The following is a 57,671-nucleotide window of genomic DNA, read 5'->3' as shown; positions in this document are numbered from 1 at the left end:
TTATGTTGGGTCACAAATGGCCCAGCATCGAAGAAGGCGTGTTCCACGTCATTAATATATCCCTGCCGTCGGTCTCGATACTGATCACGGTAGGTATGATCATTGGCGTGTGGATCGCAAGCGGCACCGTCCCGACGCTGATCTATTACGGCCTCAAGATATTGTCGCCCGAGCTTTTCCTTGCCGCAGGAATGATCCTTTGCTCCATTGTCTCTGTTTCATTGGGCACATCGTGGGGAACAACCGGTACAGTTGGTTTGGCGCTGATGGGGATTGGTGCCGGGTTTGGTATTCCAATGTATTGGACGGCGGGGGCGGTGGTCTCTGGCGCGTTCTTCGGCGACAAGATCTCGCCTTTGTCGGACACAACTAACCTTGCCCCTGCCGTGACGGGGACCAATCTTTTCGATCACATTCGGAACATGCTTCCGACCACAGTTCCTTCGATGCTGATCGCGTTGGTGATTTACTTTGTCGTCGGTTTCACACTGATCGACACGTCGCAGGTTTCGTTTGATCGTATTCACGCGATCACAACCGCGCTGGACGACGCATTCTGGATTTCACCGATCATGCTGTTTCCGGCGGTTCTGGTCATCGTTCTGGCGGTCATGAAGCAACCTCCGATCCCGTCGCTGTTTGCGGGGGCTGTTGCGGGCGGTGTTATAGCAATCTTTTGTCAGGGGGCCGGGCTTCATGAGACGTTCACTTTCGCCAACAGCGGCTATTCAATCGATACCGGGGTTCCGGAGATAGACCCTTTGCTAAATCGCGGGGGCATTCAGTCGATGATGTGGACCATCTCACTGGTGCTGCTGGCCCTGGGTTTCGGCGGAGCGCTTGAACGCGTGGGTTGCCTTCAGGCTATCATCAAAGTTGTCATATCGAAGGTGAAGTCGTTCGCCGGCATTCAGATTTCCGCTATCATGACGTCTGTTGCCACCAATACCGTTGCAGGTGATCCATACTTGTCCATTGCACTGCCGGGCCGAATGTATGCGCCTGTCTATCGCGCGATGGGCTATTCCCCGCTGAACCTGTCCCGCGCCGTCGAGGAGGGCGGAACGCTGGTGTCCCCTCTGATCCCATGGAATGCGGGTGGCGCCTTTGTCATCACGGCACTGGGCCTGGGGATCGCGGACGGGAACTTTGAGAACCTGCTGTACATCCCGCTCGCATTTGCTTGCTGGCTGTCACCTGTCATCGGTATCCTCTACGCCATGACCGGTCTCTTCTCACCAAAGGCAAGCGAGGAAGAGATCCGCTCATGGGAAGAAAGCGGAGAGCCTGTCGCGCAGATGAGTGCCTGACCATTTTGCACCAACACCGCAACAGGTGTTGGTGCCCTTCACCCGCCTTGGTCGATACTGGGAGGAGAGAAAATGAACCCGAGAAACTTTGTCCCTAAGGGTGCGGCCAGTTATCGCATAGAATATGATGGATCGGCCAAAGAGATCTACTTCCTGCTGTTGCCGAAACTGACCATGCTGGCCTTTAGCGCCGCAGTGGAACCTCTGAGGATAGCCAATCAGGTCACCAACAAAGAGCTTTATAAGTGGTTTCTGATCACTGAAGACGGAACACCGGTTTCCTGTTCAAACGGGATCGAAATCACGCCGGACTCCGCTTTGCGCAATCTGCCGCGATCCTCGCGGCTGTTTGTGTGCTCAGGCATTGAACCAGCCGAGAGTACGAACTCCAAAGTTCTGTCCTGGATCAGTCGTCAGCGAACCTTTGGCTGCAATCTGGGTGGGATTTGCACTGGCGCTTTTGCCCTTGCCAAGGCCGGGGTTCTGTCGGGAAAAAGGTTTACGCTGCACTGGGAAAACCACCCGGCTTTCATCGAAAACTTTGCTGATCTCGAACCGTCGGCAAACCTGTATGAGATCGACAACGAGCTTATGACATGTGGCGGCGGAAATGCGGCAACCGATATGATGCTGGACATGATCGAATCCGATTTCGGAAACGATCTGGCGGTCATCGTATCGGACATGTGCATCCACTTTCGATCCAACAATAGCAAAACGCTTCAGAAATCGGCCTTCTCGGTGGCCTTGGGCAGCCGCAATCAATACCTGATCAATGCTATGCAGATCATGCATGAAAACCTGGAAGAGCCGCTGGATATCTTTGAAATCGCGGAAGCCGTGCAGATATCGCGTCGTCAGCTGGAACGTCTTTTTCAAAAATATGTCGAAACCTCGCCGGTCCAGTTCTATATCGAACTGCGCGTCGCGAGGGCATACGCATTGCTCAGCGAAACCGAGATGTCGGTCGCCGAAATTGCGGCAGCCACTGGCTTTAGCAGCGCTACTCAGCTGACCGTACGATTCAAGAAACGCTACGGCGAGGCGCCAACTTCTTTCCGGAGAGGATGGTCTGATAGACGCGATTAAATTGCATCTGACCAGTATCGGAAGTCAAAAATTTTGAATTGTTGATTTAGGTTATGTGCAGTTAGGGTCGGGCCTCGTAACCAAAAAATGACGAGAGCCGCGAGCGCGATTATATAGCGCCTTGTGCGACCCGTATTCCTTGGCGCATCGCACCAGCGCAACCCATTGCTATTGATGGAGATAATCCTACTCTGAACACGTCGATCATCTACACGTGGCTTGCCATGAGACTTAGGAAAGAAGGGCTCAAGGCACGCCATCTGCTCGTCGCTCAGCCAGAAAAGGTCAGGCATGGTAACCGCTTGTTTTCGGCAACGTGAATCACGCTAAAACCAAAAATCAATGTGTCCTGAGCCCAACCACGGTCCGCTTTCCGGCTCTCGGTTCGCGAGACGTTAAGGCTCCCAAGGCCTACGCTTATCGGCGTATCATCTGCGAAATCAACCACCGATACGATCCGCATTTTGACTGCAACAGGCAAATTGATCGAAAGTGGCGGAACAATTTGGTCGAAAGTGATCATGTCGCGATGAAGCGCCTACTTAGGTACCGTCAGAGCATTCGAGCCTTGCGAACCGTGAGGGCAACACTGAGTGGGATAGAGACGATCCGGACCAACAAGCGCGGTCACATTTGACACAAATAGACCGGTGTTCGAGGAGAGACCGGCTTCATCTCAAACTGTTCGAGCGCGTATAGTCCGGCCGCATGCGCTGCACTTGACCCAGCTTCAACCAATTAACGCAACAGTCCTCTTACCGCAGGTATCCGATCCGACCAGCACCCCTGTACACGTCGCCAAACCCTGCGATCAGTCGCAGGCAGAAAAATTTGGGCCTAACAGACCTCGGGCACCTTCGTCAGAGGTGATGCGCGCAGAATGCGTTCGTAGCCAAGATGCGCGCCTAGCGGATCCTTGTGCGGTACCTCGCCGGGCAGGGTCTCGACAACGAGACAGCTGAGCGGTGCATCGGGGCCAAGCGTTATGTCGGCCAGAAGACTCGTGATCTCTGCGGCGGACCAGCTTGTCTGGCCGGCGGGCTCGGTTGTGGCGGTAAATCCAAAGCTTCTGTCATCGAAGGGCTGGCGCGGGCGGCGCGGAGTTGCAAGCTGGCGACGACCCAGAAGCACGTTGCGCCGGTCTTCGTCATCTGCTTGCACCGCTTGTACGTAAAGCAGCACCCAAAGGTCGGTGCGTGGCACCACAGGTTGCACGGAGCGACCATTCTTGACCGGGTCGGCGAATTCGGCGCTGACGGTCAACCGCTGGGTCGAGCGGGTGACGCCGCAGTTAAGCGGAGGAGGCGCGTGCTGGATGCCTGCGACTTGCAGGGGCCGCCCGTATCTGCCTTGCGCAGTACTCCACATCTCGGCGTGACCGACACGGAATTCGTAAAGGAAGAAACCGAAGAGTTCGGGCGCTTCGGGCGGCAGCCCTTGGGGCAGCGGTAGCATGAAGTGCCGGGGACTGTTCGTGGGCAAAAGCTTCTGCATCGCGCCCAGTCCGCTGCGGTCATCGGCCTGCTCGGGTATGATCGTGCGGATTAGTTCAAGGTCGATGGGCAGGGGCGTGTTACCCAGCGTCGGATCGCCGGTAAGATCCCCGGTGAGTACCGGATCCGGACTGGTGGCGAGCATGCGCGCGAACAGGCTATCATTCGGATCGTCGGGCGGGCGGTCGAACTCGAGCCAGACCAGCCGGGTTCGTTCCTCGGAGTGGGAATACGCTGGGTCGCGCAAGTAGGGTGATAATGCGATGCCAGCCGAGACAATTTTGGGCACCTGGCGCGGAGGCCGGGCGACGGGCAAGGTCAGATCGACCTCTTCGGCACCGTCCTCTTGTGCGGGGTCAACTTTGTATTCGGGGATGGCGGTGTATTTTAACTGCAAAGGACGCGGGAAGCTGCCGTCCGCGGGCTCGGGGTCGATCGCATCGAGGAAGATCAGCGTCGTTTCTCCATTGGCGGCGGCACGGGCGACTTCGTGCGGGGCGGACTGCCGCCAGCTCACGCGGCCCACTTGGTTGCCGTCACGCTCGATGCGCAACCCACTTAGCCCATCCCATGTCCAGTCCCTTTCGATGTTGACAACGACCGCGACGATCCACTGGCTGGTCACTTCGGATTTGGTTGCGAAGCGGACTGAACCGCCGTCGGGACCGATAACTGCGTTCAGACTTGAGTGCAGCCCGAATAGGCAGCGCTGTCCCGGGCGAGCGCGCAGGCTTGCGCCCACATGATCGAGGTCGAGCGCGGAGGCAAGCCGCGCGATCGGGTTCTCGGCCCCCTGACCGGTACGACCTCCGGCACGGTTGGCTCTGACAAGCGCCCGGCTTCCCGGTTCCGTAGGTTGCAGATAGAAACCCTCGGCCACCCATCCGCGTGGCAGGCTAATGAGGCCGCGTTCGTCCTGGGCCGGGCTGCGTAGGTAGCGCCGCGCAGTTTCGCCGCGGCGCACGTCATCGGCACCGAAGTAGTTGGGTTTGTCCGAGCAGATAGGGGTCAGGTTCAGCCGCACATTGCGCGAAGTCGGAATAGTGATCGCGCCGTCTGTGGGGATTGCCATGGTCCCGATGTCGGCGGTGTCAACGTATTCGAGATCTAGCAGGGCCTGACCATCGGCATCGAAGGCGCGCTCTATAGTGTAGAGCTGTTCGTAGACCGGCTCATCGTCTTCCGGGTTCACGTCTGGACGCAGCACTTCAACCGAGATCTCGAGGATGTCCACATCTGGGTCCGGAAGGCCAGGTGCGCGCTGCTCGGCGGCGGCCTGGGGCATATCTGCCTCAAGCTCGGCCTCGGTTCCGCCGGCCACGAGGCACGCGGGGTAGTGCAGTCGGGGTTTGCTAACTGTGAGCGAGGCTGGAGGGTCGGTGGGATCGGCTGCCGAAGGCAGGGCGGGCGTCGTACGCAGTCCAGCGGGCCGGACGTAGCGCTTCATCGTTGCGGTGTAGACAGGCTGTGCGCCAGGGTTCAGGGCCTCGGTTTCGATGCCGGGGCCACCGCCGGAAAGATCGCAAAGTCGAATGCGCAGATCGTATGTGGTGCCATAGCGCAACGGGATATCGGGGGGCACGCCTATGACAGGTTCAGGTTCATCGTCGCCGCCCATCAGCCGGTCGGCGAAGCGGTCGACCCCCACAAGCGGCCGGCCGTTCCAGGCAGCAAAGTACGAGGGAAGCCACATGTTGGCAGTGGGATCGCCGAGGATCTTGTTCGGTCCGACCTCGACGGGGAAGTTGGCCTGAACACTACCAAGGTCATTGCCGCCGAGAACAAGAGCGGTTTCCCCCATCGTCAAAGGAACCCAGTCTGAATTGCCGGTTTCCCGGGCATCGATGCGATAGCCGCGTACGCCCATCGGCGCATCCAACGGCGCAGCACCGGGGCTAATCTGACGGTTGAACCAGGTGACTAGTTGCGAGTCGTCGCACCCGACAAGCAGGCCGCGTTCTGTCGCGGGACGCTCCGCTTCGTCCTCACCGTCCTCGTCGAAGGGGTCGGCCCAGGCCGGTTGCGCGCCATAGACCTCTTTGGCGAAGCCGTCGTCATAACGTACGGCCTCGGCGAAGATATCGTCGTAGCCTGGGATGGGTGCTGCTGTGACGGGGAACTGTACGGCCGTGAACAGCGGGCGTGGCCCCGATAGCGGGGACAGCCGCGCGGCGTAGAGACGCAGCGCTCCGGGAATGCCGGCAAGCGACTGCCACGGACTGCCGGGGGCGAGATCGACATAGACCCAGCCCCCTTGTGAGACGACGTCTGCAGGAAGGGGGATGTCGATTGCGCGAATGAGACCTACGGCTTCGGCAAGTAAAGGCTGGCGAAGTACGCCGGCCAGAACCTGGCCCCACGACAACGGTGGTGCCGTATCGGCGATGGACGTGCCTGCTGGCGGAACGGCCTTGAGCGCGCAGCGATACGTGTCATCGGTCAGAAGGAAGGGATTGGCACCTTGGCCATAGCCTGTGGCCTCGCGATAGGGCGGTGGCGCGTACTTCATGATCCGGATCGAGGCGGTGCGTGGGTCGGTAGGCGTGACGGAGTTGTCGATGGGGAGCTCGGACGCCAGTGATTGAAACAGCGTTTCGGCCTGAGGCATTGCGGGCAACGTGATCGCAGTCTCGCCGGTGGCGACGCTGGCCGGTGACGGCAGCACCGTCGGGTCCGCGATGGTGCGAACAACAACGTCGAAATCCGTTGTCGCATAGGGTGGCAGGCCCGGTGCGGGGGCCGAGGTCGGATCGGTCTGGGGGGTCACCATCAGACGTAGCGAGAGATTTGCGCCATCCCAATTCTGGAGGAACGGCAGCAGCACAAGGCGGGACACGGCAGTCATGGGGCGATCCTCCCCTTTTGGTTATTACAGCACATCTGGAGCATCCTCTTTGCCGAGGGGGCCGCGCGTGATTTCAACCATCTTTGCGTCCCAGGAGGCGGAAAAGCTCAAGACCAGGAAGACCGAGATGTCGATCGATACGGTAACTTTCGAGACGAAGAACACGGTCTCGTTGCCGGTGCCCGGTTGCGCGAGTAGTCGGGCCCCCATTGCCTCGAACCGGATGGCGACGGATATGATTGGTTTGATGGCTGCCTCGGCCTGTAGCAGAATCCCTCCGCCCCAACCCATTACGGTTTCACCTATAATGGCGATGAAGGTGAACCCAACCATACCCTTAAGCTTGAGGAAGTCGCCCGGTCCGACCTTTTTCATGTAGGCAATCCCAAAGCCGATAGTGACCACGAAGGTCGTGCCGTCCTTCACAGACATGATGAGCGAGAACTTGATGATCGCGACGGCGTATAGGCCGGGAACAGCCTTGATTGCGAACATCGGTTTGCCGCCGAGCGAGAACTTCGCTTTGGTCTTTTCCTTCGCCAAGGTAACCAGGACTTCTACGCCGGTGTCCGCAAAGATGATGTCTCCCGGCAGCGGTGAGGGCGGGATCTGAAGATCGGCACCGCTACTGGTTTTGAAGGGAACCTTCATTCCGAACGTGAATTTCCATTTATTTTCCATCCGGACATCCGGTTCGCCGGAGATACCCAGTTCCTGCAGGATTGTCAGAAGGTCCTGCACGATCTGTACGGGTCCGCCCATTCGGAGTTCGGGCGCTTCGAAACGGGTGTCTGGGTCACCAAGGGCGCTGACCTGCGCAACCGTGGTGATCACATCGCCCATATCAGTATGCGCCATGATGCGGGTGGCGTTGGTTAGGCGGAACTCCCACTGAGTTGGCTGACTGGTGTCGACTTCGTATGTGACCTCTGAGTTGGTGTAATCAACGTCGCTTTGCACGCTTCCGGCAGACGCGGTCGTGCGTCGCCCGATCCCCGCATTGAAAGTGCCGGGACCGTCAAGGCGGAAGCTGCCGCTATCAGCCACCAATGCGAAGTTGGCACTCGGGAAGGGGATGCAGTCGGACTGCTCGGGGAACATGGACAACGAGTCGGCGAGGACGAAAGGATCGGCGATGATCGGGCGTTCGGTCGAGACGATGCGATTGGGTTCGGTCGGCTCGATCCGGGGTCGGCGAAAGAAGGCACGCTGCATCCCCATGGAGTGCAGGATGCCGTAATCCTTGGCCGGGTTGACGGCGAAGAGATCCTCGGGGTCGGCAAAGCGGTAAGGTTCTCCTGTCGGCAGGCCAGCTGCGCCGCGCCGGATCAGCGGCAAGCCTTCATCCTCAGGCACCGGCGAAGGGGCGCCGCTGGCGTCGAGCGTCTCGAGCACAGACCATTCGCCGCCGGGAAAGACGAGGCTGCCCCATGCAGTCATCGCGAACTCGGTTCCCGCGACAGCAATGCCGACGCGGTTCATACGCATCTTCTGCTCTCCGCCTGCGACGGCACAAACCGCTTCGACAGGGCCGCACATCGGCCCGACCTGATTGATCAGGTCGGTGTAGGTGGCGACGTCGAAGGCCGGCGGGTCGGCGGTAATGCGCACGTAGCCCAGGTGCTGTTTGACCGGTACAGGAGCGTCGGCGCCATCCATGACCAGATCGCCTTGGAAGTAGACGGCCATGAAATCCTGCCCATTGGCGGTGACGATCTGGCCGGTCTCGGCGATCTCGGTGACATTTGTGATCCGGCTTACGACTCCGGGATGAGTGATCAGGCCGAGACCTGGGAAGTCATACAGGCCATCGCCGCCCGCAACCCAGCCGGTGTCGCTGCGACCGACAATGGCGTCTGCCTTACGCTGAAGCGTGATCGTGCGCACAACAGGCACGCCGTAGGGAACCAGAACCGATTTGACGGTGACGACTTCCCGCGCGGTGCGTCCGACGGGCACGTCCAGTTCGACCTTCTCGACCTGAGTTGTGGCGTTCAGTGGGTTGTTCCACTTGCTGAAGATGCTTTCGCCATAGCCCGAAAGGTCGAGCCGCGTGACGGGGACGAGCGCAGTGCTGGGTGAACCAGCACCAAGGCTAGAGTTGAAGATGCTCGTCGCGCTGGTTCCCAGGATGCTGACTGGCGCGCCGGGTACATCCGCAGGCACGGCAACGGGAAGTTGCACCGTATGGCCGGGCATGGCCGGGGTCTGGCGACCTGCGAGCGTGCGGTCCCGCGCGCGCAGCGAAAGCTGGTGGGCGCCTTGCATGTCATCAGGGGCCTCCGGGCGGGTTTCCTGCACCCGCACACCGCGTTCGGTATCGGTCGGCGCCGTCAATCGAGCGGAGGCGATCATTCCAAAGGGGAGGGTGACTCGCGCCCGGCTAGACGGGTGGGTGTCGCCGCGGAGCCGGTCGAGGATCGTGTCATAGGCGGGCACCGGTGCGAATGGTACGCGGTCCCCGTCGGGCAGGTCGATGACCGCGGGGACGCCGGAATTGAGAAACACCACACGTTCGGGAAAGGCGATAGCGTCCGCAGGCTCCGGCGGAACGACGACCGCGGGTTCCCATTGAACCGCAGGAAGGGTCAGCAGCACCATCCAATTGGGATCCACCTCGAAAGCCAGGTCCTCAATGGCGACGACTTGGCTAACTGCAGTCGTCGGTGCAGTGCTGGAAACTCCGATAGGATCGCGCGGGCCACGTGGTGGGCGCAGCGCGACACCAAACTGGCCCGCGCCACTGGAGACATCGAGAAGGGTGATCTTAGGGACAAATTCGAAGTCCAGCGCATCGCCAAGCGCTTTCCCCCAACTCGGATCAGCGGCGGCCGCGGCGGTGTTGGGACGCGCGGCGATGGAGATGTCGGTGACCGAGGCAACAGCCGCAACGGAGTTCGACAGTAGGTTCATGGATGCGCCGGTGTCGCCATCGTTGGGGGCCGCTACAGGCGCTGGGCCCGGGAGGAAAAAGTCCAGTGTCCGGCTGCCTGGCTGGACGGCGAACCGGCTGATCAGAAGCTGAGCGCCCCGTTTCTCGGACGTGTCGCGGATACCGACGTTGGCGGCATAAGGGTCAGGCAGTGTAGGTACGATCCCCTCCAGCCTGTAGCCTGCCCAAAGGGCGCCGGAGTTTATGCGCTCGCCATCGAAAAAGCCGTATAGAAGGGCGTTGATCGGGTCGTTGGTGCGCAGGAGACCATTCTTTATCTGAAAGCACCGTCGCCTGTCCCCGCGGTCTCGACCATAGATTGCGAGCGCGCCGATATTCCCAATCTGAGCGATGATGACGACCGCATCCAGTAAGCGTAGCGGCACACGATCGCCTGCGACATCGCGCGGAAGGTCCGGGCGCAGGCTGACATCGGCCACATACTGGACGGCCTCCTGCCCGCCAGTCTGGGCGAAGTAACGCACCGAACCTTGGGTCGCGCGCCCGATTTCAGCGCGTGACGCAGGTGTCACGTCGCCAATCTCGATCAGTGTGCGGCGACCATCCTGTTCGGCTTGCAGGGCGGTGAGTGCAAGTCGCTCCTGATCGACCATCAAAGTGGTTAGCCCAAGCTGTCCGGGCGCAGTTTCAGAAGATATTTGAGCCGAAAGTCCAGGGTCGATCCGGAGCATCAATGCGCCGACTCCCGCGGCCTCGCCCAAAAGCGCGGGGTCGATGCGCGCGGCCGGCAGTGCAAGGCCACCGCCGGTGATCGGGGCCTCGCCCGCGATCGCAAAGTCCTTGGCATCAGAGGCGGTGACCGTGAACTCCGTTTCGGTTGGGGTCATTGGCACCAACAGGCGGTTGAATTCCGGCAGGTACTGTGCTGCGGATTGCGCAGGCGTTAATTTCACCTCTTCACCGAAGGCACCAATGGTGGCGTCTGCCGTCGCTTCAATCTGTTTGCCGCCAGGGCCAATGACGATCTGCAGGGCTTCTGGTGGATCGAAGATTGAGGCGCGCGCGTCGGCGCCGGCGTGGTCCAATGGGACGCCCGAAGTGCTCCGCGCGGGCGGATCCAGCAAGATATCGAGCTTGCAGGTGACATTGGTCGGGACGACGACCTCGTCGCCATTGACCGCAATCGGTGAAGAAAAAGACAGCGAGCCGCCTTTGATCCGGATGCCAGTGTAGGTGTCGCCAGCCACAGTCGCAAATAGGTTCGTTGCCATCCAAAAGCTGCCGCCCGCGAGGTCATGATCGACTTGTGCGGCGGAATGGAACACTGAGGCAAACTGGACGTGCGGGACGCTTAGGAACGGGACACCGCCGGGGGCACGGACAAATCGGACCTGGCGGACGATCCGGAATATATGGATCCAAATGTCACGACCGAAAGCATCACGTACTGGCCCGATGACCGCTTCGGCCGCCAAGCCACTGGTCCAGGCCGGAAGAGCGTCATTCAGTTGCGTACTGAAGATCGGAACCCGGCGCACCGCCACCACGCGGTCGGAGCCGGAGCGCAGTACTCTCTCCGCGCCGTCGATCCGGTCCCAAGAAAGCCCGTGCTCTGCAAGACTTGCAAGCGTGTCGCGATCCTGGGCGCTACCGACGTAAAGTGTTCGAAGGGCCGCAGCCCCTTCCTCAGCTTCGGTTACGCTGATTTCCGCCGGAGCAGCCCCTGAAAGCGCCGCAGCGAAGGCTTCGCTCGACCCTGCCAGCGCTGCACGCCGCACGTCCAGGACATTGGAATCGGGAACGGTATCTGGTGTGTTGGGCCGCTCGTCCTGGTTTCGCAAGAATTCTACGGCAAAGTTGTAAAGTGTTGAATCGGCTGACATATGACCTCCAAGAACAAGTGGAGAGATGCGACGATAAACTAATACTGGTTGAAGAATTTAGGTTAATAGACCGGCGTTCTTGATGAGAAATCCTAACATATTTTGCGATTCGATACGAACTTGCGACAGCGGTTTTTTCCGGTCGTCGCCTTTCCGCTTGGTTCACCGATCCGCTTTTTCGGGGTGCGAACAATCTCGCGGGGGCTCCGAAATCCGGCCCTCACATCGTGGCGATGAACGGTATCCGCGACCGCCACGTGGCAGATCAACAGGAACAGTCGTCTTCGGCGTCTGATCTACAAATCAGCGCCGATTTTGCCAAAACGACGTCAGGACCAATGAAATCGGTTTGGATTCTGGATGAAGGACGCGCTGCGAAAATGGATGAGTTCATTCGCTGTTGGCAGAACTATGTGTCGTCGGCATTGCCATCTGTGGACAGCTCCCTAGTCATTCCCTCACACCCTGCTTCAGCAGGAACTGGTTTTTGAAATTTTGCAGCCCCGGCATAACGTCGGCCTTGGCAATATCGTCACTCGCGTGGATTTCATGTTCAAGAAATTCCTTTAGTGCGTCACCGTCGTCGCTGACGAGTTCGATAATCAGGTCATAACGGCCCGCGACCCACAGGATGAAAACTACCCTTGGGTTCTTTTCAAGCCGTTCCGCCACTTGGCGTGGTGTCACGCCAACAGCCACATTTAACCCAATCATCGCGTCGGTTGTGTACTCTGTGGCCACAGGATCCGACATCGCAACAATCCGCAACATGTTGTTGTCTCGCAACCCGCTCACCCTGTTGCGGATGGTTCCTTCGGACACATTCAACTGCTGCGCAATCTCAGAGAAGGCCATTCGACCATCTTGCTGCAGTAGCCGGATGATCTGCTGGTTCAAGTCATCCTTTGGGGACCTAATGCTCTGTGCGGTGGCCCGCAAGTTTGATTGCTTTTTGACTGCCATATACCCGATGCTCGATTGCTGCATTCGTAGCTGAGACTAGGTGAGGACATCGAAATCCGCAATTCTCCCCTGTGAATTCTGTGGCGGGAAGTGCAGAAAACGACATCCATTGCCCTCGACACCCTAGATTCCAAGGACGGTGACGCGAGTCGATTGCCAGATTTTCTGTAAAATTCCGTTGGAATTGCGCCTTTCGCAATCCACACGATCCCGCTATGCGAAATTCGTACCACTATGCCGTTTTTTGACCAGATTATTTCTGATTCTTGCCTCAGAATTCCAATTAGTCGCGAAAAACGGAAAAAACTGGACGAGAAATTCGATATTCGCAGTCAAAACCTCAAGTCCCGGCGCGGCGAGACAGAGCCGGCAAGTAGGAAGACCGCGAGAAACGGTGGAAACCATGCGCATACCGTTGAACAGGCGGGTGCTGGTGGCAGTGTCGAAGGGAGGACAAATGACAATTGCCGAGGAAAGAGCGCAGGCCGTTGGCGGGCCTCAGCACGGGCTGGCTGCCGGGGCATATCGCAGCGAAGAGTTCTGGCAGAGGGAATGCCAGACTGTCCTGGCAAAGAACTGGGTGTTCATCGGCTTTGCCCATCAGATGGCCAATCCCGGTGATGCACATCCAATCACCTGCGCAGACTTGCCACTGCTGGCGGTGCGCGGTCGTGATGGCGATATTCAGGTGTTTCACAATGTTTGCCTGCACCGCTGCATGACATTGGTCGACAAGCCCAAGAATGTCGGCAAGCTGATCCGCTGCCCCTATCATGCCTGGGCCTATGATCTGGATGGCCACCTGCGTGCTGCACCGCATTTTGCCGGAACCGGAAAGCAGGAGTTCGACGGGTTTGACATCAAAGCGCACCGCCTGAAGCCCGTGCGCACCCATGTCTGGCATGATTGGATTTTCGTCAATCTTGATGGGAACGCGCCTGATTTCGAAGATTATGCCGCGCCTTTGATCAGCCGGCTGGAGGGGATGGATTTCACCAGAGTGGAACCAATTGGCCTGCTCGACTTTGGTGAGATTGGCACCAACTGGAAGCTGATCATGGAGAACTTTATCGAGCCTTACCACGTCCAGTTTGTCCATGCCTCAACCACCGATCAGCCGTTGGAAAACCACTATACGCTCATCGATGGCAACTGCATCGGCAGCGCCGTGGATCTGAACGAAGAATTGGGCACATCCGGCAGTCTGGGCGTCAGCTCTCGCTATCTGACGCTGTACCCCAATTTCATTCTGGGCCGCTATTTCCCGGATCAGCTGGGCGTCTATCTGAACGTGCCCATCGGTGCCGGAAAAATGCGCCAGTACCGAGCTCTTTACACAACGGAAGGCCAGGAACTGAGCGCCGAGGAAGTACAAGCCCTCAAAAACCTATGGTGGGATGTCCACAAGGAAGATCACGAGATGGTTGAGCGCATGTTTGAGGGCCGCAAATCCCCGGTTGCTGAGGATGGGGGGCTGTTGTCGCCCGCCTGGGAGGACAGCGTCCGCGCCTTTCAGGATCTGATCGAGCGTGATGTGGCCGGTGCTTAAGAAAGAAGGAACAATATCGATGAACAAGTCCATATCAAAAGGGTTTCGTCTGGCCCATACGATGATGCGGGTCACAGATATGGAGAAGTCACTGGACTTCTATTGCGGAATTCTGGGTATGGAAGTGCAGCGGCGCACGGATTACCCCGAAGGCAAATTCACCAATACCTTTATCGGTTATGGGCCTGAGGCCGAATTTCCCACGTTGGAGCTGACCGCCAATTGGGATCAGGGCACGCCTTATGACAAAGGCGACGGCTGGGGTCACATCTGCATCGAAACGCCGGATGTTTATGCCGCGTGCGAACAGCTGGCTGCAGCGGGGGTAAACATCACCCGTCCACCGGGGCCAATGAAAAACGGCACTAGGGTCATCGCCTTTTGCGAGGACCCTGACGGTTACAAGGTCGAATTGAACGAATCCATACTGAAACACCTGGCACAGGAAGGCTGACCAAATGGGTGACACACCTCAACTTTTCAAATTCGATCTGGTTCAAAATCGCTACGACTCGATGGGCGACAGCGACACCTACATCAAACCGATGGTCACCAGCGAATTCAGCAAGTCCATGTGCGGTGGCATCAACGTCCTGAACAATATCAAGGTGCCTTGGGATCTGACCTGCGACGAGATCATTTATTGCCTTGAGGGCACGTTCCGACTTGTTTGCGATGGCAAAAGCTATGTTTGCAATCGTGGTGACGTGCTGTTTGTCCCCAAGGACAACCACATTTCCTACGAGTCGGACGGCAAATGCGTGATCTTCTATGCCGCCTACCCTCACAACTGGAAACAGCTTGCCGGGATCACGCAGGTTCCGGGCATCGACCCAGACGATTTTGTCCCCGGCTGAACACCTTTTCGCTGAGCGACAGAACAACCGAAACCAGCACCAACACTGAGGGGTCACCCTCGGTGAACCAAATCTGATTGCCATTCGATGGGAGGACGCCGAATGCCCAAAGATAATGCCAGCACCCGCATCTACTACGAGACTTTCCATGACGCTGTCGAGCGTAACCGCCCGCGTATCGCAGAGGTACGGCAACGTCTGGAGGAGGCTGGTGTCAAATACGTGATGGCCGCCTGGATTGACCTGCACGGTATTCCAAAAACCAAACCCGTACCAATGAGTGATTTTGAACCGCTATGCCTTGGAAAAGGCCCGCAATTCGCGGTGCATTCGATTTCGTACGTGCCCGAGCTAAGCCCCGCCGACAGCGATCAGGTGGTGGTTCCGGATCTCGATGCCGTCTACGTCTGTCCGTGGGACACATCGATGGCGATCATCTTCTCGGATCTCTACTGGGAAGACGCACCCTATAATGTCTGCCCGCGTCAGGCCCTGAAACGTGCCATGCACGAGGCCGCGCTGGAAGGGTACACTGGTTACGCCGGGGTAGAACCCGAGTTTATCGTGATGAAATATGACGACGCCGGGCAGCCGGTAAAGGCATTTGACGATGACCCTGCAGATGGGCTTCGTCCACGTCGTCAGGCATTTGGCTATGATGTTGAGTATTCCATCGACTCGATGCCATTCCTTAAAACCCTGATCGACATCATCGAAGGTTTGGGATGGAACCTGCATGACGTGGTGGCCGAGGGTGCATATTCCCAGTTTGAGCTTGATTTCCACTATACCAACCTGCTGGAAATGTCTGACCGGTTGGCTTTTCTGCGCATCACGTTGAAAGAGGTGGCCAAACAGCATGGGTTGTTTGTGACCTTCATGCCCAAGCCAACTGTGGGGGACTGGCGGTCCGGGGCGCATATCAACATGTCGATGCAGCATGAAAGTCGCCCCGGCGAAAACATTTTTGAGACACCCGATGGCAACTGGAGCGACGAAAGCCGCTGGGCTGTTGGCGGGCTGATGCAGCATGCCGAAGCAATCACGGCGATCACCTGTCCGACCGTGAACTCCTATAACGGGTTGGTGCCGCGCGTTGGAGGTTTTGAAGGCGGCACCGTCACCTGGGCTCCGACCAATATCACATATGGCTTCAACAATCGCTCGGCCCAGTTCCGCCTGCCGCAAAGCCGTCACTGCATCGAAAACCGTGCCTGCGACATGACCATGAACGTCTATCTGGCAATGGCGATGCATCTGAGCTGCAGTGTGAAGGGGATCAAAGAAAAGACCGATCCGGGCGAACCAACGGATTTTGATCTCTATTCAAAGACCGAAGCTGAACTTGCCGAGCTCGGAATCCGCCGATTGCCGCGGACCCTGTTTAACGCGATCGAGGCCTTGCGTGGCGATGCCATGGCGGAACATGTGATGGGTCCGGTGATGCGTAATTCATATCTCGAATACAAAAACGACGAGTGGGAGCGGTATCACCAATCGGTCACCGATTGGGAAGTGCAGGAATATTTGCGACTCTACTGAGGCAGGAGATGACCAGATGGTGTCGGACTTTGAGATATACGAGCTTGGCGACCTTCCACTTTTGTCGGGCGAGGTATTGAAGGATGCCAGGCTTGCCTATCAGACCTATGGCACATTGTCGGCCGCCCGTGACAACGTCATCGTTCTGCCCACGTTTTACACAGGCACAAATTCCCGTAACGAGGGGTTCTTTGGCCCGGGTCGCGCGATTGATCCAAGCCGCCATTTCATCGTCAGCCCGAACCTGTTCGGCAATGGTCGTTCGTCGTCGCCATCGAATGCGCCTGCGCCGCAGGACGGCCCGCGTTTTCCCTTGGTGCAGATGTGGGACAACATCACTGCCCAGCATCGGTTGATCCATGATCACCTGGGGATCGATAAAATCGCCCTTGTCGCGGGCTGGTCAATGGCGGGCTGCCAATCCTACCAGTGGGCGGCGCAATACCCGGACATAGTGCAGGCGATCCTGCCTTTCTGCGCCTCAGCCAAAACCTCACCGCATAATTTCGTCTTCCTCGAGGGGGTCAAGGCCGCCCTTTGCGCGGATCAGAGTTGGAACGGCGGCAATTATGACAGCCCACCTGAGGCCGGGCTTAGAGCCTTTGGCCGGGTTTACGCAGGCTGGGCCTTCTCTCAGACCTTCTATCGCGAGGGGCTATATCGGCAGCTGGGATTCCAATCGATTGAAGAGCTGATGCAGGATTGGGAACAGGACCATGTGCAGGGCTGGGATGCAAACAATCTGCTGGCCAAGCTTGCCACATGGCAGGCAGGCGACATCTCAGCCGGGCCGCTTTACAATGGGGATTACGAACTGGCGCTGAGTGCCATCAAGGCTCGTGCCATTCTGATGCCCTGTACTCAGGACCTCTATTTCCCTCCAGAGGACAATGAATTTGAGGCCCACCACATACCTCGCGCCATCTTCCGCCCTTACAATTCCCCTTGGGGTCATTGCGCTGCCAACCCAGGCAATGACAAAGGTTTCACGGCTCAGTTAGATGCCAATATTCGTGAACTTTTAGAAGAGTAACGCTTGGTGAAAAATTGGGGGATCGCAGCCGACATCCAGTAGCCAATCGTGATGCTGCGGGCGCAGCCCGATTTTCCGCCATTCGCTGTAGCGACCTGTTCAGGGCGGGCGTTGATTTCGGTGGCGATGGTGCGGGCGATGCGGTCCAAGGATGCCCCCTGAATTCATTTGGGAGGCACTTCTTGGCCAGCCGCTCCACCAAGGGAAAGAGACGATCGAAGCCGTTAAGCCTGTTCGGCCAAAACCAGCAAATCGTCGTGCATGGTTTTTGCGATCTCAACGTAACCGCGGGACGTGTTGCGTGCGCGCGCCGCGAAACGTCTTTGCGACGGCAAGCGCGCACCCTGATCGATGATATCGGTAAATAAACGTTCGGCGCGCTCATCATTTGCTGCAGCACGACCACCGCTGAACTGTGCGGGGTCAAAGGCCAGAATGACCTCGCCATGATAGGGCGCTCCGCCTTGGCCTTCCGCAAATTCCATGCTTTCGAGGCTGGTCAGGTCGTCGATCAACGGACCAGCCAACAGCTCGATCATGATCGACAGGGCAGACCCTTTGTAGCTGCCGAAGGTCAGCATCGCGCCCTCCATCGCAGTTTGCGGATCGGTGGTCGGATTGCCGTCCTTGTCTATGGCCACGCCTTCGGGCAGGGGCTTGCCTGCCCGGCGATAGAGCTCGATCTCACCACGGGCAAAGGCGCTGGTCGCAAAATCAAAAGTAAACGGATCTTTGCCCTGGCGCGGCCAGCTGAAAGCCAAAGGGTTCGTACCCAGACTGCCCCGAGTTCCCCCAGCCGGTGCGACCCAGCTGTGGCTGGGCACCATCGCCATCGCGGCCAGACCTTCTGAAGACAGACTTTCCACTTCGGGCCAAAGGGCCGAGAAGTGAAAACAGTGATTGATTGCCATTGCAGCAATGCCGTGGGTGCGGGTCTTTTCGATAAGCACAGGCAACGCTTCACGGAAAGCCAGCAAAGACATGCCGCCGCGCGCATCAACACGAACAATGGCATTATCCGAAGGCGCAACAACCGGGGCCACATGCCCGTCAATCTTGCCTGCCTTCATGGTGTCATTGCACATGAACAGGCGGAACAACCCATGAGATTGGCAATCGTCGATCTGGCAGGTCGTCAATACATCGGCAATGGCCGCCGCATGTTCCGGGCCAAACCCCGACTTGGCCAGGATGGACAGGCTGAGGTCCCGGATCTCGTCCAGTGTCAGTGTGACCGTGTCGCTCATGCCGCGCGTCTCCCTTGTCTGAGTTGCACAATGGATAGCGTGGCACTGCGGACAATGGAAACCCGGTTTTTACCGGGGCGGGGGTCACCCCCGCGATTCAGATTGAAGATAGGCAATGACGTCTGCGATGTCTTTGGCGTTTCTCAGGCCAGAGAACTGCATCCTGTTTCCGGGGATGGAACTTTTGGGATCAGCCAGAAAGGCAGCCAGCGTGTCGGTTGTCCAAACGGTACGAGACTGTCGCAATGGGTTCGAGTAGCTGTATCCCGGGGTCTGACCAGCGGCTGCACCAATAATTCCGAAAAGCGATGGACCAACTTCGTGCAGACCCTGTTTCAGCTGATGGCAAGCCCTGCATTTGCGAAACACTTTCTTGCCCGCCTTGATGTCTCCATCGACAGCGGCGACTGCAACAGATGACACTGGCGCGGCTGCGGCCTCTTGTTTTTCCGACTTGAAGATAAATCGCGCCGTGACCGGAACGGTTCTGGTTATGCTCGGCAGATCGGCCAATTCCAGCAATTTGTCGATACCCGCGTTTACGCCTGCGTCTTCCGTGCTGATGAACACCATGTCATTGGTGGATACCATCACAGAGGTATCGGATAGCCGGGCAACAAACATCTCGGCATCAAATTCGATATTCCTGCCCACCAGGGACAAAACCGCCTCGGCATCGACTGTCGTGGTTTCGCCTACTGCAAGTGCCGAAACCTCCTGCATATCGAACTCTGCGACAAGCGACGCGGTGCCGGCATTGCGGAATACGTGTTCGATCATGCGTTCGTTGCGGATATCGACATTGGTCTCAACCGAGGAAAGATCGATTTCAATCTCAGCTTTGCCATCAGGGCTGACAAGACCAGAGAGTTTTGTGAAAGAATTGACCTCACCTACGGTGTCTTTTTTGATCGAACCATAAGCCAGTTGCGAGCCTTCAGGGTCCAGCGTCCAGTTCTGTGCCAGAACAGGGGTTGCAACAATTGTCGACGCGATTGTGACCGCCTTCAACAGAAGTTTCATTTCCTTCCTCCATCTTGTATGTCAGTCCTGACCACGCGGGCCCGGTCCGTGAATGACAAACACACACAGGTCGCGATTTATTCGATGAGTCCCGAAATTAACTCCGAACAGGCCGTGCGCGGCGCAATCCAGACGCATTCCAAGCGGGTCTGGCGGTTTGGTCTTGCACTATCGGGGGCGTCGGACGTTGCAGATGATCTTTTGCAATCGACGTGTTTGCGAGCGTTGGAGCGTCATCATCAGGTCACATCGCATGATCGGTTGGACAGTTGGCTGATGACGATCTGCCGCTCGATCTGGCTGAACGAGGTGCGCGCACGCTCGGTGCGCAAGGCCCAAGCGCTGTCCGTGACGCCCGAAGCCGAATTAATTTCGGTCGGACCGGATTCAGAAACGAATATTTTCGCCGCTGAGGTGTTTACACAAGTGATGCAGTTGCCAGAAGCGCAGCGGGAGACAGTCATGCTTGTGTTTGTTGAGGGATATAGCTACCGCGAGGCCGCCGCGTTGCTGGAGGTTCCGATAGGGACTATTATGAGCCGGTTGTCTAACGCCCGGCAGAAACTGAAAAACGTGATGCAGCATGATGCGGCAGACACCGTTCGACGGAGTGGCAAATGAAGTTTTCCGACGAGACGCTGAAGGCGTATCTGGAAGGCAATGCGGATGCGGCCGAGGCCGCCGCAATCGAAGCGGCGATCGAGACCGATCTTGCGCTGGAACAACGCCTGATGACACTGGACCTGCTGGCACCTGTGGTTCAATCAGTGTTCGAAAACATTCCTGCAGACGCGCCACAGATTGAATTGCCGCAACCAATGCCGGTCAGTACCGTCCGCACCTCGGGCGGCCCCTGGCGCTTGATGGCAGTTGCGGCGTCAGTGACGATCGTGGCCGTGTCCGCAACTTTCTGGGCCACACGCCCCGAGCCGATGGGGTGGGCCGAACAGGCGGCAATCTACCAGTCACTTTATTCGCCGGACACGATTGCATCGTTGGACAATTCTCCGGTTGCGCTTGATGCGCAATTTGCGCGGGCTGAGGCACAGCTGGGCCGGTCGCTTAACCGGGATGCGCTTGAGACGCTGCCCGGATTGGAATTGAAACGTGCTCAGGTTCTGTCTTTTAAGGGGAAACCTCTGATTCAGGTGGTCTTCGCGGATGATCAGGGTCAGCCGCTGGCGTTTTGTGTGATCCGTCAGGGTGAAGGTGCGCCGGCAAAGGATGTCGAACTTGCGGCGATAAGTGGTGTTGCCACTGCGACATGGGCGCAGGATGGATATGGCTATATGCTGATCGGCAGCAGCGAGCAGACCGATCTTGACCAGCAACTGGACATTCTGACGACAACATTCGCCGGCTAACCGGGGGCAGGGCGAAATACGTCTTGTGAACCGCACGAAATGTCCGAAATATAGCGGGCATGACGACGAAACCTGTGATGCCGGACCCGGACGACGACGACGATGTGGTTGGTCCTCCCAGCATCTATGACACAGATCCGCCTGAGGATGATGATCTTTGGTTCCTCCCCCCGGATGAGGACCTGGCGCAGGATGTTTTTCTGCCGCCCGGTCCGGTGGTCGATCGCCGCCTGCTGTTTGATCCAAGGGACTGGCGTGCGGCCCAGGCCGAGCTGTCTTATGAACTGGCCGAACTGGCGGCCACGTTCGGGGCGTTGGACGAACGTTTGCGCGCAGGCCCGACCGGGTGGGGACACCGGCTGGCGCTGATGGATGTGTCTGATCTGGGTTGGTGGACAGGGGATAGGATCGGTGTCGACCGGCTTGCGTTGTGGGTGGGATTACGGATTGGCGCAACCGGCGATGATGTCCAGGCGATGTTCCGGGCAGGCTGGGCTGTGCGCCGACTAACTGCAGGGGCTGGGCCATCAGAGGGCGGCTGGGCGACTGGCCTGACCGCGTTTCTTGATCGCATGGCACAGGGCATCGAAGACATGCCAGAGGCCGTCGCCGATTTGGCTGAGATTATGCAGAATGTGGAAGGCTTGCATCCCGTCACGCAGGCAGCCATCGGGTTTCATGCTTGGCGCGCCCTTTCGGAAAGCCCTGGTCAGGACACTGAGGCAGCGATCATTGCAGCCCGACATGCTGCGTCGATGGGGCGGGGTGGAGCGATCTTCATGCCGTTGGCGTTGTCGGGTCCGGGGGCGTTGCGTGGGGTTGGTGAGCCGCAGGAAAAACTCGCGGCCTGGATCAGGGGGGCAGGGCAGTCGATATTAGCGGCTTTGTTGCACCTGGATCGGGTCAGCGCCTGGGATCAGCGCGCCCGCGAGGCGACAAGTGACCTGAGCGGCCGCACGCCACCGCGCCTGATCGACGCGCTGACCGCATGGCCCATGGTGTCGGCACCGCTGGCCGAGGCCCTGACACAGGCTTCGCGCGCTGCGGTGCAACGCAATATCGACCGTTTTATGAACCGGGGTTTGATCCGAGAGGTAACGGGGCAGGGGCGTTACCGGGTCTGGACAGCTGCACTGTAGCCTCTGAACAAACTGCGAATTGCCCGGTCGGCAGGGTGAAAACCCCAATTCATTCAGATAAATTCACGTGAACCCACGTTGAAGCGCGATCTCGGACGTATCTTGTCGGGTCATCCAGTTCAGTGTTTCCATCGGGTTGCTTTCGAAGACTTCTGCAGATGTTCCGTAACCGAAACATTTGCACGGCTTAGAAATGATGGGATGACAAAGTATCGATTTTTTAGCGCCGACGGGTCATTCGATCTTCGAAGCTGTTTTCGTAGCCTATTGTGAGTGGTTTCGACGGTGCATTTTGATAAGCCGCTTGTGGGTCGCAAAACCAGTCATCCGCGCCGATCCCGTCACTTAGACGCTGCCAATCTGAGAATTTGGTTCCACAATCAAGAATGAAGGACTGGCGTGCGTCGGTCGGTTTCCATTGTGCATGCCTCAGCCTCGAAACTATGCCTTGTCTGGTGAACGTGAAATCCTAGTGCAAGCACTGGCTAACAATCCGCTGACGCTGATCGATAGCGTGTCGATATTGTGTCACGCAAAATAGGCTTTTCATTCATGTAATTTAAGCCGCCTGCCTTGGCAGAACCTACGAATTGGACGTGGGTGGGAAACGCAGATGAGCATCGGTTTGGAATACCGGTACATTGTTTAACATAGGCCCCAGGCGTGACGCTGCACGATATCCGCGGTATCACAACACGCGCGACAGGAATGCCTTGGTGCGCGGTTCGCTTGGTTGGGAAAAGAGCACCTCGGGCGGGCCTTGCTCCAGGATGCGTCCGGCGTCCAGGAAACACACTTTGTCCGCCAGCTCGCGTGCAAAGCCCATTTCGTGGGTGGCAAGTACCATGGTCATACCCTGCTTTCGCAGGTCCCTCAGCACGTCCAGAACCTCGCCTACCAGCTCGGGATCCAGCGCGCTTGTAATCTCGTCAAACAACATGATCTGCGGCTCCATCGCCAGCGCGCGGATGATAGCCACCCGCTGCTGCTGACCGCCCGATAGCTGGTCTGGATAGTGCTCCATCCGGTCACCCAGCCCAAAGCGCGTGAAAAGCTGGGTCACCTTCGGGCGCAGGTCATCTCTGCTCAGCCCGCGTACACGACGTGGCGCGAGCATTACGTTCTCTGCCGCTGTCATGTGAGGAAAGAGGTTGTAGCTCTGGAACACAATGCCGATCTGTTGACGCACCGGCTGTGGGTCAAGTCCCGGTTCAGAGATGTCTTTCCCGTCCAGCCAGATCTCGCCGTCATCGATGGGTTCAAGCAGGTTCATGCAGCGCAAGAGTGTGGATTTGCCAGAGCCTGAGGCGCCAATCAGGCACACCATCTCGCCCTCAGCTACATCCAGGTCAATGCCCTTGCATACCTCGTGATCATCGAACCGTTTCCGCACCCCGCGCAAGGATAGCTTCGCTGTCATGTACGGGCCCTGTTCTGCTTGTTCATAAGGTAGTCCGCATACCGCGTTGCTGGTATGGTCAGCGCAAGAAAGATAAGCGCTGCGCCCACATAAGGCGTAAAATTGGCATAGAGCGATTTGTAAACACCAGCCTGACGGAAAATCTCAACCGGGCCGATAAAGGACAAAAGCGCCACGTCCTTCTGCAAAGCGATGAACAGGTTCATATTTGCAGGAACGACGTTTCGTATGGCCTGTGGCAGGACCACATAGCGCATGGTGTCCTGATCGCTTAGCCCCAACGAGGCCGCGGCGGATCGCTGCGACTGATGGATAGAGTCAATGCCCGAGCGGATCACTTCGGCCACATAGGCCGAATAGACCAAAACCAGCGCCAGCGTGCCCCAAATGTAGGGGCTGTTCCAGGGCCTCGGCAGGCCCAACCCGGGCACGCCAAAGCCAATAATGTAGATAACAAGAACCACGGGCAGGCCGCGGAAGATGTCCGTATATGCAATGCCGAAAAGCCGCAGCGGAAAAAGTGCTGGTGCGCGCGTGTCCCGACACAGCGCGATAACCAGACCCGTGATCGCGATAAGCGGTGCAGACCAGGCAAAAATCATCACGTTCATCAGAAAGGCTTCGAGCAATCCAGGAAACGTCTCGGCGAAGACCCGGCCGTTGAAAAACGAGCGTTGTACGGCCTCCCAACCTGGGGCGAGCGGGACGAGGACGACGATGGCAAGAGCCACGCTGACCACCGAAATCAGCGCGATGCGATTTGAGCGACGCCGTACCTCAGCTTCATAAACCTCGCGACGCGTTGGCGTCGCGGCAGAGTGCTCAACCGAGTCTTTTTGCAATGATGTTTCTTCCATTTACTCGATGACCGGCACACCTGTAGCCTCGGACAGCCATTGGGTTTCAATCGCGGCAAGCTCGCCGCTTTCGGTCAATTCTGTGATGGCCGCGTTGACGCATTCCTTCAAGGCGTTGCCCTCTTCCATCAAAAGGCCGAACTGATCAGGACTTTCGGATTGCCCCGGAGGGAACTGGCCAAGCAATGCACCGTTTTCGACCACGACAGCCGACAGATAGAGTGCCGTAGGCAGGTCATAAATTGCGGCATCGATCTGGCCAGCCATGATGGCCGCATTCACATCAGCATTGTCGTTGTAAAGCAGCGGTTCACTAGACGGCTGGATCACGTCGTTCAGCATCGGGATCGCGGTTGTCGTGGCCACAGCGCCCCACTTCAAATCCTTAAGGCCGTCCAACGTCGCTTCTGCACCGGAATCGACAACGTTCTGGGTTGTCAAAACCGCCATGGCCGAGGTGTAATATGGCAGGCTGAAATCAACCATTTCTTCGCGCTCGGGCGTGATCGAGTACTGCTGCATGTTGAAATCAAAGTTCTTTGCGCCGGGCTGAATCGCCTCGTCAAAACTTGTGCGAACCCAGGTGACATTTTCCTGGCCAAAGCCCATTTTTTCGGCGATGGCATAAGCAACGGCAGCTTCAAATCCTTCGCCGCTATCGGGCGCGTCATTCATTACCCAAGGATAGTAGGCCGGATTACCTGTTGCGATTGTCAGGGTGCCCTCTGTTAGGGTCTTGCCTTTGGCGCAGGTCCCATCGTCCGCAGCAAGCACCGAGGTTGTTGAGAAAAGTAAGGCCAGAGCTGGGCCAGCAATCAGTTTCATCAATCTTCTCCCTGTTTTTGTTTGGTCACAGGTTCTTATGCGCAGGGGGATTTGTCTAGGTGTTTGATCCCACGGTGTGATGGCGGGGAATTTTCATTGGAATGAGAGACGGTACAATGAATTTAGCGGCCAATCGCACATCTTCTCAGGAACCGGTCGAACGGTATCGTTAAGAGATCTGTTACAAACATTTGGCCATTGACCGGACCTGCGTCTTTGCTGCGGGTCAACTGGTGGAAATCGTAAACACAAAGGAAGCTTGAGCTTTTCTGGAGCACCTGCTCGAAACGGTTCCCTGCCATATCAACACCACCTTGACCGTCAATGGCAGCCAGTTGCAACAACCAGCTTCGCTCGAACTTGACTGAAATCCATGATGCCTACACTTGCGTCACCGATTGAAAACACCAAGTCGCCTCGCTCCATACGAAAAATCTGCAAAATCTGGACTTAAGAATCGTCTCGATTCCTTCTCGATTCGGTCCACCAGATGCCAGTACTAAACAATTGGTTTCGACATCTGGTTGTCCTCAATAATGAAAAGGACTAATTGGAGGTTTTGGTTTGAGAGGATCACTGTAATCAGTGATCTTCTTTATTAGGATCGGCAAAACAACATGATAGACTTAAGTAAAATTCGGCCAATGCGAAGAAGCCGCAACTACGAGATTTATCAGCATCCGTTTGTTGAGCGCGCGCTGTTGAAAGTCAGGGTGGATGAACCGGTGCGCAACCACGTGATTCCTCGTTATGCCGAGAGACGCTATGGCAACCTCCGTCAGTGGAACCGGGAAGCAAACGAATACTTAGCCGCGCTGACTCGAGGCTGCCCCGAGATTGAACGCCTTGCGGATTTTATGGGGTATGCTGCGACATCTCAAGGACCAGCACTGGTGGTCGAAAAGATGACCGGCCCAGATGGTGATTTGGCACCAACGCTGGAGTCTGAACGGGCCGCATTGGGCGATGATTTGTCAGAGCGCAAACAGCTGCACGGTGAGTTTATGGAACTCATGGACGACCTTGAACGTGGCCGGATTATCGTGGGCGACCTGAGTTTTGAAAACATTGTGCGGGCGCAAGAACGCGATGGGAAACTGGTCGTTATCGATGGTTTGGGCGAACGAGTGCTGTTTCCGCTGACGCTGGTTTCTGATTTAGCATTCCGCAAGTCCATCGAGCGTCGTCGGACGCGCATGGGCCAGGCATTTGGTCTGAGCTAGTAACACCCGCTCTGCGACCAACTACTGGCGTCGATTTGGCTTCGCTTCATAAGCCACCAACCGAATAGGCGCCTTCCCGCCCGAACCAAACAAGGACCTGTTGACTCCGATCAACTGGGTTAGCCAGACGATTAGCCTTTTGCGGCGCCAATCAAATCAAAGAACTTTTTTCGAACTTGGCCGAGCTTGCGGTCATTGTAACTGCGAACCCATCTTCGCAAAGGAATGACTTGTTTAGACCCAAAGCTGTCAATCCAAACCCATCGCCCGGATCCGTCGGGCCATGTTTGATAGACAAGATTGCCAGTGTTTTTGTTGCTTATGATGACACGTTCATCTGACAGTTGCTCAAAATGTCTATTGAGATCGCTCAAATGCTGAGGGGTGAGACGATCTTCGGCTATTAACTGAGACAGACTTGGGGAAAGCTGGCCATCCGGATCAGAAATGCGTTCATAGACCAGCGCCAGACCCTTGTCTGTCGGTGCAGTGCCAAACACCCTGCAAACGGGCATAACGTCCGGGCTTTCCTGATGGCGGACCATCAGAAAAAAGGCTTCATCAAACTCACGCATGAAACCCTTAAAAGCGGTAGCTCTGCGGAACAGCCGGTCATACCATTTGTCGGTTACAAGCCTCGAACCTGCATCCATCGTATGAGGTTGTGGAACCTTTAACAGCAACCCCTTATCAAATGGGTGTTCATACACGAATTGCCTGTTTCCCTTCGCGATAACAGGGCTGTTTCCTAGTTCAAGCAAGGTGGGGTTTTGGTGGCATTTCATTTTTTCTGTTTAAGTTGATTACAGACCAACGCAAGTCGTTTTTTGATCGTTGAAAGCGATAAGACGACGCGAACTACCTTTACTTTCTGGCCGATGGTTATGTCCGCCTGAGCAGCCTGACACGGAACGGTTTATGCTATTCTGCGCCCCGGTGACACGTTTGGTGAGTTGGGTGTATTCCAAAAAAGCCAATATGCAGGCACCGCAACCGCGCTGAATTCTGTCACTGTCTACCGCATTCGCAGAGATGTTCTGAACATGCTCAGCCGCTCCAATATGTCGACCTGTCTGGCCCTGAGCGATCTGGTCGCGGAAAGGTTCCGAACATTCGTTGACGCCACGCGTTGTCTGACAATGAACAGCCTGTCGGCGCGCCTTGCGGAAGCTTTGTTGCGCGTTGCCAGTCAGATCGGCGAGCCGATCTCGGTCGACGGACGGCAGGCGATCAGGATCGGGGCGTTTGCTACGCAATCCGATATCGGGAGTATGGTCCGCAGTACCCGCAGCAACGTGAATCGATGCCTGAAAGAGTGGGAGCGCGCCGACGCAATTCGGATTCAGGATCGCTCAATCATTATTCTGAATGCATCCTTCCTCGAACGGCTTCATGAAATGGAGTACGGTGCCGTTTCAAGACCCTGAGCGCTGTGAGGCTATCACAGGAATTCCGAAGCGGTATCGAATGTATCGGTCAGGTTATGCGCAGATCTTAGTGCCCCCTAGAATGCCACTCGGTCGGCATTGCCGCCAGGTCGCCTCGGGCCAAATAAGAATCGACGAAACTGGGATAACGCTGCTGTTCAAAGAGATTCAGCGGGGTTTGTCGAGCACTGAAGACGGAGTGAAATGTGCGCCTTCAGTTGTGCCTGATAGTTCTGATCAGCCTCTCAGCCATTTGACTGCAAACTACACACCTTTGCGACAGGTGACGGCCGACTTAGATGTCGGGGGTCGACGTGCTCGTACCATGCTGGCAACCCAAGGAGAGGGGGATCTCTGTGTTGAAGACACCCCGAACTGGTGCCAACTGAATTGCGTGGGCCTCAGTACGCGAGCGATGCGGCTTATTCTTTTGACAACTTAAGGGTGGCATCGGTCGAACCGGTCTTTTTTAAAGACCCGGCCATGTCACTTAAGGTGCGATAAACCTCTCCGGCCTGGGGGTGCCAGTTTGCCACGTCGCGTCCCTGAGTGGTCACGACTCGTTCATCTCCGCGCGCGGCCGGGCCCGTCAATGCCTGTTGCGGTCCCAAAGCAACGACATTTTCCGCAGTGCTTTCAAGAAGCCTTGCATTCAGCAGTGGGACCACATCGGCCCTGACCCCGGCTTCGGCCCAGGCTTCGCGCGCGATGGCTTGAAGCACAACGGCAAAGTTGTTCGAGATCACGGCCGCCGCGTGATAAAGGCTCTTGCCATCAGAGCGGATCGAAAAGCACTCGGCCCCCATTCTTTCCAAAATAGGTTGAAGGATAGCTAATGCATCGGCGTCACCTTCAAGGCCGCACAGGGTGCCCGTGAACTGTTTTATCGCTGTATCAGGGTCAGCGAAGGAAAGGACCGGATGCACACTGGCCAAACGCCAGCCCAGCCTACGCAACGCGGCCAGTTCATCAGCCGGGAAGAATCCGCTGCAGTGAAAGACTGTGGGGCGTTGTTTTATCGCTGTCTGCGTCGCGGCAAGGTCGGAGGCGACGCGAGAGATTTGCGTGTCTGGTACTGCGATAACCCAGAGATCGGCTGGCCGCATATCTGATAGGTCAGTTTCGGCCCGACCTGCGCCGACGCGTTGAACAGCGTTTTCTGCCGAGTTCCGACTTGCACTAAGGACATCCTGTATTTCGCAATCCGTCAAAGAGCTGAGAAGGCTCAGAAATGTCTGACCGACCCGGCCCGCTCCGATCAGATTTACTTTGATCCTGTCCATTCTTTTCGGCCTTTGGCGACTGGCTTTGTCAGGACTATGCCTGCGGCGCAGGGCCATTGCAAAGGCCCGGCTTGACAGGATTGCAATTTCAAAGTTTCAGCGACCACCTTTCGGTTTTTGCCGGACATCAACAACCCGATCTAATGGCGTTTCTCGCAAAATGCCTCATGTACAGTGACAACCATTGAGGCTGTGTCTCAGTCCAGATTACCCGCGCACAGTTCGGTCGTGACAGAGCCGATTGGCTATTCTGGTGGAATTTGATCCAGAAACTTCGGCAACGTGCGAGCATCTTTGACGTTGCCGCAGCTCGATCGACCGCGGGTTTCAATGGACCTTTGGAACAATGACACAGTATTCTTACGTTCAGCGTCTTTAGACGTCGACACTGTGTGCTGAAATCCGGAATAGATCTTTTCAACCCGATCAGGTGCAAGAGACTGGCGACGAACCCGGTCGTTTGTCTCAGCGGTGATCTGAACAGCACTTTCATGGCCGGCTAAGCCGGGAAACGCTTGGCTTACTCGCGCGACAACCGAGATGAATAGTAGTATGCAATCGCTTGGGTTCGGTTCTTTACGGCCAGTTTCTCATAAATGTTGGACAAGTGAAATTTGACCGTGTTGGTGGAAATCTGAAGCTCCTTCGATAAATCCCGGTTGGACATACCCTGTGCCAGAGCCTCGAGAATCGCGCGCTCTTTGCGGGACAGGCTTTGGATGGGGTCCTGCTGCATTTTGCGGACGTCAACGAAGGGAAACACCATCTTGCCATCGGCGACGTCTGCACAAGTTTTCAGCAAGCCTTCGACCTCGCCAGATCGCGCAGCAAACCCGGCGGCCCCCGCTTGCATTGCCAGTCTTGGAACGTCACCGGACGTATCGCCGTAAACGACAAACCGTGGTGCATTGGCCTGTTCGCGTAGCACCTCAATCAGTTTGGCTGCACCCAAAACGGGAAGATTCCAGTCGATAACTCCGACTTTCACGGGAACCCGCATCACCGTCCCCAAAAAGCCTTCGGCCGTCGCCGAGGTCGCAACAAGCGAGAATCGTGAGTCGCGTTCAAAGATCTCCGACATGGCCGACAGGACCAGAGGATTGCTGTCGGCCAGCATGACGTCAATCTGTGTCTGTACGGTTTCAACCATCTGATTTCTGTCCAATTTCCGCAAAAACTACCCGTATAGGTAGGTGAAATTTCGGTATACCTTTGTATTTTTACCTATAAGGGTGGGAAATTTCCGACCCAAATAGCCATCCTAAAGCAGTAGTAAGTTACGTTGTGTCACGAGGCAAGTCCGCGTTTCCTAATTGGCAATGCAACCCAATGGGCCCAGATGCCCCTTCAAATGCCGAGGACGTCAACCGATGACATTTCAGATTTTCCCTCCGCTTGAGATCCCCGAGACCTTGGCCGCCGGTCCCGGGCCGGGCAATACGGATGCACGTGTTCTGCAAGCTTTCACCAACGCGGGCGTGGCCGATCACATGCAGGGCGATGTTCTCAGGGGCATGGTTGAATGCAAACACATGCTTCGCAAGGTCTGGGGCACCCAAAACGCATATACTTTCGCCGTCGCCGGGACAGGTTGGAGCGCGCTGGACACCATGTTCTCTGCCGTCATGCCCGGTGACAAGGTCGTGGCCTTTGCCAACGGAACCTTCTCCGGGATCGACGCGCTGACTTTGCGGATCAAGGCGGCCACACCAGAGGAACATGCCGCCAATCCGCTGGATCCTCAGGCAGCAAGTGTCACAGTGATTGATGTCCCGCATGGTCAGCCGGTGACCGGTGAAATGGCCGAGGACGCGTTGGCGGAACACAAGCCCAAATGGGCTTTCATGGCGCATTGGGAAACCGGATCTGGTCGCGTCAACGACCTGCGCGCGTTCTCGGATGCGTGCGAGCGTCACGGTGTAATGGGTCTGATTGATGCAGTTTCATCGCTGGGTGTGGATGACTTTTCGATCGATGACTATCCGGGGATCGCCGGTTGGGCGTCATGTCCGCAAAAGGGGCTTTGTTGTCTGCCCCTGACTTACGCGCCGGTCAGTTTTACGGATACCTTTATCCGATCTCTCAAGACCACAGGTGCCTACACTTACGTGCACAATCCGATTTTCGAAGCGCGCCATTGGGGCATTGTCGACGGTCAGGATGTTGAAAAAGGGACCTATCACAGAACGCATTCCGGATACGCCGTCGCCGCGTTCCATGAGTCCCTGCGTCTGACATTGCAGGAAGGTCTGGCCAGACGGTCGGCATCCTACAAGACCCACGAGCGCGTGCTGCGCGACGCCGTGACAGCCATGGGGTGCGAGGTGACCTCGGATATGCCCAGCCTTGTTGTGCTCAACTTGCCGCCGGAACTGGCCGGTCGCGAAATGGAATTGGTGCAGCATTGCCGGGCACAGGGCTTTGGCATCTGGCCGACGCTGAGCGCGCCGGTTCAGGTTCGTATTGGCATTCTCAATCAGCTCAACCGACAGGCTGTCAGCCGCATCGTGCGTCTATTTGCGGAAGCCATCCGGGAACTGGGCGGTCAGGTCGAATTCGAAGAAATCGAGGCGCTGCTCGAAAGCCGCTATGGCACGTCGATCGCGGCTTAATCACACTGCATGAACGGGAGGATTGCAGATGGATATTCATGAATATCAGGCGAAAGAGGTTCTTTCGAATTTCGGTGTTGCCGTGCCGTCGGGCGCATTGGCTTACAGCCCTGAACAGGCGGCCTACCGTGCGCGCGAACTGGGCGGTGACAAGTGGATCGTCAAAGCGCAGGTCCACGCCGGTGGCCGTGGCAAAGCGGGCGGCGTCAAGCTGTGCAACACTGAAAACGAGATCTATCAAGCCTGCCACGATCTGTTTGGCCGCAAGCTTGTGACACATCAGACAGGACCCGAGGGCAAGGGTATCTACCGTGTTTATGTCGAATCTGCCGTGCCTATCGACCGCGAGATTTATCTGGGCTTCGTGCTGGATCGCTCCAGCCAGCGGGTGATGATCGTTGCCTCGTCAGAAGGTGGGATGGAGATCGAAGACATCTCGGCCGAGCGCCCCGACAGTATCGTGCGGTCTATTGTGGAACCCGCCGTCGGCTTGCAAGAGTTTCAGGCGCGCGAGATCGCTTTCAACCTTGGGCTGGAACCGCGTCTGGTTCAGCAAATGGTGCGGACATTGCAGGGCTGCTATGCCGCGTTCAGCGAACTGGACGCCACGATGGTTGAAATCAACCCGCTGGTCGTCACAGGTGACGACCGCGTGTTGGCATTGGATGCCAAGATGAGCTTTGACGACAACGCCCTGTTCCGGCATCCCCAGATTTCTGAACTGCGTGACAAAAGCCAGGAAGACCCGCGCGAAAGCCGCGCGGCGGATCGTGGTCTTTCCTATGTTGGGCTGGAAGGCAATATCGGTTGCATCGTGAACGGCGCTGGTTTGGCTATGGCCACGATGGATACGATCAAGCTGGCCGGAGGAGAGCCCGCAAACTTCCTCGACATCGGTGGTGGAGCGTCTCCAGAACGAGTAGCAAAGGCGTTCAGGCTGGTTCTGTCGGACAACAATGTTCAGGCGGTGCTGGTCAACATCTTCGCCGGGATCAACCGTTGTGACTGGGTTGCCGAAGGCGTCGTGCAGGCACTGCGCGAGATCGAGATCGACATTCCGGTCGTTGTGCGCCTTGCTGGAACGAATGTCGAAGAGGGTCAGAAAATTCTGGCCAAATCCGGTCTTCCGATCATCCGCGCCACTACTCTGATGGAGGCCGCAGAACGCGCTGTCGGCGCGTGGCGCAACGATCTGTCCCAAAACACCAAGATGAGGGCTGTGTAATGAGCATTCTTCTCGACCGCGACACACGGGTTATCGTTCAGGGCATCACCGGACGCATGGCGCGCTTTCATACGAAGGACATGCTGGCCTATGGCACAAACGTCGTTGGCGGTGTTGTCCCCGGCAAAGGCGGCGAAACCGTCGAGGGTGTGCCGGTTTTTGACACCGTCAAACAGGCCGTCGAAGCCACCGGAGCGGATGCCAGCCTTGTTTTCGTACCCCCACCGTTCGCCGCGGATTCCATCATGGAGGCCGCCGACGCAGGTATTCGCTATTGCGTGTGCATCACCGATGGCATCCCGGCGCAGGATATGATCCGGGTCAAGCGCTACATGTATCGGTATCCAAAAGACAAACGCATGGTTCTGACCGGACCAAACTGCGCGGGTACAATCAGCCCAGGTAAAGCGCTATTGGGAATCATGCCCGGACATATCTATCTGCCGGGCAATGTTGGGATCATTGGCCGCTCGGGGACGCTTGGGTACGAGGCTGCGGCCCAACTCAAGGAACGGGGTATTGGCATTTCGACCAGCGTGGGTATCGGTGGTGATCCGATCAATGGATCTTCGTTCCGCGATATCCTTGAACGGTTCGAACAGGACGAAAGCACCGAAGTCATCGCCATGATCGGCGAGATCGGTGGCCCACAGGAGGCCGAAGCCGCGGAATACATCCGCGATCATGTGACCAAACCCGTCGTCGCCTATGTCGCAGGCTTGACCGCACCCAAAGGCCGGACGATGGGCCACGCGGGCGCGATCATCTCGGCCTTTGGCGAAAGCGCGTCCGAGAAAGTCGAAATCCTTTCGGCAGCCGGCGTCACGGTCGCTGAAAATCCCGCTGTTATCGGCGAAACCATCGCCCGCGTCATGGGAAAGGCTGCGTAATGGCTAAACCTTCGGTTCTTGTTACCCGTCGCTGGCCTGCTGCCGTCGAGGCGCAGTTGGCCGAGAATTACAACGTCGTTCTGAATACCGGGGACAAGCCCATGTCCCCGGCTGAAATACGGGATTCCTTGAAACGCTATGATGCGGTGTTGCCCACTGTCACAGATACGCTGAACGCCGAGGCACTGGACGTTTCAGCGGCGCAAACCAGGATCCTTGCAAATTACGGGGTCGGCTACAGCCACATCTGCGAACCCGCGGCCCGCGAATTGGGCATGACGGTGACAAACACGCCTGACGTTCTGTCCGAATGCACTGCTGATATTGCGATGACGTTGCTGCTGATGGTGGCGCGCCGTGCAGGTGAGGGAGAGCGTGAGTTGCGCTCGGGCAACTGGACCGGATGGCGGCCTACACATCTGGTGGGCACCAAGGTCAGTGGCAAAACTCTGGGCATCATCGGCTACGGCCGCATCGGACAAGAGATGGCCCGCCGGGCGCACCACGGGTTCGGGATGGATATCATTGTCTACAACCGCAGCAAGGTTGCGCCGGATGTACTGGCCCGATGCAACGCAACTCAGGTAGATACGATTGACGATCTGTTGCCGCAGTGTGACTTCGTTTCGTTGCATTGCCCTGGTGGTGTTGCGAACCGGCACCTGATCAACTCGCGCCGGTTAAGCCTGATGAAACCCGACGCCTTTCTGATCAACACCGCGCGCGGTGAGGTGATCGACGAATGGGCACTGATCCAGGCGCTGATGTTTGACATGATCGGCGGAGCGGCGCTGGATGTTTTCGATGGCGAACCCCGCATCAGCCCGGACCTGTTGCAATGCGACAACCTCGTGATGCTGCCGCATCTGGGCAGCGCCACGCGCGAGGCGCGCGAAGCGATGGGGTTTCGCGTTCTGGATAACCTCAACGACTTTTTCGCCGGACGCGCGCCCCGAGATCGCGTGATCTGAGGCCAACCCCGATCACTCTGAACCAAAAGACGAAGGACCCAAACCATGAGCTTTCATTCCATCGACCAGGCGCCCGCCCGCCTGAACCGCAGCGAACTTGCCGTTCCGGGCAGCCAGCCTGGTATGTTCGAAAAGGCCGCGAAATCAGATGTGGACGTCATTTTTCTTGACCTCGAAGACGCTGTTGCCCCGGACGAAAAGGAACAGGCGCGTAAGAATATCATCGAGGCACTGAATGATATCGATTGGGGTTCCAAAACCATGTCGGTTCGGATCAACGGGCTGGATACCCATTACATGTATCGCGACGTGGTCGATGTGGTCGAACAGGCTGGTGAGCGGCTGGACCTTATCATGGTCCCAAAGGTAGGCACCGCCGCAGACGTCTATGCTGTTGATATGCTTGTCACTCAGATCGAGGATGCCAAAGGATATAAGAAGCGGATCGGTTTTGAACACATTATCGAAACTGCATTGGGCATGCAGAACGTCAGCGAGATCGCGGCCGCCTCAAAACGCAATGAAAGCCTGCATTTTGGGGTTGCCGATTATGCCGCTTCTACCCGCGCGCGGACGACGATCATCGGTGGGGTGAACCCGGATTATTCGGTTCTGACAGACGCGGATGCTGATGGTGGCCGTCTGACTCATTGGGGCGACATGTGGCACTATGCACTAGCCCGCATGGTCGTTGCTGCCCGTGCTAACGGTCTGCGCCCAATCGACGGGCCTTTCGGAGACTTTCAGGATCCTGACGGCTACAAGGCTGCGGCAAAACGTGCGGCCGTTCTGGGCTGCGAAGGCAAATGGGCCATCCATCCCAGCCAGATTGCATTGGCCAACGAGGTCATGTCCCCATCTGACGCTGAGGTGAACAAGGCACAGCGTATCCTTATCGCCATGTCCGAGGCCGAGGCATCCGGGAAAGGTGCTGTGTCGCTGGATGGACGATTGATCGACTATGCCTCGATCCGTCAGGCAGAAGTATTGGTCGAAAAGGCAGGCCAGATAGCGGCGGCATAAACCAAGGTAGACCAGGCATCACTTGGCGCGGGGTCGTTCAGACCCTGCGTTTCGATTTTACGACTACGATCGGAAACGCATGGCCGCGACGACCCCTGCGGACTTGTTCCTTGCTTTCAACCCCACGATCGGTTCAAACTAGGTCCTTGCCAATTGATGTTCGGCTGCCCCAAAGATTGATCGGGTCTTGAAAGGGGCTATCGCGCTGATAAAGAACAACAAGATCTCGTCGAATGTTAGCACTCACAGACAAATCGAAGACCGAACAGCAAATAGCTTTCGAGATTTTTGTTCAGGCGGAATTTGCCTATCTGGAGCTGTCATCCATCATTGCAGTTTTGCAGACGGCAAATGATGTTCTCAACCGCGATCTTTTTCGGTGGCAGATTACGTCGGACACGCCCGGCTTGGTGTCCAGCAGTTCAGACCTGATTGTGCGGGCAACGCCTGCCATCTCTGACCAGTATCTGAGCGATTGCCTGTGTGTCGTGGGCGGTCAATTGGGAAATGTCAGTACATGGTTGCGACGCGTCCGGGCAATGCAAAAGCATAAACGACCGGTTGCCTTGTTTTCGGACGCGGCGCGCGAATATATCAAGGCGACAGTGCAACAATCCGGGCCGGTCACGGCACATTGGCGCGACATAGGTTTGCTGCGTGAGATTGGGGATTACCCCATGCTTTCTGAAAGTCTTGTTGCCCGAAATGGAACGGTGCTGACTTGCGCCGGGCACGGTCATACCGTCGAGGCGATCATCGGCATTCTGGCCGAGGTTCTTGAGCCTCAGGACAGGGCTGAACTGGCCTGTCAATTGATGCTGAACGACGTTCGGGGCCACGCGCAAGAGCAACCCAAAGGCGTGAGCGCGAACCCGAATTTCCTAGAAAAGCGGCTGCAAAACGCGATCCGCATCATGGAAGAAAACACGGAACACCCGTTGCCAACGGCCAGTCTTGCCCGCCGCGTGGGCGTATCCACCCGGCAGTTAGAGCGCCAGTTCATGCTGCACTTGAGCACATCGCCCGGAAAATTTTATAGAAAGATCAGATTAAAAAAAGCGTTTACCCTGGTCTCGAACTCGCAAATGCCGATTATTGACATCGCCATTGCCTGCGGTTTTGCATCAACCTCTACGCTTGCCCAGACATTTAAGGCCGAATACGGCAAAACACCAAAGCAATTGCGGCGCACCGAATGACCTTTATATGGCCTCCGGAATTTCTGGCAGGTTATGCTGAGGGGCCAAGGGTCTTATCTGCATCGCAAAGGCGGTAGACATTCACTTTCCTTGAACGTCCTTTGACCGTGAATTCGCCGCAGTCGATCAGATGAAAAACCGGGCTGATCAGTCGCGCTGTGGCATCGCTGATCAAAATCCTGGTTTGCTCGTCACTTGGCAGTTCGCCTACCAGGGTTTCGATCCGGGCACAGGTGTTCACCGTGTCGCCGATCACTGTGTAATTCATCCTGTCGACGGCCCCGATATTGCCGACAATCAGCGGTCCGGTGTGCACCGCGATCTTGACGCCGTACTCGACGCCAGCCTCAGCCAGAGATTGCTTGATTGCCAATGCAGCCCGGCAGGCGCGCTCGGCATGATCCGTCTGGTCCTGAGGGGCGCCCCAGAACGCCATCGCCGCGTCGCCGATGTATTTGTCGAGCGTTCCGCCTTCGGCTTCGATACAGCGGTTCAGGATCTCGAAATGCCGGTTCAGCATTGCTGCCGTGGCTTGTGGCGTCATGGCCTCGGATGCGGGTGTGAACCCCACGATATCGGCGAACATCACCGTCAGTTCGACTTCGCGCGGCAACACAAGGTTAGGATCCCCGGTCTTTAGCATTTGCCGTACAAGGGTTCGGGGCAAGTAAGTTTCAAACCAGCGCAGCCCGTCGAGCATCTTGTTGAAGGCCACAGCCTGAAGGTTCAGTTCTGAGACCCGAGAGGGGGGCAGGTGGTCGATCTGGTTCAGATTCAGCTCGCTGATTTTGATGGCTTCTTCGGTCGACCTGTGAATGGGTGCCGCCAATCGTCTTGCCAACACAAGCGCCGCAATGACCGAAGCGATCAGCAAACCAAGACTGACCAGGGCGGCGTCACTCAGCCGGGACCACTGGTTGCTCCAATCGCTTAGTGGAGAATACTGCCCGATCACCCACGGCTCAGATCCGAAGCCGCTGACGATGCTTGTCAAAACCAGGTGTTCTCCGTCCAGCGCCTCGACCACATATCCGACAAATGTTCCATCGTTGCCCTGAAACTCGGGTGGCTGCATCAGCATTTGTGAGATGACCGCGTCATCAAGTGCTGCGACCGAATGCAAGGGGGCGTTTGAGCTTAACGTGTTTGCGGACAGGTTCAGCAATTTGGGATGGGCCAGAACGCGGTTGTCACCGTACAGAACAAAACCGGTTGCCCCGTATTTCCCGCTTAACTCGTCGACCAGGCCCGAGAAATGGTGAACGGTAGAAGAAACGAGCACGGCCCCGAGGAAAATACCGTCTTTATAGGCAGGTACAGTCGCTGAGATATGTGTCCGGCCCTGGTCAAAGAAGGGTTCGTTCCAGAACAAACCATCATAGCCTTTGACATCTTTAAGATACTGAAGCGTGCCTGCAGCAGGAGGCTCGTATGACGTTATTAAACGTGGCCCCTCAACATCGGTTATATGTGTTGAAATGAACAGACTGCCGTCAGGATACACGATGGCAAGATCGGTCAGATACGGGACCGAAGCCACCACACCTTTGAAGTAGGCTTTCAGAAAATCGGTGTCGTGCAGATCGACTTCGCCCGTGCTTGCGTCTTCTTGTAGGGATTGTGCCAGTTCCTCGATCGGTGTCGTCAGGCTGAAGATATCGTCTTCGATGGATTCGACGATCATCGCGGCAGACGTATTCAACAGTTCCGTCGTGTTCTGAAAATTGGCATAAGTCGAAACCAACAGAACTGCCCCAGCCGATATTGCCACCAGTCCGCCAATGGTCAGCGCCAGCAGAGTAGAAATTCGGATCTTCAACCTTGACTGGCGGTAGCTTTGCGCCCGGGCGCTTTTGTCGATCACGCCAGTGTGCTGCGTATGCCTATCTTCGTTGACCATCTTTGAACGATATTTAGCTTGGCGACCCGTTACAACGTCTCGTTGACGTCTCAGGCGGGATCGCCGCTAGCCAAGATAGGCACGCAGGCTTGGCGGCGGGTTGTCAAAGAGTTCCGCTGTCTGAACGGGGGCATGCACTGTTTCGTCTGCAACAAGTACGGTCTGGTCGGCAATTCGGCGTGCATCCTGCGGATCGTGGCTGACCATCAATAGGGTCGTTTGGGTTTCGGCTACCAGATCGGCCACCAAATCCAGCATTTCGACCTTTAGGGCTGGCCCAAGGGCGGCAAACGGTTCGTCCAAAAGTAACAGGTCGCGCCGCTGCACAAGTACGCGGGCCAGGGCAACCCGGCTTTGCTGTCCTCCGGACAGTTCCGAGGGTTTGCGCGCGCCCATACCATGCAATGAAACCCGGTCCAGTGCGGACTGAACCTGTGCATCCTCGTCCCTCGACAGCCGACCATTTGGGCGCAGGCCCAGGGCGATGTTTTGTTCAGCCGTCAGATGCGGAAACAGGTTTCCGTCTTGAAACAGCATCGCCATAGGGCGCTTGCCGGGATGCTGGTTGGAAATCTGTCGCCCACCCCAAAAAATCTGGCCCTTTTTTAGGTCTCGAAATCCGGCGATAGTCTCCAGCAATGTGGACTTGCCCGCGCCGGACGGGCCAATAATGGCAATGCTGTTGCCAACCTCGATCTGGATATCGGCGTTTAGGGTGAAATTCCCGTTTTCAATCACACAGTCGTCAAGCTTCAGCATGCCAGCGCCCTCCTCGGTCCAATAGCCAGAATGCGCCCATGGACAGCAGCAACAGCATTAATGCCCCGCCGGCAGCCGCCTGCATCTGATAGGCGCCCATCAGGCGGTAGATTTGCAAGGGCAGGGTCGCGATCTGCGGATCGGCGAACAGTGCGATCACGCCCAGATCACCCATTGACAGAGCCGCCCCAAGGCCAGCGGCAAAACCGATCTGTGGACGCATGCGCGGTAGCAAGATGCGTGTGAAAAACGTCCATTTTGTCATATCCAATGAAAGCGCGAGACGTCCGTGCCTAGCGGTTATGTCGCGCGCCGTGGGGACCAGAATGCGTAAAGCAAACGGCAGGGCCATCGCAGCATTTACAAAAGCAGTGACAGGCAGAGCCAATGTCGTCGGGTTTGCCAAAGGCCGGATTAAGATGAACAGGCCCGTACCGATCACCAGTGGTGATGCCGCCAAACCCAAAATGCCGCTGAGTTCCACAAGCCCGTACCGGCCGCTCGCGACGGCGGTGGCCATAGGCAAAGCAAGCAAAAGCAGGACTGCGGTGCTTGCAGCGGCAACAAGGACCGAGATCAGCGCGGCCCTAAAAACGATTGCGGGCATGTCAAACAACCCGGCAGCTCCCGAAATTACGACCGATGCCAAAGGAAGCAGCAAAAAGACGGCCGCTGCGACGATCCAGAATATATCTATCGTCGGCGCACCCCCGTCCCAGCGGCGCAAGGCGCGATCGAGACCTGTTCCAAAACCGTCCCCGCGCGCAAACTTCAGCGCCACTAAAGCGGTCGCAGCTGTCAGGGCAAGTTGCAGGGCGGATAACAGGGCGGCGCGGCCCAGGTCGAAATCGTAGGTGAAGGCCTGATAGATCGCCAGTTCGATCGTTGTAGCCCGTGGTCCTCCGCCCAAGGTCAGGGCGACGGCGAAGCTGGTCAGGCAGATGGCGAAGATTACCGCCAGAACCCCGGGCAGGGTCCGTTTGAGCATGGGCATCTCGATCAGTCGAAACATGGCCATGCCATTGCAGCCCAGTTGTGCGGCCAGGCGAAACCGTTCTGCAGGAATTTCCTGCCAGGCTTGCAACACAAGGCGTGTGGCCAGGGGTAGGTTGAAGAAAACATGCGCCAGTACGACCCCATGCAAGCCGTAGATGCGTATGGGCGGCAGGCCGAAAATGCCAAGGTTGTCCGAGATCCATCCCGACCGGCCAAAGACTTGCAGCAGACCCAGAATGGCAACGATGACCGGCAGGATGAAGGGCGCGCCTAAAAGCGCAATTAAAGCCCGTCGGCCGGGGAACCTCCGACGTGCCAAAGCCCGCGCAACCGGCACGGCCAATACCACGCTGAACAATGCGGACAGTGTGGCTTGGGTCAGCGTGAACCGCAGCGCAGCCCAGTCGGCGGGAGTGAACCCGCCGCTGGTTTCAGCACGCAGTGCAACCGCCGAAAGAGTGCCCAGGATCAGCGCGGCGACCAGGGCCGCCGCACCGATACCGGGCCATGGGCTTACTGGCTGAGCGCGTTCTGCCATTCTGCCAGGGCCTGATCCCGCACGGCGGCGGCTTCATCGGGAGAGAACAGAAGCGACTCTGCCGGCACTGTCAGGGTTTCGAACCCTTTGGGCAGGCCGTCTGCCGGGGTTACGGCCGGATACATCCAGTTGGTCGTCGGAATGATTTGCTGGAACGCGTCCGAGACCATGAACTGCAAAAACTGATCCGCCAGATCGGTCTGATCTGTTGCAGCCAGCTTTGCAGCGACTTCGACCTGCAAGTAATTGCCTTCGTCGAAAGCTGACGCGGCCTTGCTGTCATCGTCCTCGGCAATCAGGTGATAGGCCGGAGATGTCGTGTAGCTGAGAACCATGTCCGACTCGCCCTCAAGAAACAGGCCGTATGCCTCGGACCAACCCTTGGTAACGGTCACGATGTTGTCGGAAAGACCAGCCCAGATTTCGGGTGCTTCCTCACCATACGCCGCTTTGACCCACATCAGCAGGCCCAGGCCGGGCGTGGACGAGCGAGGGTCCTGGATGATGATCTTGGTGTCGCTGTCCGCCAGTTCCCGGAAGTTTGCAGGCGCTGTCGCATCTGCTTTGTGAACAAAGGCGAAGTAGCCCCAGTCATACGGGGTGAACGTATCATCGGTCCATTCGATCGGCAGTGCGAAGTCAGCGGTGACAGAGCTGGGCGCAAACAGGCCGGTTTCCCGGGCCGCCGCAATCAGGTTGGTATCCAGCCCAAGCACGACGTCGGCGTCAGAGTTTTCACCCTCAAGCCGGACACGCGACAACAGCGCGGCACCATCTTCGACACCAACAAAGTTCAACTCGCAGTCGCAGACCGCTTCAAAAGCTTCTTTGACCTGCGGGCCGGGGCCCCAGTCGGATACAAAGCTGTCATAGGTGTAAACGGTAAGCTGAGGCTTGTCGGCGGCGAAGGCCGAAGTTGCACTCAGAAGTCCCGCAGCAATTAGCAGATGTTTCATGTCATCCTCCATTGCGGCGAGAGGGCAAGGATGGATGAAACCGAAACCCTTCCCTCCGCCGGTTCTAGCCGGTTCAGGTTCTACGGGTTCGCTTGATAAGCATCTCAGCGCGGCAGGCCGTGCTCCCCGAGGTGAGGCCGTCACTAGGGGGGATTGGCCAGAAAGACAACCAAATTCGGCGCCTCGGCGCGGCGCGTGTCGTATGTGGGCAAGTAAGCCTGTCCGGAGCCGGACGCCCTTTGAACCTGTAATGCGTTTGGTTCAAAGGGCCATAGGGTCAGAAGTAACGCAGCCAAATATAAACGTTTGCGATCATCAAGGTCAGGATCATGATCGGGAATGCAATTTTGGCGAAGGCGATGAAGCCGATGGGCTGCTTGGCCTTTTCCGCAAAAGCAGCCACCGTAAGGTTGGCGCTTGCCCCCAACAGTGTGCCGTTGCCGCCTAGACAGGCGCCAAGCGCCAGCGACCACCACAGGGGTTCAATCGCGTCCTTGCCGCCGAACGTGTCTGCGGTGGACTCGATCAGAGGGATCATCGTTGCCACGAAAGGAATGTTGTCGAGGATTGCGGACAAAATGCCGGAGGCCCAAAAGATGAAGAACGCGGTCCACATCATGTCGCCTTGGGTCAGCTCCAGCACTTTCTCACCAAAGAATGCCAAGAGGCCAACATGTTCAACACCGGCAACAATGACGAACAGCCCACCGAAGAAAAAGATTGTGACCCATTCAACTTCACCAAAAATGTGGTGAACCGACTCGGATTGTTCTTCACCGCTTTGGTGGCCATAGGCCAGCAGCATCAACAGGCCTGCACCGGCCAACGCTGACGTACCGGGCTGAATGCCGTAGCTGTGCCCCAGCGTGAACCCCAGCAAAACCAGAGCCAATACGGCCAGAGACTTGATCATCAAGACAACATCAGTAACCGCTTCGGATTCGTTGAACCCCATAATCCGATCGCTGGCCGATTTCGGAATGCGGGCCAGTTCCTTGCGGTTCATAAGGTAAATAATGCCGGTCAGGACAACCAGACATATGGCCGAGATAGGCGCCAGGTTCACCACGAAATCGTTGAAGCTCAACCCTGCGGCTGAGCCAATGATGATGTTGGGCGGGTCACCGATCAGCGTCGCTGTTCCCCCCACGTTCGAGGCCAGGATCTCGGCGACAAAGAACGGGAACACACGCGTTTCCAGGGCTTCAGTGATCAGCAGCGTAATCGGGGCGATCAGCAATACGGTCGTTACGTTGTCCAGCAGGGCCGAAAACACCGCCGTAATCAGCGTCAGCATGATCAGGATGCCGGTTGGATTGGCTTTCACCGCTTTTGCGGCCTTGATCGCTACGTATTGGAACAATCCGCATTTGCTGGTGATCCCCACGATGACCATCATGCCGATAAGTAGTGCCAGAGTGTTGGCGTCCACACCCGCCACGGCCTGTTCCTGATTGATGATGCCAAACAGGACCATCAGGGACGCGCCCAGCATCGTCAAAATGGCGCGGTTGACCTTTTCTGTGATCAGGACCGCATAAACCAAAATCAGAATTCCGGTCGCGGCCCAAAGCGGATCTATGCCCAATAGTTGTGGAACAGAGAGAGCGGCCTCTCCATGTGACGTCGAATGCGTAGCCAAGGTTTTAGTCCGGTTTGTATAGGGTTAGCTGAGTGCGCGATCCAAAAGCGAGTTGGCGCTTACGGTGCCAACGAAACGGTTGGTTTCGGGCTCAACAAGGATCACGTGCCGTTTGTATTTGTAGATCAGGAAGATACCTTCCATCACTGGCGTGTCGGGTGCAGCAACGGGGATGTTCGAGGGCCTCGACATGTTGTCGCGAACCTTTTCGGTCTTCAGCCGCTCCATCTGTTGTTCGAAATCTTCCCGCGTCAGGTTCATGAAGCTGAGCGAGTCGATCGCGACGCGCGACGCATCATCATTCAGACCGATTGTCGCCGCTTTCGGCAGGATCAGTTTCAGCAGCGTTGGGGCAGTAAAGACGCCAACATAAGTTCCGTCTTCAGCCACGACAGGCAGAAATCGTGCCCGGCTGCCCCTGATGATGTTGAAGGCCGTGGCGATGCTTTCATCCGGCAGAATGGTCTTTTGTACCTCAGACGGTACCATCACGTCATAGCAGGTTAGGCCCATGCTTTTCCTCTGACTTCACGCGGCATTCGGGTGAAACGGTATCCAAAAGCCGCAGGGCACGCCCTTTTCGGCTTGTGAAAGCGTGTCAGGACGAATCAAAATTTGTTGGTGCGCACTGATTCCATTGCCGGGCGAAATTGACCAGCCCGGTAATGAAATTAAGTTGATAACCTTCCGTCATTGGCGACGCCGGCCAATGACGGAAGGTTGGTTTCAGCTTGGGTTTAGTGCAGCGGCGTTTTGTGCCTCAGTTGCCGTTACATCTAGTCCGGGTTGCCGTCGGGCGTGGAAAGCCGTAATCGCTCAAAGGCGCGGGTCAGCTGTAATTTGGTGCGCGTTTTTGCAGTTTGGCCGCAATACTCTCGGCAAAATCGGGGGACTGTAGTTGCGCGGCAAAGATCTTGATTTCTGCGGCCATGTGTCCGGCCACTGTGTCACGCTGATTGCGGATCAGGGCCTTGGACTGTTTGAGCGCTACCGGGGATGAGGCCGCAATGGCTTGTGCGATCTCCTGGACTTTGCTCATCAACTCATTGTCGGCAAAGACGCGCGCGACCAACCCGTGGTTCAGGGCCTCGGATGCCGTCAGAACCCGCCCGGCCAGCAAGACGTCATTGGCGACAGCCATGCCGAGGGACGCAGGCAGAAGCAACGACGAACCGGCCTCGGGCACCAGGCCCAGTTGGACAAATGGCGCGCTAAATGTAGCGCTGTCCGCGGAATAGACCAGATCGCAGTGCAGCAGCATGGTCAGGCCAACGCCAATTGCAGGACCGTTTACTGCGGCGATCAGGGGTTTCGGACAATCCCGGATCGTATTCAGGAACCGAGTAATCGGATTTTCAACGTCACCCGCCGGAAGCCCGCCTGTCATAAAGTCCTGCAGGTCATTCCCGGCTGTGAACATATCGCCTTGACCAGTGATGACCAGCGCCCGGGCTTGATCGGTTTGACCGTATTCTTCGATGGCTTCAGCTATCGCGGTATACATGGTAAAAGTGATCGCGTTTTTCTTGTCCGCGCGAGAAATCGTGACTGTGGTGACGCGATCCTGAGTGCTGACGATGATATGTTCGCTCATGGCGTTATTCCTTGGATGCCCGGCGGTATTTGTGTCGCGTCGGCTGTGGGTTTCCTGCATGTGGGCAAGTTCGTATGCGGGCAAATAGCCTGCGTCAACAAATCAGGGCAGTTACCTCACGTCGCTGGGCGAGTGTGCCAGATTGATCCCCACTGTTGAATTCAGTGGTGCCTTAACTATGCAGCGCAGCTACGACTATTTTTACATCTGGAGGAGATCTACGTCTTTTTGCGTAAGCTATCCGGTACTCCTGCCGCAAAGGGATCGGCGACATGCTCATCCTGATGAGGGTCTCCGACTTTAAATCCATCGCCGCTATTTCTACTGAACAAGCGCCCTCAGGAACAGGCACTTTCCGCGGGGCAATCCGTTTCCGGTCAGAGCTTTTGAATTTCTTATGCTCTCCAAAAAGACTATCCATTGATAAAACTCTGTTTCAAGCCCTGCTCAGGATAACAGGAAAGGAGGGTCGAAGATGCGTGATGTCATAAACTTAGATTTGTATCCGCTGGACCAGCCGGGCAGCATGGCCTGGCACAGCCTGATCGAACGCTGCAAAGCCGATCTTTCTGAGAATGGACTTTTCAACCTGCCTGGCTTTGTTCGCGACAGTGCGCTGGAATCGGCGGTGTCTGAGCTGCAACCGGTTTTCGCTGAAGAGGCTTTTGTCCATGCACGGCGGCACAACATCTATTTCAGGACGTCTATCGAGGGCCTCGGTAGCAACCATCCGGCCCTGACCCAATTTGAAACGTCTAACAGGACGATTTGCGCCGATCAGTTGGGGCAGGCCTTTGTCATCCGCCTTTATGAATGGCCGCCATTTGCGCAGTTTTTGGCTGCGGTCATGGAAAAGCCTAAGCTTTTTGTCATGGATGATCCGCTGGCCCGCGTGAATGTAATGGCTTACTCAGCCGGGCAGGCCCTGAACTGGCATTTCGACAGGTCCGAATTCACCACAACGCTGCTGTTGCAAGCGCCGTTAGCGGGCGGTGAATTCGAGTACGAAAAGGACCTACGTAGTGATGACAACCCTAATTATGACGGCGTGGCTGAATTGTTGGAAGGTCGGCGCAAGCCCACGCTCATGAAACTGCAACCGGGGACTTTGAACATCTTCAAAGGCAAAAACACGGCGCACCGCGTTTCGCCTGTTCAAGGCGACCGCGACCGCATGATCGCCGTGTTTTCCTTTTATGATCGGCCAAATGTTCAGTTCACACACGAAGAACGCATCGGGTTTTACGGGCGCGCGTCGTGATCTGAGATGGCACATGCCTGACCCTAGACAGTGTCAGGATCGTTAATCCGGACACCGCTAAAGCTTCTGACTGCATCATTTTGTTGGGAACTCAATAAGACATCTGGATGCGTTCCCAAACGGGCGTATACCCCGAGCACTGAAACGCAAAAAAAGCAAGTGTCCGAGATGCCCTGGTGTCCCCGGCTATGTTCAGCCCGTTCTGGGTTTTCATGCCAAAACGGGCTGCCCGGTCAGGTCATAGACATTCCGCCAAAGTTTTTGCGATGTTCCGGATCATTTGCGGGTACAGTTCGGCCCCAGGTTCAAGATCAGAACCTAGCGGATCTATCACACCTGTATTTGCTTCGGTTCCGTCCAAAACAGTGGCGACGATGCCGGGGTTGAATTGCGGCTCTGACAGAACACAATTGATCCCTTCTTCGCGAATGCGCACCTGAATTTCTGAAATCCGCGCCGGGCTTGTATCCGACGCATCGCTGAGCGAAATCGCACCCGACGCGGGGATGTCGAAGGCGTTCTCGAAGTACTGATAGGCATCGTGGAACACGATGAAGTTGCTTCCGCGTACAGGTTCCAGAGTTGCACTTACTTCAGCAGAGAGGGCTGCCATCTCTTCGCGCGCAGCCGCCGCGTTTGCGAAATATGCACCCGCATTGTCCGGGTCCGCAGCGGAAAGCTGAGCGGCAATCACGTTCAGCCAGGTGTCGGCGTTTTTGGGCGAAAGCCAGGCATGCGGATCATGATCGCCGTGCGCGTGGTCATGGTGGTCGTCGTGTTCCGCATGATCCTCGTGATCGTGGTCATCGCCCTCGGCATGCTCTTCGTGGTCATGATCGTCATGGTCTTTGTCGTCGGCATGATCCTCGTGACCATGATCGTCATGTTCCTCCTCTTCGGCGTGATCTTCATCGTCATGATCGTGCGCTTCAAACAGCGCGTCCTCGCGGAAATCCAGTAGGACGGTGCCATCCACTTCCAGCAGGGGGGTGACTGTCGCTCCGTTGGCCAGGTTCTCGACGGCGCCTTCCATCCATGGGGTCAGGTCCTCGTCCATCCAGAATACCAAATCCGCATTCTGCAGGGCAGCCGCCTCGGAAGGGCGGAGGTTGTATTCATGCGGGGACGCGCCGGTTTGTACGATCAGGTTCGGTGTGCCAACACCTTCCATCACGCGCGCCACTAACGAGTGCACCGGTGCAATATCAACTGCAACATTTGGGACATCGGCCACTGCTGTGCCCCCCATCAACGCAGCCGTGATCGAAACAGGAAGAAGCTTTCTGGACATCAAACCCTCTATGTGATTTTATAACGTTGCGAGCGGCATATATGATATGGAATAACATGACAAGTGAGATGAGACCTGCACCTGCTGAAGACTCCGCCCTTGTCGGATTCCAAAAGCACGACCACGCGCACTGCGTCGAAAGCAGCCTGACCGTTGCCGAGACCCGGTGCAAAGAAGAAGGTCTGCGGCTGACTCCCGTGCGGCGCAAGGTTTTGGAAATGCTGCTGCAGGAACATCGGGCCTTGGGTGCCTATACAATCCTTGATCGATTGCGCGACGAAGGCTTCGGATCGCAGCCACCAGTGGCTTACCGCGCCCTCGATTTTCTTGTCGAGAACGGGTTCGTCCACAAAATCGAACGGTTGAACGCATTTGTCGCCTGCGCGCATCCCGGGGCAACGCATTCCCCGGCCTTCATGATTTGTAGGAAATGTGATGCCGTGGCCGAAGCACATTCAACACCCGCGAAAGGAGAGCTGGGCGCAGCCGCGCGGGCGGTGGGTTTCGAGATTGAGCGGACCGTTGTAGAAGCCGAAGGCGTTTGCCCCGACTGCACCGAAAAGGCGTAGAAATGAACCTGATTACCGTAGAAGACCTCAGCGTTAGCTATGGGGCCAATACCGTGTTACGGCACATTAACATGGGGGTCGAACCTGGTGAAATCGTGACCATCGTCGGCCCTAACGGTTCGGGTAAGACAAGCCTGCTGCGCGCCATAATCGGTGCAATCAAACCGTCTGCCGGGCGGGTAAAGCGAAAGCTGGGGCTGAGAATTGGTTACGTCCCGCAAAAGCTGCATATCGATCCGACCCTGCCGATCACCGTCGAACGGTTTATGCGGCTGACCCATCGCGCGTCAAAGAAGGATTGCGCGACTGCGCTGGAAACGGCCGGTGTGCCCGATCTGCTCAAGCGCCAGATGTCACAGCTTTCGGGCGGGCAATTCCAGCGCGTGCTGTTGGCGCGGGCCTTGATCAACCGACCCGAAATCCTGTTGCTGGATGAGGCCACGCAGGGGTTGGATCAGCCCGGGTCGGCTGCGTTCTATCGCCAGATCGAAGACGTGCGTCAGGAAACAGGGTGCGCTATCATCATGATAAGCCACGAGCTCCACGTGGTAATGAGCGCCTCGGACCGGGTGATCTGCCTGAACGGCCATGTCTGTTGCGAGGGCTCACCTGCGGTTGTGGCCTCGGCCCCCGAATACCGCGCGTTGTTCGGAACCGGAACAGGTGGTGCGCTTGCCCTTTACCGCCATGATCATGATCACAACCACGATCATCATCATGACCATGGAACAGATTCACAGGAAGCCGCAGAATAATGCTTGATGATTTCATGACCCGAGCCACGCTGGCCGGTGTAGGCGTGGCCTTTGCTGCGGCGCCGTTGGGGTGTTTTGTGGTGTGGCGCCGTATGGCCTATTTCGGCGATGCCACAGCGCACGCAGCCATTCTTGGCGTGGCCTTGTCGCTAACGTTTCAGATGTCGGTTTTTACAGGTGCGCTGGCCGTCGCCTTGTTGATGGCGCTGACCGTGACGCTGTTGGCAGGTCGTGGGTACGCAATGGATACGTTGCTGGGTGTCATGGCACATTCCGCTCTGGCTTTTGGCCTTGTGGCGGTTTCATTCCTCTCCGGTGTCCGGATTGATTTGATGGCCTATCTGTTTGGAGATATTCTGGCGGTTTCCCGTTCGGATCTGGCCGTCATCTGGGGCGGCGCTGCACTGGTCGTAGTTTTGATTGCCTGGCGTTGGTCCCAGTTGTTGACGGCGACTTTGAACGAGGAACTGGCCTATGCCAGCGGCTTCGACCCCAAGCGCGAACAACTGATATTGACGCTTGCACTGGCCATCACGGTGGCAGTCGCGATCAAAGTTGTGGGTGTTCTGCTGATAGCGGCGATGCTCATTATTCCAGCCGCTGCGGCGCGCAATCTGGCGCGGTCACCGGAAACGATGGCCCTGATTGCAGCGGCAATTGGGGCGACGTCTGCTGTGGCTGGGTTGAGGGCGGCTTATGTCTTCGACACGCCGGCCGGGCCCTCGATTGTCTGTGTTGCCGCCATTTTGTTTGCCTGTTTCAGCCTGCTTGGTTGGCAGCGTCATACCAACTCCTGACAGTCGCCTAAAAACTGCAGCTTATGTGAGAGAGGCGTAGAAGTGCCACTTGCCTTCGCTGTTGATCAAAGAGTGTCGAACAGACGCCCAGGTAACGTTTCGTGACGCGGCAGGTTCAGCGCTTTCAGCAATCCAAAGACCATTGCTTGATTGGAGGAAACGACGGGTTTGTTCAGCGCGGCTTCAATTCGTTCAATTGCCTCGACCGAGCGCATGTCTGTGCAGCTTAGGACGATTGCCTGCGCGTCCGGGTGATCGGCCCTGCACGCCAGATCGAACACCTCGCCCGGGGTCAGTTCACCTTGCCCATAATTGCCAAGCTCGCGGCCGACATCGGCACATTTGACAGTTTCAATGCCGTTAAGGGCCATGAAATCCATCGCTTGTGCATTGATCTCGCCCAAATAGGGCGATGAAAAGCCGACCTTTGTTGCGCCAACCGCATTGATCCCAGCGATCAACGCCCCTGCAGCGGTCAGCGAAACTGCACCCGAGCCCGCCTTGATCTGCTGGGCCAGCTCTGCATCAAAGGACGGTCCGTGGGTCAGCGTCGCCGAGGTGCAGCCATACAATACCACATCGGGGCGTATGCCCGAGATCATCCGCAGGTCGTGAGTGATATCCGATGCACCCAACCCCGCCATCTGATCCGAGCCGGGAATTTCATCCACGTCATACCCGCCCATGCGTTGAAAATGGACTGTGGTGTTGGGCGGCCTCAACAACTCCATATCCGGTTCGAGGTTGGTGTTGGTGAAAGGTACCAGAACACCGATTTTGGCTGCGGTTCGTGTTTCGGTCACTTCAATGCTCCCTTCAGGGCGGTCAGGCACCGATCCATGATCGGCGTCTCGCAGATTGTGGCGCGCAGGCAGTCGGTTAAGCCGTATACTCCCATGCCGCGCATTAGTAGGTCGTCCGCCCGCAGCGCCGCGTCTGCCCGTTGCGCATCCAGCGTTGAGGCAAAGCGCAATAGCACAAAGTTTGTGTGGCTTTGAGGAACGATTAGGCCCAACGCACGACATTCCACGGCAAATCGTTCACGGATTTCAGTCGTGCGGGCAACCACATTTTGCATATGCGCCTGATCGCGGATCGCTGCAGTTGCCGCCGCCTGTGAAGCGATGGAAATATTGTTTGGATTCAGCAATTTGCGCAGTTCAGCCGCAATCTCGGGCGGGAAGTACCCCCATCCTGCACGCGCGCCCGCCAGGCCATAGGCCTTGGAAAAGGTGCGCATGATCACGGTGTCCCCTCGATCGCTCAGCGCGAATATGTCGGCCGGATCATGTATGTGATCGGAAAACTCAGCATAAGCCTGATCGACGACCAGCAGAACATCGGTGGGCAGTTCATCGCGCAGACGAAGGATTTCGGAATTGGGGATCAGGGTGCCGGTCGGGTTGCCAGGGTTGCAGACAAAGACGATCCGCGTTTCAGGTGTCACCACGGCGATGATATCGTCGACGGATACGGTCAGATCCACTTCACGCGCCTTGACGTAATCGGCCTGAACCTGAGCTGCTGATGAGGCGACAAACGCATATCCGTAATCCGTGCCAAGGACCCGATCACCGCGCCCGGCATAGGCGCGAATCAAACAGCCGATCAGCTCCATCGAGCCCGCTCCGCACAGCACCCGTGCCGGATCGAGTCCATGCACATCGGCAATTGCTGTGCGCAGTTCCGACCATTCCGGATCAGGATACAATTGCAGATCGGCCAGTGCGTCACGACCCGCCTTGATGGCAGCGGGGCTTGCGGGAAAGGCGCTTTCGTTCTGGGCCAAGGAGATAGTGTTTTCACCGCCAAGGTCGGCCAGCGCATAGGCCGCCATTGCACTTATGTGGGGAACCGGGCGGATCATGATGTGCCCCCATAGGATTTTGCGCCTTCTGCGCTGATCAGACCGCGCTTGAGGTCTAGGGAGATTGCCTGTGGGTCTCGCGCGGCCGGGTCGCCAAAACCACCGCCCCCAGGGGTTTCAAATATAAGGTAGTCGTCAGCTTCAACGCGCAGTTCTCCTTTGCCCGGGATATCACTTTCGCTATCGCGGAAACGAATACGACCGGGTGCGCCGGGTTTTCCACCCATGCGTCCGAGGGCGGGGAATTTGAGGCGCTCAACCGACAGGAAAACGAGGAAAGGCGCGCCATTGGCTGAGGTCATCTCGATCCGTTGGCCGAGACCGCCGCGATACTTGCCTGCACCTCCTGAATCCTGGCGTAGTTCGCGTTTCCAGATTGTGACCGGGGCCACGCTCTCCGTGATCTCGACCTGAGATCCGAACACGCCCGAAGGGTAGGCTGTGGCAGACAATCCATCCGCATGTGGTCGAGCGCCAGTGCCGCCATTGTGCACAGGTTCAACCGCGAATTCCCGACCTCCATCACGTGCCACTTCGGGTGCGTGCCGCATCGGCAGATCGAACATGCAGGACGCGCCCTCAGCGGGGACCTGATCTGGCAGGGCCTGATGCAGGCATCCAAGCACCAGATCCGGTGTTACCTGTCCTAGCGTATGCCGCATTGCTACCGGGGCGGGGCGTTGTGCATTGAGGATGCAGCCTTTTGGCCCGTCCACTGTAAACGGTCCCAGTGATCCGGCGTTGTTGGGGATGTCGGATCCGACGATGCAGCGTAGGGCGAAGACGGTATAGGCGGTCGCATAGTTCAGCGGCACATTGATACCCTTGCCCGAACAGCCCGAAGTCCCGGTGAAATCCACATGCATGCCCGTTTTGCTGACCGTCAAGGTCGCGTGCAGCTCCAGTTCTTTTTCATAACCGTCCATCCTCAGAACGTTTCTATAGGTGCCTGCGGGCACTTCAGCGATGGCTTCAAGCGTGCCTCGGCGCGAGGTGTCGATGATGTAGCTACCCAGTTGATCCAGATCGTCGCTTCCGAACTCATCCATCATATCGAGCAGGCGGTTCACGCCCGCTTCGCAGCAAGCGATCAGTGCATATATGTCGCCCTCATTAGCAATAGGCTCGCGACTGTTGGCGCGGACAATGTCCAAAAGCAAGGCGTTCGGGACGCCTTGCTCGACCAGTTTGCAGGGTGGGATCAGCAGGCCCTCATCATAGATATCCGACCCTTCGGGGCCCATTCCAAGGCCGCCCAGATCTACAAGATGGGATGTGCATGAAGTAAAGCCGACGACTTTGCCGTTTTTGAATGCGGGCATCATCAGCAGAAAGTCGTTGAGGTGTCCCGAAGCCAGCCAAGGATCATTGGTCATGTAGATATCGCCGGGCTTCATGTGCTGAACCTGGAAATGGCCCCGCAGGTGCATCACGGCTTCGGCCATCGTGTTGATGTGGCCCGGCGTTCCGGTAACCGCCTGTGCCAGCATCCGACCCTCGGCGTCAAAGATACCGGCAGAGATGTCGCCGCATTCGCGCACAATGGGTGAGAATGCGGCGCGGATCAGGGTCTGACCTTGTTCTTCGACCACGGCAAGCAGGCGGTTCCACATGACTTGCAGGCGGGCGGGGGAATGATCGGCAGTCATCATACACCTCCTTTCGGATCTTGGATAAGGATGAGGTTTCCAATGGCATCCACATGCGCCGAGAAGTCTGATGAGACCAAAGTCGTCGTCTGCGGTTCCGTGATCAGCACCGGGCCGCAAACCCGGTCGCCGGGGCTCAGACTGTCGCGTGGCACAAAACCAGCCTGCTTTATCTGACCATCTACATCGCAGGTGATGGGGCGGGTTTGGGCTGGTGTGATAGTTGTCAGAACTGGCGTTTCCGGCAAATCTGGAACATCCGCATCTGGGGTTGCGACGCGGACCGCCCAGTTCAGGATCTCGATTTGCATCCCGGGCACGGGACGCGAGAATTGTTTACGGTATTCCGCCTCGAACGCATCGGTCAGCGGTTTTATGTCTTCGAATGTTAGGTCGCGATCGGGCAGGGCAATCTCGATCTCGTGGCCCTGACCATTGTAGCGCATGAAAGCCGTGCGTTGGGTTTCGGTGAGTGCATCACCCGCGCCTTGGGCAACCACCCGGCTTGCCTCGTCGATCATGTCGGAAAACAGGGCGTTGACCCGCTCCAGATCCAGGGATTTAAGTAGAGAATAACTTGATCTGACGATCTCAAAACTGACCGGAGCAAACAGGAACCCCACCGCGGATCCAACACCTGGATTCGGCGGGATCACGATGCGACGGACCCCGGCGGATCGGGCCACACGGCTTGCATGCAGGGGGCCGTTGCCGCCGAAAGCGATCATTGTGCGCGAACCGAGGTCCTTGCCCGACTCCACCGCATGCATTCGGCCCGCACTGGCCATGCTTTCATCGACGATGCGACTGACGCCGTCCGCTGCCGCAGTGCCGTTCGTGCCCAGACGCGCGGCGATGACCCGGTTCAGCGCAGCTTCAGACGCTTCGGGGGCGATCTTGATAAACCCTTCGGCAAATGTGTCCGGCACAATATAGCCCAAGGTAATGTCGCTGTCGGTCACGGTTGGCTCTGTGCCGCCCCGCCCAAAAGCTACCGGACCGGGTTCTGATCCGGCCGATTTTGGACCCACAGTCAACCGACCCAGACGGTCAACCCCGGCGATTGAGCCGCCGCCCGCGCCAATCTCGATCATTTCGACCACAGGGATACGTACCGGCATGCCCGATCCCTTGATGAACCGCGCGGCCCGCGCGATTTCGAATTGGCGCGAGGTTTGAGGCCGGGCATTGTCGATCAGGCAGAGCTTCGCAGTCGTCCCGCCCATGTCGAAAGACAGCACCTCGTCAATCCCAGCTCGCGCCGCGATCCGGGCCGCCAAAATAGCCCCACCTGCGGGGCCGCTTTCGACCAGCCGGATCGGAAAGCGTGAGGCGGTTTGAACGGTGCACATGCCGCCACCTGCCGTCATCATCAGGATCGGGCAGGCCACGCCTTCCTCCTGAAACCGTGAGGCAAAGCGCGCCAGATAGCTTTCCATCAGGGGTTGGATGTAGGCATTTGCGACCGTGGTACAAAGCCGGTCGAACTCGCGCGCCTCGGGGCTAACATCAGAGGAAATAGAAATTGTCAGGCCAGGGCGCCGTTCGGCCAGTATGTCACGCAGCCTGCGTTCGTGCGACGGGTTGGCATAGGCATGCATTAAACAGATTGCGACTGCTTCCGCGCCGCTGGCGTCCAACTCGGCCAACAGCGCGCCTATCGAACTGGCGTCCAGCGGGATCAGCACATTCCCATCGGCAGCCATTCTTTCGCGAATGGTCAGCGCCCGTTCGCGTGGTGCCAGCAGGTCCGGCTTTTCCAGGTTGATGTGATATTGCGCATATCGCCGCTCATACGCGATTTCCAGAATGTCGCGAAACCCTTCAGTCGTAACAGTTCCCACAACAGCGCCTTGCCGTTCGATTAATGCATTGGTCGCCAGCGTCGTTCCGTGGATGAAACTTGTCACTTCATTCAACGACCGGCCGGATTCCGCCATGACACGTTTTGCGCCCTCCATCGCGCCATCTGCAGGATTTTGGTGCGTCGTGAGCGTCTTGGTCGAAGCCAATATGGTCTCATCGTCCGAGACGAGCACCGTATCGGTAAAGGTACCGCCGATATCAATGGCCAGGCGTAAGGTTTGAGATGTCATGAGGGTGTCCGAATTGTCCGTTGTCTGGGCAGAGGGCAAAAGGCGCAGGGCGCCTGCCATCATCCACAGACGACGAGATCACAACCGGTTGCGCGGCGATCCAGAGGGTTCGGACTAGAGAGCGGTGTCATGTACGCAGTTTGACACGCCCAAGACGTGTCGCAAGTTAATTTGCGACCAAATCGCCTGGAAGCGACAGAGATTTGCATCTTGATTGCCTAAGCGTTTGTGCATCAACCAACCAGATCGGTCGATAGTTCGCTCAGGATTTTTTGGAGGGAGCAGCTTTGACTAAAACACCATCCATGATGAGCGCCTTCAGGCTGGTTCGGATTTCGCTTTCCGGGAATTTTCCGATGCTCCAATGCCGGAGTGACCAGACGTTGCACAGGAAATACAGATAATTGGCCATCAGCTCTGTGTTCATAGGGCGGAACACTTTCTGCTCGACCCCTTTGTCCAGAATGCCTTTCCAGCGGCCCATGAATTCACGCTCCATATCAAATACACGCGCGCGGTTCTCGGCAGACATTGACCGTGTTTCCGAATAGACCAGATTGATATAGCGGCGATTTTCACCAATGTAATCGATGTACCGGTCAACCGCTTTTTCAAGGTTCTGATCGGCGGGGCCGGTGAACAGTTCTTCGGTATCGAAAAAGTCGATGATGTCCTGCATGCACATCGTAGTGATCAGGTGCAGTATATCGTCCTTGTCCTTGATGTATTTGTACATCAGCGGAACCGACAGCCCGGATGTTTTGGCAATCTCGCGCATCGATGCATTTCCGAACCCATGCTTGGCAATCACCTTGCACGCGCCTTCAAAGATCTGCCGCCGCCGTTCCTCGGCGGTGTCGGACAGGGCGCGGGGCGGCTTTTCAGCCTGAGTGGATTTTGGCGTTTCCGCCAGTTGCGCTTCGACTGAGAAGGTGCAGGTCACTTCCATCAGCGTGGCGGCTTCACCGGGATTGTGTCCGGCCTGAACGATCGAGACACGGTATGTGGTCAGCAGCGAATCTTCTGGCGACATGCGGATGGCCTGAGCCTCGATTTGCCCCTGTCCCGCAGTTGCCAGATTCGTGGCCGAGGTGTTGACCAGTGTTGGATGCAAAGTGTCTCCGAGGCGTTTGAGTTCCTCGCGCGCAGCATCAATCGCCAACGCAACGCACACGCCATCTAGCTGCGATTTATTAATAAATTCATCAACTTGCGCAGCGGAATACAAAAACACGTGGCTTGCCTCCATAGGACCCTACCTGAGGGCAACATGTTGAAATCCCTATCTCTTGTCCAGTTGGAAATCGTCGCAGTGTCATTGCGACGTAGGGAAAAACAATTCGGGGCTTGACGAAATTGCCGGCCGTATGGGAGTGTTAGTGAACGTTCAATCATACGTTAGGGGACGCCTGCATGAAGTTCAAGATTCTCGCCATTCCATTCGCACGCCAGCATGGCGAGGACACTCAGCTTGCTGGACGTGACCCTGCGCGGTTCAACAAGATGATGCACACGATGCGTGATCAGATGGTCCTTGCCGAAGAGCTGGGCTATGACGGCTTCTGCCTGACTGAGCACCACATGCAGGTCGAAGGCGTTGAATGCACCACGAACCCGCTGTTCTGGAACATGTACATCGCCCAGCACACCAAGAACTTCAAAGTTGGTCAGTTGGGGATGAACCTGACCGCGATGAACCCGATCAAGACGGCCGAAGACATCGCCATGCTGGACCATATGACCGGCGGCCGCGTCTTCGCAGGGTTCTCGCGCGGGAACACGCCGCGCTGGACGGCGACCATGGGGCAGCACCTGG

General features: G+C 57.1%; 48 protein-coding genes, 4 pseudogenes and 1 riboswitch (2 of these 53 only partly in view). Of the genes and pseudogenes, 24 read left to right on the top strand and 28 right to left on the bottom strand.

Annotated elements, in window-relative coordinates:
* Positions 1-1,310, top strand: the 3' portion of a protein-coding gene (gene nhaC / locus AC2FGC_RS09655; protein ID WP_496724965.1) for a Na+/H+ antiporter NhaC. 163 nt of this gene lie to the left of the window's left edge; the window shows 1,310 of its 1,473 coding nt (coding positions 164-1,473); its start codon lies beyond the left edge, outside the window; it ends in the stop codon at positions 1,308-1,310.
* A gap of 72 nt (positions 1,311-1,382) precedes the next feature.
* Positions 1,383-2,399 carry a GlxA family transcriptional regulator gene (locus AC2FGC_RS09650; protein ID WP_496782176.1) on the top strand — a complete coding sequence of 339 codons (1,017 nt, stop codon included), beginning with the start codon at positions 1,383-1,385 and terminating at the stop codon, positions 2,397-2,399.
* Positions 2,400-2,504: 105 nt separating this feature from the next.
* Here AC2FGC_RS09650 and AC2FGC_RS09645 read toward each other — a convergent pair.
* A pseudogene (locus AC2FGC_RS09645) lies at positions 2,505-2,692 on the bottom strand (transposase); the annotation flags it as partial.
* Positions 2,693-2,805: 113 nt separating this feature from the next.
* Between AC2FGC_RS09645 and AC2FGC_RS09640 the strand changes: the two are divergent.
* A pseudogene (locus AC2FGC_RS09640) lies at positions 2,806-3,033 on the top strand (DDE-type integrase/transposase/recombinase); the annotation flags it as partial.
* A gap of 203 nt (positions 3,034-3,236) precedes the next feature.
* Here AC2FGC_RS09640 and AC2FGC_RS09635 read toward each other — a convergent pair.
* From AC2FGC_RS09635 to AC2FGC_RS09625, 3 genes are all read right to left on the bottom strand, one after another.
* Positions 3,237-6,737, bottom strand: a complete 3,501-nt coding sequence (locus tag AC2FGC_RS09635; protein WP_496724961.1) for a hypothetical protein — start codon at positions 6,735-6,737, stop codon at positions 3,237-3,239.
* A gap of 24 nt (positions 6,738-6,761) precedes the next feature.
* Complete coding sequence (locus AC2FGC_RS09630; RefSeq protein WP_496782174.1) at positions 6,762-11,513, bottom strand: hypothetical protein; 4,752 nt, start codon at positions 11,511-11,513, stop codon at positions 6,762-6,764.
* A gap of 450 nt (positions 11,514-11,963) precedes the next feature.
* Positions 11,964-12,410 (bottom strand): Lrp/AsnC family transcriptional regulator, encoded by a 447-nt coding sequence (locus tag AC2FGC_RS09625; RefSeq protein ID WP_496741150.1) that lies wholly within the window; start codon positions 12,408-12,410, stop codon positions 11,964-11,966.
* 523 nt (positions 12,411-12,933) lie between these two features.
* Between AC2FGC_RS09625 and AC2FGC_RS09620 the strand changes: the two genes are divergently transcribed.
* From AC2FGC_RS09620 to AC2FGC_RS09600, 5 genes are all read left to right on the top strand, one after another.
* Positions 12,934-14,025, top strand: coding sequence for an aromatic ring-hydroxylating oxygenase subunit alpha (locus AC2FGC_RS09620; RefSeq protein WP_496782171.1), 1,092 nt, complete (start codon positions 12,934-12,936; stop codon positions 14,023-14,025).
* A gap of 19 nt (positions 14,026-14,044) precedes the next feature.
* Positions 14,045-14,479 carry a lactoylglutathione lyase gene (gloA, locus tag AC2FGC_RS09615; protein ID WP_085823161.1) on the top strand — a complete coding sequence of 145 codons (435 nt, stop codon included), beginning with the start codon at positions 14,045-14,047 and terminating at the stop codon, positions 14,477-14,479.
* A 4-nt stretch (positions 14,480-14,483) separates the two neighbouring features.
* Positions 14,484-14,882 (top strand): cupin domain-containing protein, encoded by a 399-nt coding sequence (locus tag AC2FGC_RS09610; RefSeq protein WP_108859955.1) that lies wholly within the window; start codon positions 14,484-14,486, stop codon positions 14,880-14,882.
* 102 nt (positions 14,883-14,984) lie between these two features.
* Complete coding sequence (locus tag AC2FGC_RS09605; RefSeq protein ID WP_496724953.1) at positions 14,985-16,424, top strand: glutamine synthetase family protein; 1,440 nt, start codon at positions 14,985-14,987, stop codon at positions 16,422-16,424.
* Positions 16,425-16,440: 16 nt separating this feature from the next.
* Complete coding sequence (locus tag AC2FGC_RS09600) at positions 16,441-17,457, top strand: alpha/beta fold hydrolase (protein ID WP_496724951.1); 1,017 nt, start codon at positions 16,441-16,443, stop codon at positions 17,455-17,457.
* Here the strand turns inward: AC2FGC_RS09600 and AC2FGC_RS09595 are convergent.
* The 3 genes from AC2FGC_RS09595 to AC2FGC_RS09585 form a co-directional block, all read right to left on the bottom strand.
* Complete coding sequence (locus AC2FGC_RS09595) at positions 17,418-17,606, bottom strand: hypothetical protein (protein ID WP_496724949.1); 189 nt, start codon at positions 17,604-17,606, stop codon at positions 17,418-17,420. The genes AC2FGC_RS09600 and AC2FGC_RS09595 overlap by 40 nt on opposite strands.
* Positions 17,607-17,681: 75 nt before the next feature.
* Positions 17,682-18,704, bottom strand: a complete 1,023-nt coding sequence (locus tag AC2FGC_RS09590) for an Ldh family oxidoreductase (RefSeq protein ID WP_496724947.1) — start codon at positions 18,702-18,704, stop codon at positions 17,682-17,684.
* An 84-nt stretch (positions 18,705-18,788) separates the two neighbouring features.
* Positions 18,789-19,727: a c-type cytochrome gene (locus AC2FGC_RS09585; protein ID WP_496724945.1), complete on the bottom strand. Its 939-nt coding sequence runs from the start codon at positions 19,725-19,727 to the stop codon at positions 18,789-18,791.
* Positions 19,728-19,811: 84 nt separating this feature from the next.
* Between AC2FGC_RS09585 and AC2FGC_RS09580 the strand changes: the two genes are divergently transcribed.
* The 3 genes from AC2FGC_RS09580 to AC2FGC_RS09570 are packed head-to-tail and all read left to right on the top strand — an operon-like array spanning position 19,812 to position 22,230.
* Positions 19,812-20,348 carry an RNA polymerase sigma factor gene (locus AC2FGC_RS09580; RefSeq protein ID WP_496724944.1) on the top strand — a complete coding sequence of 179 codons (537 nt, stop codon included), beginning with the start codon at positions 19,812-19,814 and terminating at the stop codon, positions 20,346-20,348.
* Complete coding sequence (locus tag AC2FGC_RS09575; protein WP_496724942.1) at positions 20,345-21,091, top strand: hypothetical protein; 747 nt, start codon at positions 20,345-20,347, stop codon at positions 21,089-21,091. Before AC2FGC_RS09580 ends, AC2FGC_RS09575 begins: the two co-directional genes overlap by 4 nt.
* A gap of 59 nt (positions 21,092-21,150) precedes the next feature.
* Complete coding sequence (locus tag AC2FGC_RS09570) at positions 21,151-22,230, top strand: helix-turn-helix domain-containing protein (RefSeq protein ID WP_496724940.1); 1,080 nt, start codon at positions 21,151-21,153, stop codon at positions 22,228-22,230.
* A gap of 63 nt (positions 22,231-22,293) precedes the next feature.
* Here the strand turns inward: AC2FGC_RS09570 and AC2FGC_RS09565 are convergent.
* The 4 genes and pseudogenes from AC2FGC_RS09565 to AC2FGC_RS09550 form a co-directional block, all read right to left on the bottom strand.
* Positions 22,294-22,642 (bottom strand): annotated as a pseudogene (locus tag AC2FGC_RS09565) (hypothetical protein); the annotation flags it as partial.
* Positions 22,643-22,918: 276 nt separating this feature from the next.
* Positions 22,919-23,650 (bottom strand): amino acid ABC transporter ATP-binding protein, encoded by a 732-nt coding sequence (locus tag AC2FGC_RS09560; protein WP_496724938.1) that lies wholly within the window; start codon positions 23,648-23,650, stop codon positions 22,919-22,921.
* Positions 23,647-24,507: an amino acid ABC transporter permease gene (locus tag AC2FGC_RS09555; RefSeq protein WP_058273739.1), complete on the bottom strand. Its 861-nt coding sequence runs from the start codon at positions 24,505-24,507 to the stop codon at positions 23,647-23,649. Before AC2FGC_RS09555 ends, AC2FGC_RS09560 begins: the two co-directional genes overlap by 4 nt.
* The gene (locus AC2FGC_RS09550) at positions 24,508-25,335 is read right to left on the bottom strand and encodes an ABC transporter substrate-binding protein (RefSeq protein ID WP_496741130.1); all 828 of its coding nucleotides are present in this window, start codon (positions 25,333-25,335) and stop codon (positions 24,508-24,510) included.
* A gap of 614 nt (positions 25,336-25,949) precedes the next feature.
* Here AC2FGC_RS09550 and AC2FGC_RS09545 point away from each other — a divergent pair.
* The gene (locus AC2FGC_RS09545; protein WP_496724932.1) at positions 25,950-26,555 is read left to right on the top strand and encodes a YrbL family protein; all 606 of its coding nucleotides are present in this window, start codon (positions 25,950-25,952) and stop codon (positions 26,553-26,555) included.
* A 131-nt stretch (positions 26,556-26,686) separates the two neighbouring features.
* Here AC2FGC_RS09545 and AC2FGC_RS09540 read toward each other — a convergent pair whose 3' ends face one another.
* Positions 26,687-27,340: a YrbL family protein gene (locus AC2FGC_RS09540; RefSeq protein ID WP_496766185.1), complete on the bottom strand. Its 654-nt coding sequence runs from the start codon at positions 27,338-27,340 to the stop codon at positions 26,687-26,689.
* 138 nt (positions 27,341-27,478) lie between these two features.
* Between AC2FGC_RS09540 and AC2FGC_RS09535 the strand changes: the two genes are divergently transcribed.
* Positions 27,479-27,982 carry a Crp/Fnr family transcriptional regulator gene (locus AC2FGC_RS09535; protein ID WP_496782197.1) on the top strand — a complete coding sequence of 168 codons (504 nt, stop codon included), beginning with the start codon at positions 27,479-27,481 and terminating at the stop codon, positions 27,980-27,982.
* Positions 27,983-28,404: 422 nt separating this feature from the next.
* Here AC2FGC_RS09535 and AC2FGC_RS09530 read toward each other — a convergent pair whose 3' ends face one another.
* The 3 genes and pseudogenes from AC2FGC_RS09530 to AC2FGC_RS09520 form a co-directional block, all read right to left on the bottom strand.
* A complete protein-coding gene (locus AC2FGC_RS09530; RefSeq protein ID WP_496724928.1) occupies positions 28,405-29,265 on the bottom strand; it encodes a Rossmann-like and DUF2520 domain-containing protein in 861 nt (286 codons plus the stop codon).
* A 313-nt stretch (positions 29,266-29,578) separates the two neighbouring features.
* A pseudogene (locus AC2FGC_RS09525) lies at positions 29,579-29,758 on the bottom strand (transposase); the annotation flags it as partial.
* Positions 29,759-29,785: 27 nt separating this feature from the next.
* Positions 29,786-30,415: a response regulator transcription factor gene (locus AC2FGC_RS09520; protein WP_496724926.1), complete on the bottom strand. Its 630-nt coding sequence runs from the start codon at positions 30,413-30,415 to the stop codon at positions 29,786-29,788.
* A 220-nt stretch (positions 30,416-30,635) separates the two neighbouring features.
* Between AC2FGC_RS09520 and AC2FGC_RS09515 the strand changes: the two genes are divergently transcribed.
* The 6 genes from AC2FGC_RS09515 to AC2FGC_RS09490 all read left to right on the top strand — a co-directional run bounded on the left by AC2FGC_RS09515 (position 30,636) and on the right by AC2FGC_RS09490 (position 37,185).
* Entirely contained in the window at positions 30,636-31,877 is a 1,242-nt protein-coding gene (locus AC2FGC_RS09515) for a pyridoxal-phosphate-dependent aminotransferase family protein (protein WP_496724925.1), read from the top strand.
* Positions 31,878-31,905: 28 nt separating this feature from the next.
* Complete coding sequence (locus AC2FGC_RS09510) at positions 31,906-33,102, top strand: malate--CoA ligase subunit beta (protein WP_496724923.1); 1,197 nt, start codon at positions 31,906-31,908, stop codon at positions 33,100-33,102.
* Positions 33,102-33,992 (top strand): succinate--CoA ligase subunit alpha, encoded by an 891-nt coding sequence (sucD, locus tag AC2FGC_RS09505; RefSeq protein WP_496724921.1) that lies wholly within the window; start codon positions 33,102-33,104, stop codon positions 33,990-33,992. The genes AC2FGC_RS09510 and sucD overlap by 1 nt, the downstream gene beginning before the upstream one ends.
* On the top strand, positions 33,992-34,963 hold the full coding sequence (locus AC2FGC_RS09500; RefSeq protein ID WP_496724919.1) for a 2-hydroxyacid dehydrogenase: 972 nt from the start codon (positions 33,992-33,994) through the stop codon (positions 34,961-34,963). The genes sucD and AC2FGC_RS09500 overlap by 1 nt, the downstream gene beginning before the upstream one ends.
* A gap of 45 nt (positions 34,964-35,008) precedes the next feature.
* Positions 35,009-35,986, top strand: coding sequence for an HpcH/HpaI aldolase/citrate lyase family protein (locus AC2FGC_RS09495; protein WP_496724917.1), 978 nt, complete (start codon positions 35,009-35,011; stop codon positions 35,984-35,986).
* Positions 35,987-36,219: 233 nt separating this feature from the next.
* Positions 36,220-37,185: a GlxA family transcriptional regulator gene (locus tag AC2FGC_RS09490; protein WP_496724915.1), complete on the top strand. Its 966-nt coding sequence runs from the start codon at positions 36,220-36,222 to the stop codon at positions 37,183-37,185.
* A gap of 31 nt (positions 37,186-37,216) precedes the next feature.
* On the opposite strand, the gene AC2FGC_RS09485 is transcribed toward AC2FGC_RS09490, so the two are convergent.
* The 7 genes from AC2FGC_RS09485 to AC2FGC_RS09455 all read right to left on the bottom strand — a co-directional run bounded on the left by AC2FGC_RS09485 (position 37,217) and on the right by AC2FGC_RS09455 (position 45,570).
* A complete protein-coding gene (locus AC2FGC_RS09485; protein ID WP_496782169.1) occupies positions 37,217-39,049 on the bottom strand; it encodes an adenylate/guanylate cyclase domain-containing protein in 1,833 nt (610 codons plus the stop codon).
* A gap of 102 nt (positions 39,050-39,151) precedes the next feature.
* The gene (locus AC2FGC_RS09480; protein WP_496724911.1) at positions 39,152-39,844 is read right to left on the bottom strand and encodes a thiamine ABC transporter ATP-binding protein; all 693 of its coding nucleotides are present in this window, start codon (positions 39,842-39,844) and stop codon (positions 39,152-39,154) included.
* Positions 39,831-41,378, bottom strand: coding sequence for a thiamine/thiamine pyrophosphate ABC transporter permease ThiP (locus tag AC2FGC_RS09475; protein ID WP_496724910.1), 1,548 nt, complete (start codon positions 41,376-41,378; stop codon positions 39,831-39,833). Before AC2FGC_RS09475 ends, AC2FGC_RS09480 begins: the two co-directional genes overlap by 14 nt.
* A complete protein-coding gene (thiB, locus tag AC2FGC_RS09470; protein ID WP_496782168.1) occupies positions 41,354-42,334 on the bottom strand; it encodes a thiamine ABC transporter substrate binding subunit in 981 nt (326 codons plus the stop codon). Before thiB ends, AC2FGC_RS09475 begins: the two co-directional genes overlap by 25 nt.
* A gap of 33 nt (positions 42,335-42,367) precedes the next feature.
* A riboswitch (TPP riboswitch) is annotated at positions 42,368-42,473 on the bottom strand.
* A 138-nt stretch (positions 42,474-42,611) separates the two neighbouring features.
* Positions 42,612-43,976 (bottom strand): ArsB/NhaD family transporter, encoded by a 1,365-nt coding sequence (locus AC2FGC_RS09465; RefSeq protein ID WP_496724906.1) that lies wholly within the window; start codon positions 43,974-43,976, stop codon positions 42,612-42,614.
* A gap of 24 nt (positions 43,977-44,000) precedes the next feature.
* Entirely contained in the window at positions 44,001-44,489 is a 489-nt protein-coding gene (locus tag AC2FGC_RS09460) for a CBS domain-containing protein (protein ID WP_058276691.1), read from the bottom strand.
* 316 nt (positions 44,490-44,805) lie between these two features.
* Positions 44,806-45,570, bottom strand: coding sequence for an enoyl-CoA hydratase (locus AC2FGC_RS09455; RefSeq protein WP_496782166.1), 765 nt, complete (start codon positions 45,568-45,570; stop codon positions 44,806-44,808).
* 475 nt (positions 45,571-46,045) lie between these two features.
* On the opposite strand from AC2FGC_RS09455, the gene AC2FGC_RS09450 reads away from it, so the two are divergent.
* Positions 46,046-46,831, top strand: coding sequence for a HalD/BesD family halogenase (locus tag AC2FGC_RS09450; protein ID WP_496724901.1), 786 nt, complete (start codon positions 46,046-46,048; stop codon positions 46,829-46,831).
* 238 nt (positions 46,832-47,069) lie between these two features.
* On the opposite strand, the gene AC2FGC_RS09445 is transcribed toward AC2FGC_RS09450, so the two are convergent.
* Positions 47,070-48,122 (bottom strand): zinc ABC transporter substrate-binding protein, encoded by a 1,053-nt coding sequence (locus AC2FGC_RS09445; protein ID WP_496782164.1) that lies wholly within the window; start codon positions 48,120-48,122, stop codon positions 47,070-47,072.
* A 68-nt stretch (positions 48,123-48,190) separates the two neighbouring features.
* On the opposite strand from AC2FGC_RS09445, the gene AC2FGC_RS09440 reads away from it, so the two are divergent.
* The 3 genes from AC2FGC_RS09440 to AC2FGC_RS09430 are packed head-to-tail and all read left to right on the top strand — an operon-like array spanning position 48,191 to position 50,243.
* Positions 48,191-48,691 (top strand): Fur family transcriptional regulator, encoded by a 501-nt coding sequence (locus tag AC2FGC_RS09440; protein ID WP_496724897.1) that lies wholly within the window; start codon positions 48,191-48,193, stop codon positions 48,689-48,691.
* A 2-nt stretch (positions 48,692-48,693) separates the two neighbouring features.
* On the top strand, positions 48,694-49,446 hold the full coding sequence (locus AC2FGC_RS09435) for a metal ABC transporter ATP-binding protein (RefSeq protein ID WP_496724895.1): 753 nt from the start codon (positions 48,694-48,696) through the stop codon (positions 49,444-49,446).
* Positions 49,446-50,243 (top strand): iron chelate uptake ABC transporter family permease subunit, encoded by a 798-nt coding sequence (locus tag AC2FGC_RS09430; protein WP_496724893.1) that lies wholly within the window; start codon positions 49,446-49,448, stop codon positions 50,241-50,243. The genes AC2FGC_RS09435 and AC2FGC_RS09430 overlap by 1 nt, the downstream gene beginning before the upstream one ends.
* A gap of 65 nt (positions 50,244-50,308) precedes the next feature.
* Here the strand turns inward: AC2FGC_RS09430 and AC2FGC_RS09425 are convergent, their stop codons facing one another.
* The 5 genes from AC2FGC_RS09425 to AC2FGC_RS09405 all read right to left on the bottom strand — a co-directional run bounded on the left by AC2FGC_RS09425 (position 50,309) and on the right by AC2FGC_RS09405 (position 57,089).
* Positions 50,309-51,046, bottom strand: coding sequence for a maleate cis-trans isomerase family protein (locus AC2FGC_RS09425; RefSeq protein ID WP_496724891.1), 738 nt, complete (start codon positions 51,044-51,046; stop codon positions 50,309-50,311).
* Positions 51,043-52,110: a pyridoxal phosphate-dependent aminotransferase gene (locus tag AC2FGC_RS09420; RefSeq protein ID WP_496724890.1), complete on the bottom strand. Its 1,068-nt coding sequence runs from the start codon at positions 52,108-52,110 to the stop codon at positions 51,043-51,045. The genes AC2FGC_RS09425 and AC2FGC_RS09420 overlap by 4 nt, the downstream gene beginning before the upstream one ends.
* Entirely contained in the window at positions 52,107-53,759 is a 1,653-nt protein-coding gene (locus AC2FGC_RS09415) for a hydantoinase B/oxoprolinase family protein (protein WP_496782162.1), read from the bottom strand. Before AC2FGC_RS09415 ends, AC2FGC_RS09420 begins: the two co-directional genes overlap by 4 nt.
* Positions 53,759-55,855, bottom strand: coding sequence for a hydantoinase/oxoprolinase family protein (locus AC2FGC_RS09410; RefSeq protein ID WP_496782160.1), 2,097 nt, complete (start codon positions 55,853-55,855; stop codon positions 53,759-53,761). Before AC2FGC_RS09410 ends, AC2FGC_RS09415 begins: the two co-directional genes overlap by 1 nt.
* Positions 55,856-56,117: 262 nt before the next feature.
* Positions 56,118-57,089 carry a TetR/AcrR family transcriptional regulator gene (locus AC2FGC_RS09405; RefSeq protein WP_496782158.1) on the bottom strand — a complete coding sequence of 324 codons (972 nt, stop codon included), beginning with the start codon at positions 57,087-57,089 and terminating at the stop codon, positions 56,118-56,120.
* Between the two features lie 179 nt (positions 57,090-57,268).
* Between AC2FGC_RS09405 and AC2FGC_RS09400 the strand changes: the two genes are divergently transcribed.
* On the top strand, positions 57,269-57,671 hold the 5' portion of the coding sequence (locus AC2FGC_RS09400; protein WP_496724771.1) for an LLM class flavin-dependent oxidoreductase. It continues 731 nt past the right edge of the window; only the first 403 of its 1,134 coding nucleotides appear in the window; the start codon lies at positions 57,269-57,271; the stop codon falls past the right edge of the window.

The sequence above is a fragment of the Ruegeria sp. CDSC054 genome (assembly GCF_059610645.1).
Note: the sequence above shows the minus strand (reverse complement) of the source record. Positions and strands in the feature narration are given on the sequence as shown.

Bases quoted from the DNA above. Each gene is read 5' to 3' on its own strand.
- thiB (WP_496782168.1), bottom strand. From the start codon at position 42,334: ATGAAACATCTGCTAATTGCTGCGGGACTTCTGAGTGCAACTTCGGCC.
- AC2FGC_RS09600 (WP_496724951.1), top strand. From the start codon at position 16,441: ATGGTGTCGGACTTTGAGATATACGAGCTTGGCGACCTTCCACTTTTG.
- AC2FGC_RS09445 (WP_496782164.1), bottom strand. From the start codon at position 48,122: ATGTCCAGAAAGCTTCTTCCTGTTTCGATCACGGCTGCGTTGATGGGG.
- AC2FGC_RS09480 (WP_496724911.1), bottom strand. From the start codon at position 39,844: ATGCTGAAGCTTGACGACTGTGTGATTGAAAACGGGAATTTCACCCTA.
- AC2FGC_RS09610 (WP_108859955.1), top strand. From the start codon at position 14,484: ATGGGTGACACACCTCAACTTTTCAAATTCGATCTGGTTCAAAATCGC.
- AC2FGC_RS09540 (WP_496766185.1), bottom strand. From the start codon at position 27,340: ATGAAATGCCACCAAAACCCCACCTTGCTTGAACTAGGAAACAGCCCT.
- AC2FGC_RS09575 (WP_496724942.1), top strand. From the start codon at position 20,345: ATGAAGTTTTCCGACGAGACGCTGAAGGCGTATCTGGAAGGCAATGCG.
- AC2FGC_RS09630 (WP_496782174.1), bottom strand. From the start codon at position 11,513: ATGTCAGCCGATTCAACACTTTACAACTTTGCCGTAGAATTCTTGCGA.
- AC2FGC_RS09475 (WP_496724910.1), bottom strand. From the start codon at position 41,378: ATGGCAGAACGCGCTCAGCCAGTAAGCCCATGGCCCGGTATCGGTGCG.
- AC2FGC_RS09440 (WP_496724897.1), top strand. From the start codon at position 48,191: ATGAGACCTGCACCTGCTGAAGACTCCGCCCTTGTCGGATTCCAAAAG.
- gloA (WP_085823161.1), top strand. From the start codon at position 14,045: ATGAACAAGTCCATATCAAAAGGGTTTCGTCTGGCCCATACGATGATG.
- AC2FGC_RS09450 (WP_496724901.1), top strand. From the start codon at position 46,046: ATGCGTGATGTCATAAACTTAGATTTGTATCCGCTGGACCAGCCGGGC.
- AC2FGC_RS09420 (WP_496724890.1), bottom strand. From the start codon at position 52,110: ATGATCCGCCCGGTTCCCCACATAAGTGCAATGGCGGCCTATGCGCTG.
- AC2FGC_RS09590 (WP_496724947.1), bottom strand. From the start codon at position 18,704: ATGAGCGACACGGTCACACTGACACTGGACGAGATCCGGGACCTCAGC.
- AC2FGC_RS09545 (WP_496724932.1), top strand. From the start codon at position 25,950: ATGATAGACTTAAGTAAAATTCGGCCAATGCGAAGAAGCCGCAACTAC.
- AC2FGC_RS09490 (WP_496724915.1), top strand. From the start codon at position 36,220: ATGTTAGCACTCACAGACAAATCGAAGACCGAACAGCAAATAGCTTTC.
- sucD (WP_496724921.1), top strand. From the start codon at position 33,102: ATGAGCATTCTTCTCGACCGCGACACACGGGTTATCGTTCAGGGCATC.
- AC2FGC_RS09455 (WP_496782166.1), bottom strand. From the start codon at position 45,570: ATGAGCGAACATATCATCGTCAGCACTCAGGATCGCGTCACCACAGTC.
- AC2FGC_RS09570 (WP_496724940.1), top strand. From the start codon at position 21,151: ATGACGACGAAACCTGTGATGCCGGACCCGGACGACGACGACGATGTG.
- AC2FGC_RS09515 (WP_496724925.1), top strand. From the start codon at position 30,636: ATGACATTTCAGATTTTCCCTCCGCTTGAGATCCCCGAGACCTTGGCC.
- AC2FGC_RS09650 (WP_496782176.1), top strand. From the start codon at position 1,383: ATGAACCCGAGAAACTTTGTCCCTAAGGGTGCGGCCAGTTATCGCATA.
- AC2FGC_RS09415 (WP_496782162.1), bottom strand. From the start codon at position 53,759: ATGACTGCCGATCATTCCCCCGCCCGCCTGCAAGTCATGTGGAACCGC.
- AC2FGC_RS09530 (WP_496724928.1), bottom strand. From the start codon at position 29,265: ATGGACAGGATCAAAGTAAATCTGATCGGAGCGGGCCGGGTCGGTCAG.
- AC2FGC_RS09605 (WP_496724953.1), top strand. From the start codon at position 14,985: ATGCCCAAAGATAATGCCAGCACCCGCATCTACTACGAGACTTTCCAT.
- AC2FGC_RS09520 (WP_496724926.1), bottom strand. From the start codon at position 30,415: ATGGTTGAAACCGTACAGACACAGATTGACGTCATGCTGGCCGACAGC.
- AC2FGC_RS09510 (WP_496724923.1), top strand. From the start codon at position 31,906: ATGGATATTCATGAATATCAGGCGAAAGAGGTTCTTTCGAATTTCGGT.
- AC2FGC_RS09620 (WP_496782171.1), top strand. From the start codon at position 12,934: ATGACAATTGCCGAGGAAAGAGCGCAGGCCGTTGGCGGGCCTCAGCAC.
- AC2FGC_RS09560 (WP_496724938.1), bottom strand. From the start codon at position 23,650: ATGACAGCGAAGCTATCCTTGCGCGGGGTGCGGAAACGGTTCGATGAT.
- AC2FGC_RS09585 (WP_496724945.1), bottom strand. From the start codon at position 19,727: ATGAAACTTCTGTTGAAGGCGGTCACAATCGCGTCGACAATTGTTGCA.
- AC2FGC_RS09500 (WP_496724919.1), top strand. From the start codon at position 33,992: ATGGCTAAACCTTCGGTTCTTGTTACCCGTCGCTGGCCTGCTGCCGTC.
- AC2FGC_RS09555 (WP_058273739.1), bottom strand. From the start codon at position 24,507: ATGGAAGAAACATCATTGCAAAAAGACTCGGTTGAGCACTCTGCCGCG.
- AC2FGC_RS09495 (WP_496724917.1), top strand. From the start codon at position 35,009: ATGAGCTTTCATTCCATCGACCAGGCGCCCGCCCGCCTGAACCGCAGC.
- AC2FGC_RS09435 (WP_496724895.1), top strand. From the start codon at position 48,694: ATGAACCTGATTACCGTAGAAGACCTCAGCGTTAGCTATGGGGCCAAT.
- AC2FGC_RS09410 (WP_496782160.1), bottom strand. From the start codon at position 55,855: ATGACATCTCAAACCTTACGCCTGGCCATTGATATCGGCGGTACCTTT.
- AC2FGC_RS09580 (WP_496724944.1), top strand. From the start codon at position 19,812: ATGAGTCCCGAAATTAACTCCGAACAGGCCGTGCGCGGCGCAATCCAG.
- AC2FGC_RS09460 (WP_058276691.1), bottom strand. From the start codon at position 44,489: ATGGGCCTAACCTGCTATGACGTGATGGTACCGTCTGAGGTACAAAAG.
- AC2FGC_RS09635 (WP_496724961.1), bottom strand. From the start codon at position 6,737: ATGACTGCCGTGTCCCGCCTTGTGCTGCTGCCGTTCCTCCAGAATTGG.
- AC2FGC_RS09430 (WP_496724893.1), top strand. From the start codon at position 49,446: ATGCTTGATGATTTCATGACCCGAGCCACGCTGGCCGGTGTAGGCGTG.